A 57,671-nucleotide genomic window follows, 5' to 3' on the forward strand; every position below is an offset into this window, starting at 1 on the left:
CTAGGGTTGTAATGTTTCAAGTTATCTATACAGCCCAAGCATTAAAATCTTTATCAAAGCTAAATAAAACTCAAGCTCGTCTAATTGTCGCTTGGATTGAAAAAAATTTAGTTAATAGCTCTAATCCTTGGTTTACAGGGAAAAATATTAAAGAGGATTTAGCTGATTGGAGATATCGTGTTGGCAATTACCGCATCTTATGCCACATTATTGAACAAACTATAACCATTGAAGTTATTAATATTGGTCATCGTAAAGATATCTATAAATGACTCTAAACTAACTTAGATCAAACGGTAATCCTCCCATAAAACCATGGCAATTAGAAGTAGAATTTCTTATAAAGGAAATTCAATGAAAAGATCACGGTAATACTCCCCTAAAATCGAAACACTGATGAGTGGAAAATTTCGTTAAACTATTTTTAACGAAATTTTTCATGCGTAGAAAACAATTTACCGAGCGACAAATCTTATCTATTCTTAAACAGCATGAGAGCGGCGAGGGCAGTCTGCTTGCATACGCATGGATACCGGGCCTGAACTCATTAGCAATCACATGATGGACTGAGCAAAGGAGAAGCAAATAACGCTTTTACATATCCAGCCCGGCAAGCCACAACAAAAGTTAGAACGATTTTTTAATACTGCTTCTACCTAAAATTGCTACTAAAAAAGGGGGGATTACCATATTAAGCCGAGTGGTCGCGTGGCGTCGTCGACGTTTGAAGTAGTGCCGTTAACAAACAGTTTGACTCATAAAAGGCCTGCTGACGTTATCGCGGCAAGCGGGCCTTAGTCGTCACATAGGTGTTATAAGGCTCTCGTTTAACGCTCTAAACCCGCAATGCGTCTAAAGCGATTAATCGCAGCGCCCACGACCACCTTGCGCAGTGGCTCCGGAGGTAACCAGCTTGGTTTATCCAAACTAACCACCGTGTGCAATTCCTCCGAATCAATGCCTAAAATCGACTCGGCTAATAATTTGCCGTAAATCGAGCCCTTGAGTACGCCGGCGCCATTACAACCAACTGAGGCAAAGATATTCGGACCTAGCTGACCAAAGTACACCGCACCATTGCGCGTCAAGGCTGTCACGCCGCCCCACACATGTTCGAATTCATAGCCTTCAAACTGTGGGTAGCGATGTCGAATACTTTTAAGGAGAATTTCTTTAACCTTGAATAAATTCTCTGGACGCTCGTAGGAGTACTCGGTGCGCACTAAGAAACGGCGATCTTGGCTGAGACGTAAGGTCGTGCCAAGCCGATTGGCCGGAATCAAGCCCCATTCCTTGTCAGCGCCTAGGGTGTTCAGCTGCTCATCATCTAATTGCCCCGTCATACCGGCGTAGGTATAAATGGTGATAAGGCGGTCTTTTAAATAACCAAAGTGCTTGGCAAAGCCGTTATTGGCTAGAATAATGGCATTACTCTTATAGTTATGGGTTAAGGTGCGAACCGTGTACTCCCCCTTTTTATACTCAATGCTACTGGCTGGACAACGCTCTGCTAAAGTGACGTTAGCGGGTAATGAATCGGCTAAGCCCCGAATTAAGGCGGCGGGCTGAACCAGTACATTAGTGTCTGAGTATAAGCCAAAGCGATAATAAGGCGAGCCAATATGATATTCCAGCTCCTCCTTATTCAATAACTTGCAGGGCAGGCCCCATTGGCGTAAATCATCGGCTAATTGACGCAGACCGCGCTCACCCTTGACTGTCGCCGCACCGTGATATTTACCAATATCACTCCAAGCACAGTCAATGCCATGCTCATCAATCAGTGATTTCAGCCATGCTTTACCCTTATTGAGAATGGCAATTTGCTTTTTGGCAAAATCCGCATCCGCATCATGGCCGGACATTTTGGTGTTGTGCGGCACATTAATTAAAAAGCCAGAGTTACGTCCTGAGGCGCCTTCGCCCACGACGGATCCCTCAAGTACCAATATTTCAAGTTCGGGCTTTAATAGCGCCAATTGGCGTGCTGCAGCTAAGCCTGTGTAACCCGCCCCTATAATAATAAAATCAAACTTCTTCCGTGACGATGGGGGTGCAGCAATGGCGCGCGGTGCTAATACCGCATTCCAACCCGATACGGTAGCGTAGGATGGAAATATCTCAGTGGATGACATGGATTCATTGACTCCAATCAAAATTAAAAACAAGGCTAGTTTTTGCTCTCAAGCCCTTTCATCACTTCTTCTTGTACTACATCCCACACCTCGGTTTTAATATCATTGTAGCGCTGAGATAGTTGAACCTTGGCATTGCGGGGATGAGGTAGGTCGTTTTCTATATCTTTGACAATTCGACCTGGCTTAGCGCCTAAGACAATCATCCGAGTAGATAGTAATAAGGCCTCATCAATGGAGTGCGTAATAAACACAATGGTCTTATGGTTAGCCTCGTAGATTTTAACCAATTGCTCTTGTAAGACCTGGCGGGTCATCGCATCCAGTGCGGCAAAGGGCTCATCCAAGAGAATCACATCAGTGTCATTCGCCAGCACCCGCGCAATGGCTACCCGTTGACGCATACCGCCCGATAACTCCTTGGGGTATGAGTTCTCAAAGCCTGCTAAACCCACCATATTAATATAGTGCTGCGCCCGCTCTTCACGCGCTGCCTTGGGTACCCCCTTGAGCTTTAAGCCAAAGGCGACATTTTGCATCACGGTTTGCCATGGGAAGAGGGCATATTGCTGGAACACCATGCCACTGCCTGGATCGACATCCGTAATGAGACGATCATTGACCATCACCGTGCCCTCACTGGGCTGCTCAAAGCCCGCAATCAGATTTAATAGGGTCGATTTGCCGCAACCTGAGGCACCGAGCAGTACGACAAATTCGCCCTCCTTGATATGTAAATCCAAGTCTTTAAGTACGACGAGATCGCCAAATCGCTTGGTCACATTGTTGATTTTAATCATAAGATTCTCTCTTTACTTCCAGGCTAAGACTCGTTTTTCGATACGACGCAGTAGTGCATCAATAATCAACACCGTGAGACTGATCATGACCATACCTAATACCACGGTATCAGTTTGGAAAAACTCCTTACCATTCATGATCATAAAGCCTAAGCCCTCTTTGGCGGCAATCAGCTCGGCAGAAATAACACAGGTCCAGGCTAAACCAAGAATAATTTTAAAGCCAATAATGATTTGTGACAGACTGGCGGGTAAAATCACGTGTCGCATCACTTGATAATGTGATGCACCCATATTACGTGCTGCCTGGATAAGTACCTTATCCACATTACGGGTCGCATCAATCACATAAAGTAAGGCGGGGGCAATGGTACCCATAAAGACGATGCTGTATTTTTGAGTTTCTGTAATACCAAACCATAATAAGGATAAGGGAATCCAGCTCATTGAGGGTAGGGGGCGCAATAAGGAAATAATGGGATCAAAGACAGCGCAGGCACGGCGCGAGCTACCTAGCACCAAACCGAGTGGTACGGATACCGCCACTGACATTAAGAAACCAATCATCACGCGGCGAGTAGAGGCCAAGACGTTGGCAACTAAGGTGCCGTTTTCTAAGGTGCGAACAGCGCGTTGAAATACATCACTGGGTGCAGGTAAAAAGATAGGATCAATCAGTCCTAGACGTGTCGATAGCTCCCAGAGACTAACAAAAATAAGCACGGATAAGGTGCTAATCATAAATAATGAATACTTTTCTGAACGAGCGTTGTTCATACGAGGTCCTGTTTTCAGACTAAAGGAACTGAGCAGCGACCACAGAGGATCGCTGTTCAAGGTGATGAGGCATTAAAAGCTTAGGACTTAACGAATAAAGTCGTTTTTGATCCAGTTTTTAACCTCTGGTGATTTATCGATCTGACCATACTCAACCAACATATCGGCCAGTTTTTGTAGACCCTCGACGAACTTACTATCGGCGCCAATCATCGCTTGTTGTTGCTCGAAGTTGTACCAGTCCGCGTCTTTAATGGTTTGTAGCTGCTCGTCGGCGGACATTTGCGTCAGCTTAGTCAGTACCTCAACGGCAGCCTCAGGATCCTTGCCCAGTGACTCAGCAGCAGCAAAATAAACTTTGGCGAAATCCTTGACAATGTCAGGGTTACGATCAGCAAAACGCTTGCTCACCACTAAGACATCAGGGCCTGGTGTAACGCCGTAGTCCTTAAAGAGACTAAAGTCAGTATCGTCGGCAATCAGCTTGACCCCTGGTAAGCTAGCCACGGTATTAAAATACGGCGTCCATGTGGCACACGCATCAATTTGTTTTGCCTTGATGGCTGCCGGAATCTCAGGGGCAGGGATATTAATCACATTAATATCACGCTCAGTAAGACCATTTTGTGCCATCAGGTCTAACACCAAGGTGTGCGCACTGGAGGCAAAGGTAGTACCAATGGTTTTACCCTTAAGATCATTAATCGACTCGATCCCTTCAAGCGCAAACAGTCCCTCAACACGGCCAAAGTTATCAGGTACACCGATCACATAAAAGCGCTCTACGCCTTGAGCCATTAAGGCAATGGCTGAAACTACACCGGTGCCTGCTACATCAATATCGCCACTCATCAAAGCGCTCATACGGCCAGATGAGGTGCCAAAGAACTCCCAACCGACCTTTAGATCCGCCTCAGCAAATTGACCGTTTTCAATGGCTAAATACGCAGGATAATGACCTAACCAGGCCGAACCGCCATAATTAATCGCTCTACTTTGAGCTAATACCGCTAAAGGACTGCTGGCCAAAGCAATCGCTGTGCCCGTTAAGGCTGAAGTCTTGATAAAACGTCGTCTATTCCATGTATTCATGTATTACCTCCTAATTATTTCAGACATGAGCCACTCATTACCGTACCATCAAAATGAGGTTAAAAAAATTGAGGATATTGCTAGTATTAACGTCGATGGGCACAGTTAATCAAGCCGCTTGTATTGACAGAAGCTTGTTAATGTACCATCTAGTATGCGTTTTGGCAAAATTACTTAGGGCACTGACTCCGTGTCAATCGCACTCAATGAGTTCTTGCAGATGCTGTTTAGGTCGCTAACGCCGCAGTGCTAAGCGCCTAATTAGCTTGTTGTGAAAGAAATCAGCGGCACCCGTTTGCGTACCTTAAATAGTCATTTTTTTATGCTATAAATTTATAAAATTCATTCTTTTACCCGGGAGCAGTTATGCCGCTACGCCTTAAGTCGCTCTATCGTCCTTTGAGTCTATTTACATTTACGCTCATGACTGCCGCTACGAGTAGCCTAGCCATTGCCGCTGAAGCACCCACGGTGGACTCGGTAACGCCTACAGGAGAGGTAGTGCGTGCGGATTTGGTGCGCATTAGTTTTACGCAAGCGGTGGTGAGCTTGGGGTCAGAGGCGGTCAATCCTTTTTTTATTCAATGTCAGCAGGGTGAGGTCGCAGGTACTGGTAAATGGGTGGATGACCGTGTTTGGCAGTATGATTTTGAGCAGCCCATCAGTGAACCCAACAGTTGTTTAATACGCAGTAATCCTAATTTTCAGGATGTAAATGGCACGCCCTTAGAGGAGTTGGAGTATAAGTTCAGCACCGGTAAATTAACGCTGAGTGCTAATCCTTGGCCGGATAGCGAAAACATTAGTGAGGATCAGCATTTTATTTTAAGCTTTAACGATCGAGTCTCGAGTGAGCAGCTACGCCAACATGGCTATTGTGCTGTGGAGGGGGTCGGTGAGCGCTTACCCTTGCGGGTATTAGATAGCGCAGCCAGTAAGCGCTATTTGGAGGCCACTTGGTCGCGACGTAATCCTGACTGGACCAGTGTGGTGCATTGTGGTCGTCAATTACCCAGCTCTGCTGCCGTGGCGGTGGTGGTAGAGGCGGATTTACGTACGGACTCCGGTCATCGTTTGGCACAAACGAAACGCTTTGATTATCAGGTGAGAGCACCTTTTGATGGCAAGTTATCTTGTCAGCGCTTAGCTGAAAGTGCGCCTTGTTTACCATTGTCAGATATTCGGGTGAGTTTTAGTTCACTGGTGGAGGCTGAGCGCTTAGCTCAACTGCGCTTGCGGGTAAATGGTGAGTTGCACCGGCCGTCAGTTAATGAGGATGGTTATCAGTCGAATCTTAATGATTCGATAGTCTTCAAAGGCCCATTCCCAGAAAAGGCCGAGCTGCAATTGATAATTCCTGATGATTTTAGTGATGATGTGCAGCGTGAGTTAAGTAATCGGGATAGTCTGCAACAGCCTTTTAGTTTGGATGAATTACCACCCTTAGCTAAGTTTGCCAAGCAGGCTTTTGGTATTTATGAGCTCTTAAGCGGAGACGACAAAGCAGAGGCAATCATTCCGATTGCTCAGCGTCGTTTGGGCGCCGACCAGGCAGCGGGAGCAAGTTTACTGGAGAGCGTCGTGGTCACGGATGATGCGGAGGTGATGCGTTGGATGCGGCGTTTTTCTCGCTTGGATGAAAATCAGGTTGATGCCACTGCCTTAGCAGATATGATGGCTGACCGTAAGGAAGTCCGTTGGGAGGAAGGTGAAGCGTCTGAGCTGATTGATACCCGTGCTGTGTCGATTTTTGGGGCAGAGACAGCGCCACGGGCTCGACTTGAATTGCCGCCTCTGTCAGCAAGTACAGAGTCAGCTGCCGAGCTGGTGGGGGTGCCACTGCATCAAAGCGGTTTTTATGTATTGGAATTACAATCGCCGACCCTAGCCGCATCCTTGTTGGCTGCTGGGAATGACACCATGTATGTGCGCAGCACAGCCTTAATTACCAATCTGGCCGTGCATATGAAGTATAGTTCCGAGGACTTTCTGGTGTGGGTTACTCGGCTGGATAGCGGTGAGCCGGTAGCTAGGGCAGATATCACGATTTCGGACTGTAATGCCAAGCCTTTACATAAGGGCACCACCGATAAGGCAGGTCGACTTTATCTAAATCGTCCTTTAGCTGAAGCAGCGACTTGTCAGTATGCTGAGGTCGGTGATTATTTTGTGTCTGCTAGGGTCGCAGCCGATCATCCGGCGGCCTTAGGTGTGCCGCAGTATAGCTTTGCCTTGAGCCGTTGGACCGATGGCATTGAGCCGTGGCGTTTTAATCTTGATAATTACCTGTATGGTGATTCTGATCGTGGTCGCTTGGTTGAGCATAGTTTCTTTGACCGCCCGCTCTATAAAAAAGGTGAAACGGTATCCATTAAGCATTATTTGCGCGTGTTGGATAAGCACGGTCTCGCCTTGCCCAGAGCTAGTGAGCTGCCGGATCAGATTCGTATCAGTCATGCTGCCAGTGGGGATAGTTATGAGCTTGAGGTGACGTGGTTGCCGACAGCGAGCGGTGGTTTGGGGGCGACGACGGATTGGACCTTACCTCAAAACGCTAAATTGGGTCATTACACCTTAAGTTACTTACGTCAAGGCAAGGAGGTCTTACAAAGCGAAGAGGGCTTTAGGGTTGAGCAGTTTAAAGTGCCGTTTTTAAAGGGAGCGATGCAGCTTAGCAGTGACGGTCAGACACCGCTAGTCGCCCCTAAACGCTTGGATGTGGATTTACAGTTAAATTATATTAGCGGTGGCGCAGCGTCTAATTGGGATACGTCTGTGTCAGCGATGATGAGTGCGTGGCGTCCGCAATTTGCTGCCTATCCGGAATATCAATTTGCCGCCGATGTGCCTGGCTCAAGCACATCTGATGCTGAAGCTTCAGATGCGGCGCCCCGTATCTTTTTAAAGCAGGCACCGTTAAGCGTGGATGCTGAGGGGAGAGGGCGTTTGGCGCTTACGCAATTGCCGTCGATTCAAGGGGCCTCAATGGTGCGCGTAGAAACGTCGTTTATGGATCCAAATGGTGAGCTTCAGACCCTGCAGCAAAGGCAGACCATCTTGCCAGCGGATTTAGTGATTGGGATGAAAGTGACCGAGTTTGACCAAGGCACTCAATCGAGCAAAATTGATTTGGTACTCGTCAATGCACAGGGGCAGCCTTTAGCGCATCACCCCTTTACAGTTGAAGCCTCGCAAGAGATCTATTATGCCGTGCGCAAGCGCTTAGTGGGCGGTTTTTATAGCTACGATAGTACGTGGCGTAAGCATAACCTCGGTCAGGTGTGTGAGGGCAAAACAGATGCCTCTGGTAAGTTCACCTGTGAATTGAATCAGCAATTTAAAGGGCGTATGCTGTTTAAAGTAAGCAGCCAAGATCAGCACAAGGTCACCGTAAGTAATACGGCAATCGCTTATTTTAGTGATTGGGCTTGGTTAGGCGCCGCCGATCACGATCGGATTGATATTGTCAGTGATAAAAAAGACTATCAAGTAGGCGACACAGCGATTCTGACGGTGCGTATGCCGTTCCGTAAAGCCACGGCCTTGGTGGCAGTGGAACGTGCCGGTATTTTAACCACGCAGTTGCATGAGCTCACGGCCGAGGATCCTAATATTCGTCTGGAGATTGAGGATAGTTGGTACCCTAATGTCTATGTCTCAGTGCTTGCCGTGCGGGGGCGTATCACACCAGAGGAGGGTGCCGAAGAAGTGCCTAATCCGGTGTTGATTGATTTGAATAAGCCGAGTTTCCGTTTCGGTTTGACTGAACTTAAGGTCACGAATCCGGACAAGCAATTTAGGCTTGAGCTTAATTTAGATCGTAGTAGCTACCAATTAAGAGAAGTCGCGACCGCCAAAATTAAAGCGACCTTAGCCGATGGTACGCCCGCCTCAAGAGCGACCGTTGCTTTGGCTGTGGTGGACGAGGCCTTATTAGAATTAGCGGAAAATCGCAGTGCCAACATTATTAAAGCCATGCGACGTGAGCGCGGCTATGGCGTGACCACGGCCACCGCGCAATCGGAAGTGGTAGGGCGTCGTCATTATGGTCGTAAGGCTGTGCCAGCTGGCGGTGCTGCTGCGGACTTGGCTAAGCGCGCCGGTACCCGTGAGCTCTTTGATACGCTCCTGTTGTGGGAGCCAGCGATTGAATTGGATGTGAATGGTGAGGCGACGATTCCTATCCCTCTCAATGACAGTATTTCTCGTTTTAAAGTGATGGCTGTCGGTGATTATGGGGTCGATCGCTTTGCTGAGGCGAGCGCAGAGTTTAGTAGCAGTAAGGATCTACAACTTATCGCAGGTATCCCGGAGGTGTTGCGTGCCGAGGATAGTTATGATCTTAGTCTAAGTTTACGTAATAGCACCGATCAAAACCTGGTGGTGTTGGTGGGCGGTCGTAGTAGCGGCGCCTTCGCAACGGAGCTTAAGCAGCAAAAAGTAAAGCTACCGGCACAGCAATCTACCACCGTGACTTGGCCCGTGAGTTTAGAGCAGGTGGCGCCGTATGCCTTGGCCGATACCGCGGATCAAGCCGCTATGGCCTCCACGCAAACCATTCGTTGGGAGTTTTATGCCTTGCAAAAAACCTCCAAGGCGAAGCAGGCAAGCGCATTGCGCGATAGCTTGAGCGTGACGCAACAGCTTAAACCCTTAGTACCAGTGAGCGTGCGTCAATCCACCTTAGTGGCCTTGGAGGGCGATAAGTCCTCACAAACGCTGTCGCTTGCGCTCCCAGACCGAGCACTCAATATTGACGGTAAGCCAATTGGTGGGATTTCACTCTTGTTGCGTGATAGTTTATTGAGCCCTAGCCAAGCACTGACTCAATGGTTCAGCGATTATCCCTATACTTGCTATGAGCAATTGGCTGCTGTGGCGGTGGGTTTAGCGGATGCAGAGGGCTGGGAAAAATTAATGTTGGATTTGCCGCAACATCTAGATGCTCAGGGTCTCGTGAGATATTTCCCGGCACCTAGGCTCAAAGGCAGTATTAGTTTAAGTGCCTATTTATTGAATTTATCCGTGCATGCCAAGCGTATTGGTTTAAATTTTGATATTCCACAAGCGCATCAAGAGCGTATTTTAAGCGCCTTGGTGGCCGCGTTTGAGGGGCGCACATCAGATAGCTATGCGCAGTCATCATGGCGTCAAAGTGAACGTTTAGCCGCCTTAGCTACCCTAGTGGCCTACGGTCAGGTGTCGGCCCGCACCGCGGCCTCATTTTACGATCAATACGATAGCTGGAATATGAGCGACTGGTTGCATTGGTTAGCCATTAGTCAGGCCTTTGATGATCCAACAATGACTGAGATCGCAAAAGCCGCCAAGGTCAATTTACTAAGCCTCTTAAGTCGTGAGGGCCAGTTATTAGTGCCACCAGCCAATGAGTTGACAAATACCTGGTGGACGATGTTTAGTCGCGAGGCCAATTTAGCGAAATTGCTCTTTTTGGCAGTTGAGGATCCAGCATGGTCTGCAGAAGTACCGTATTTATTAAACGGTCTTAATAGTCTGCAACGTCAGGGTCATTGGGGCACCACGGTGAGTAATACCTATGCTAACTTAGCCCTGCAACAGTATGCGAAGCATTTTGATCAGCCCTTGCAATCAGCCAAATTTACGGCTAGTTTACGTAGTGCGGCCCCAACCGCATCAGCACATACTCTTAGTACTGAGATTAAGCCGGACACCTTTAAGCAGCAACAGGGTGTGAGCTTGCCAATGATGGCTTGGCCTAGCGCGGGTGAGAGTCAACTTAAACTGGATTTTGAGGGTGAGGGTAAGCTCTGGGTCAATGTGACGACACATGCCGCGGTACCCCTTGACGCACCTAAGTATGCCGGTTACCGTTTAGAGCGTGAGGTCATACCGGTCGTGCAAAAGCATCCACCGCACTGGTCCCAGGGGGATGTTTATCGTGTGAATCTTAAAATTCATGCGCATGCACCGATGACTTGGGTGGTGCTCAATGATCCGATTCCGAGTGGGGCGACGATCTTAGGTTCAGGTCTAGGCCGTGATAGCCAGATTTTACAGCAGCAGTCGGCGCAGGCGGCGACTCAAAAGGCGGGTTCTGCTTGGCAGGCGACACCGAGCTTTGTGGAGCGAATGAATGATAGTTATCGTGCTTACTACGCCTACCTGGATCAGGGTGAAACGGAGCTTTCATATACGGTGAGACTGAATCACAGCGGTCATTTTAAGCTACCCCCTAGTCGTGTTGAGGCATTGTATAGCCCAGACGTCTATGGTGAATTACCGAGTCCTGAGCCTTTTAAGGTAGAAGCAAAGTAGTATGAAAGCGTGGGTGACGAAGCGCTGCTGGGGCAAGCTGCTCTATGGCTTGCTGAGCCTAGCACTGTTCTTAGTTTTAGCGCTATTAGCACTACGCGTGGCCTTGTATTATGCTGCTCCGCCGAGGCTTCCAAGCTTGGCTGAAGTCAAAGCGGCAACCTCATCCTCGTATGTGGAAGTCTTAGATCGGCAGGGTCTGGTCTTAGATCGCATCCGTCAGGATTTCAGTAAGCGACAGGGTGAGTGGCTGTCCTTAGATGAGGTGTCTCCGGCCTTTATTAAGGCGCTGATTCAATCGGAGGATAAGCGCTTTTATCAGCATGGTGGTGTGGACTGGCTCGCTTTAGTCAATGCCACTCAAGCGCATTTGCGGCAACGGCTGAGTCGAGCTTTAGCGCTTAACAATGCTGACACGAGTGGCGTGGGGCGTGGTGGAGCCTCCAGTATTTCCATGCAATTGGCGGCCATGTTGAACCCCGAATTGCAAACGAATACGCTACGTAGCTATCGCCAAAAATGGCAGCAAATGGCCACAGCGCTAGCACTTGAGCGCCATTGGACGAAGCAGGAAATCCTTGAAGCTTATATGAATCGATTACCGTTCAGGGGCGAGCTGGTGGGGATTGCCGCCGCCGCAGAAAGCTTTTATGGAAAGTATGCCTTTGGTTTAAACCCACGTGAAGCAGCGCTTTTAGCGGTGATGGTCAGAGCACCTAATACCTCAGCTGAGCGTTTGACAGCACGAAGCTGTGAATTATTGAAAAAAATGGCTGAGCCTGCAGCCTGTCAGGGCTTGGCGCATTTTGTTAATTACTATTTGCGCTTACCCCATCCGCAAACCTTGGATCGACCGCAGCATGCTCCACATTTGGCACGCTACGCCCGGCAATGGGCCAATCAGCAGCAGCAACAACGCGTCTACACCAGTCTAGATGCGGCGTTGCAACGGCGGGTCAATGAGATTTTACAGCAGCATCTTAGTGAAATTCGTGATGCCACGGTGCAGGATGCCGCGGTGTTGGTCTTAGATAATGCGAGCGGTGCTATTCTTGCCTATGTGGGCTCCTCTGCACAATTAAGTGCAGCGCCAGAGGTGGACCATGTGCGTGCGCCGCGGCAGGTGGCATCCACGCTAAAGCCCTTTTTATATGCACAACTATTGGATGAAAAGCGCTTGACGGCAGCGTCTTTGCTGCATGATTCACCGATTAATTTATTAGCCGGTGAGGGCTTATATATCCCGCAGAACCATGATCGTAATTATGCTGGTTGGGTGACGCTGCGTACGGCGCTGGCTTCATCGCTAAACATTCCAGCCGTGAGAGCGATTGTACTATTAGGGGTAGAGCCATTTTATAAAAAACTCAAGACCTTGCATTTGCCTTTGCATCAGGATAGTGAGTTTTACGGCTATAGCTTGGCTTTAGGCAGTGCGGATATGGACTTACTGAGTTTAACTAATGCCTATCGAAGCTTAGCTAATCAGGGTGTTTATAGTTCGGTCTGGTGGAATCAGGCGGAAGCTGCGACGGCTGAGCGAGTGGCGGTTTTTTCGCCGGAGGCTGCGTGGATTATTGGGGATATGCTCGCCGACCGTCAGGCGCGTGCTTATACCTTCGGTTTGGATAATGTACTGAGCACACCGTTCTGGACCGCAGTGAAGACCGGTACCAGTAAGGATATGCGCGATAATTGGACCATTGGTTGGTCGGCCGATTATACCGTGGGCGTTTGGGTCGGTAATAGTGACGGTCGCAGTATGCAAAATGTCTATGGGGTCAGTGGCGCTGGACCGATTTGGTACGATGTCATGGCCTATTTGCATCAACATCAGCGCTCCTCAGCGCCAACAAAACCAAGCACTATCGTCACAGAAAAGGTACATTTTGTAGGGGTGGCAGAGGCTGAGCGTGAGGAGTTTTTTATTGATGGCACCGCCATGACTGAGGTTGTCGCCCTGAGCAGTTTAGCGCCGGATGCACTCGCTCCGATCACCATTGAACGACCGATTAATGGCAGTATCCTAGCCATTGATCCTGAAATACCGGCATCTTCTCAAAAGCTATTGTTAAAGGCCTCGATTGCTGAGTCTGACGCCCGAGCGCCAGCTTTGCAGTGGCAGCTTGGGGAGCTGACGCTGGGTCAAGGCAGTGAGTATTTTTGGTCGCTCCGTCGCGGTAGTCATATCATTCGTTTAAAAGATGCTCAGGGCGAGCTCTTAGATCAGGTCAGAATCACCGTGCGATAGTCTTACCTGCATTGACAGTTGGGCTGTTTAAGTATATTCTGATATAGTGTTTTACTAGTTATTAATGAGGAGAAGGGTATATGAAGAAGTGGTTAGTTTTTGTTTTTGCATTGTCGTTTAGTTTTTTCTTAACTGCGTGTGGCGGCTCAAGCAAGCCCTATGAAAAAACGGCCATTGAATTTATTGAGGCGATGTACAACGGCCAAGGCGATAAAGTGCAAAAAATGATTTACATCCCTGCCGAAGAGCTTAAAGAGCCAGGCATTGAAGAGATGGTCAAGGGCAAGATGGCTGCGGCGGCACATGATGCTAAAAAACAAGCCGATCAATACGGCGGCCTTAAAAACGTAACGGTGCTGGAGTCCAGCCATGATGAGAGTGGTAAACGTGCAGATGTGCGCTTAGCGTTAACGTTTAAGAATGGTCCCGAGGGTTCTCGTGAAGAGCGCGTCGATCTGATCAAAGATGGCTCGACGTGGAAGGTGAATCTTGACTAAGTAGCCCTAGGCTTTAGTCCCGATGCGCTTAGTAAAATCGATACCGCAAGGAGTCCTGATACTGTTAGGACTCCTTCTTTTTGTGGGAAGCTACTTGCTGTTGCAAGGCGACTCACCTGAGGCAGTGGCATTATCTAAGTCACCCGTGGCAGCTCAGATTGCCGAGAAGTTAGCGCCGGGGGATTTGATTTTTCGTAGTGGTACCGCTTACGAAAGCTACGTGATTAAGCGACTGAGCGGTAGTGCCTTTTCACATATCGGGCTGGTGGTGCAGGGGGCACCGGAGGTGGAGATTATTCATGCCACAACGGATGATGATCCGGCACGACTTAATCAGGTGATACGCTCGCCTTTAGCGGAGTTTGTGAGCCCAGAATTGGCCACGCATTGGGCCGTATATCGTCTATCAAGTTTAGCTAGTCATGAGCGAGCGGCCTTAGTGCAAGCGGTGGAGCATAGCCTGGGATTGCCTTTTAGCTTAAGGGCGAGTGAGAGCGATGGCGCACGCTATTGTACGACCATTATCCGAGATGGGCTGCCGCCAGCCTTGCAACAGCAACTCAAACCACGCTTTACTTCCTATCCGGGCTTTCGTGGGGAGTTGTTATTTCCTGAAGCCTTTTTCGCCTTGCCGGCATTAGAGCTTATCCATACTAGTGATTAGCGAGTGAGCGATCTATAATAAATCATTCTACTTTAATCGTAAAAAGGAGACGGGTTGGTGAGTCAAGAGCAATTACGCGTCGCCGTGGCGCAGTTTCCAGGTAGCAATGATATTGTTCAAAATAAACAGTATATTTTGGACTTAAGTCGGCAAGCGGCGGAGGCAAAGGCCGAGTTAGTGGTGTTTCCAGAAGCAGCGATGTGCGCTTTTAGTTCTGATTTAGAAACCTTGCAAGCTGTAGCAGGGGAGTATTCTGCCGCCTTTATCGAGTTTATGCAGCAATTAGCGCAAGACCATGGTTTTGCGGTGGTTGTGGGTGTCTTAAGCCCTTCCGAGCAGGCCGATGATGCACGAGTCGTTAATCAATTGATTGCCATTGGGGCAGATGGTCAGCTGATTACACGCTATACCAAAATCCATTTATACGATGCCTTTAGTTTTAAGGAGTCCGACAAGGTGCAGCCAGCAACGCTGTATGAGGATCAGTGCGAACTAAGCTTGTTTAAGCTTAAAGGGTTTAGTATCGGTTTAGTCAATTGTTATGATTTGCGTTTTCCTGAATTATCCAGAAAATTAGCCATTGCGGGCGCGGATATTCTATCCATAAGTGCAGCATGGTTAGCAGGTCCTTATAAGGAAATGCATTGGCAGACCTTATCCCAAGCGCGTGCCATTGAAAATACCTGCTATGTCTTGGCTTGTGGTCAAACAGCACCTAAAAATACTGGTCAAAGTATGATTATTGATCCGATGGGGGCGATCTTGGCAGGCGCAGCAGAGGAGCCGGGAGTGATTGTGCAGACGCTGACGCGGGAGCGTATCCGTGCGGTGCGCCAAACCTTGCCTTGCTTAGCCAATCGTCGTTATGAGGTGTAGGCCACACTTTAGCTAAGTGTGAGTCAGCATCGTGTTAAAATTGCTCTATTAAGAATCATTAGTATTTAAATCTATTTTAGGAGAGTTTGATGGCTTTAGTCTCAATGCGCCAATTATTGGATCACGCTGCTGAGCATGGCTACGGTATCCCTGCGTTTAATGTTAACAACTTAGAGCAGGTGCAAGCCATTATGGAAGCAGCCAGAGAAACCGACAGTCCGGTGATTATGCAGGCCTCTGCCGGTGCTCGTAAGTACGCCGGTGAGCCCTTTTTAAAGCATTTAATTGAAGCAGCGGTTGAGGCTTATCCTGAAATCCCGATTGTGATGCATCAGGACCACGGTCAATCACCGGAGGTATGTCGCGGCGCCATTGATTTAGGCTTTAGTAGTGTGATGATGGACGGTTCGCTCCAAGCCGACGGTAAGACTGTCGCTGACTATGAGTATAACGTTGACGTGACGCGCCAGGTAGTGGAAATGGCGCATCGGATCGGTGTTAGCGTGGAGGGTGAGTTGGGCGTGTTAGGCTCGCTCGAAACCATGCAAGGCGATAAGGAGGACGGTCACGGTGCCGAGGGTACCTTAACCCTGGATCAGTTATTGACGGATCCGGATCAGGCGGCTGATTTTGTTAAGCGTACTCAGGTCGATGCTTTAGCCATTGCCATTGGTACTAGCCACGGTGCGTATAAGTTTACCCGCAAGCCAACGGGTGATATTTTATCGATTCAGCGGATTAAGGAAATCCACGCCCGCTTACCCAATACACACCTTGTGATGCACGGTAGTTCTAGCGTGCCACAGGAGTTATTGGCTGAAATTCGTGAGTTCGGTGGTGATATGAAAGAGACTTACGGGGTGCCGGTTGAGGAGATTCAGGAGGCGATTAAGCATGGCGTACGCAAGGTGAATATTGATACCGATATTCGCTTGGCGATGACAGCTGCAGTTCGTCGTTTTCTTCACGAAAATCCATCCAAATTTGACCCTCGTGAGTTTAATAAGCCAGCGCGTGAAGCGGCTAAGCAGATTTGTATTGCGCGCTACGAGGCCTTTGGTACCGCGGGTAATGCCTCTAAAATCAAGCCCGTGTCGTTAAAAGAGATGGCGGCACTCTATGCTGCGGGTGATTTATACCAAAAAACGGTCTAATCCCATCCAGCGCCAAATAAGCAAAAGGCGACTCGCATATCATTGAGTCGCCTTTGTTTTTGCCTTTATAAAAAGCGCCTGCCTTAGCCCGCTAGGGGCGTGGAGAGCGCTAAAAACTAAAAGGATAAGCCATTTGCAATATAGTAGGTGATTAACACCGCAATGCCAAAGCTAAGCACAAAGCGTAGCCACATGCTAAGGCCTTGCTCTACATGTACGGCGGCTGTGGGCACATCATTACTGAGCTGAGCCTGACCGGTAATCATGGGTGTAATCAGATTCTGCTTTTTAATAAAGCGATAAAATAGCACGGCACCCACATGGAGTACCACTAATAAAATCATCAGAAGCTCGGTGCTGTGGTGTATTTTTGCCATCAGATCTCTGATGTCTTTAGCAGCCAGACGATATAAAGGACCTTGGTAAAAATAACCGTCGCCGGTAAATAAACCGCTCACTACCTGGAGCCCGAATAAGCCCAAGAGGGCCAACACGGATAAGGCGCCGAGCGGATTGTGACCAAAGACCTTTTGACCACTTTTTAAGTAGTCGATAATGGCCGTGGGCCCCTTAATAAACTGGGTAAAGCGCGCATAGTAGGTGCCGCTAAAGCCCCAAAGAATACGGAAAATAATAAGACAGAGGGCAGCGAGACCAAGGCGCAGATGCCACTCCATATTGCCAGTTTTAACGGTGATAAAGGCACCGATAACACAGGCGGCAAAAGACCAATGGAATAGGCGCAAGGGCAAATCCCAAATCCGAATACGTCGTACTTCAGTTGCGCTGGGTGTAAGCATAAATTCAAACCTTTTTAATTACATGAATGCCTTAATAAGCAGGTGTTGCCATTATAAGGGATAAAGAACTCAATTTCCTTTCATTACTTGTGGAATTGTTTCATTCGAGTAATAACAGCGCTGTGCCTTGTTATACTTATACAGTGAGACAGACTGATGCCATGATGTAAGGCTGTTCAATTAATTAAGATAATTTATTTTTTATTCGGATATCAATTAAATGCTCGATCTCGGATTATTACGCAAAGACTTAGATGCTGTGGTTAGCGCTTTAGCACGTAGAGGCGTTGATTTTGATGTGGCTCGTTTTAATGACTTAGAGGCGCGCCGCAAGGACTTACAGGTACAGACCGAAACATTGCAAGCCAGTCGCAATGCCCTTGCCAAGGAGATTGGTAAGCTCAAGTCCCAAGGCTTGGATGCTGATGACTTGATGGCACAGTCAAAGGCCATCCCGGAGCAGCTAAAGGCAATGGAAGAGGAGCTGTCTGCACTACGAGAGGAGCTCAATGCGATCTTGATGTCGACCCCAAATCTTCCGCATGCCTCAGTGCCAGTCGGCGCCGATGAGGGGGATAATGTCGAGCTTCGCCGTTGGATCCCAGGGCAGGATTACGTGGCTGAGAGCGTGTTTCCTGAGGCCTTGCCCTTTACTGTACTCGATCACGTTGATTTGGGTAAGCCACTTGGCATGGACTTTGAAGTGGCAGCCAAAATCAGTGGCTCACGCTTTAGCTTTTTAAAGGGCGGTATTGCCCGTTTACACCGTGCTTTAGCGCAGTTTATGTTGGATTTGCACACTTCAAGGCATGGTTATACCGAGTGCTACACGCCGTATATTGTGAATAGTGCTTCCTTGTACGGCACCGGTCAATTACCTAAGTTTAAAGAGGATATGTTCTGGGTGACCAAAGGTGGTGAGGATGATGCGGCTGAGGACGGCAGTAAGAGCAAGGAGGAGCTGTTTTTAATTTCAACCTCTGAGATTAGCCTTACAAATATTGCACGTGATGAGATTCTTGATGCGGCGGAGTTACCGATCAAGCTGACCGCTCACAGCCCTTGTTTCCGTTCCGAAGCGGGTAGTGGCGGGCGTGATGTGCGCGGAATGATTCGTCAGCACCAATTTGACAAGGTAGAGATGGTACAAATTGTCCATCCTGATGAGTCTTATGAGGCTTTGGAGGCGATGACTTCGCATGCGGAGGAGGTATTGCAGTTATTGCAGCTACCGTATCGTGTGATTACCTTGTGTACCGGTGATATGGGCTTTGGTGCAGCGAAAACATATGATATTGAGGTCTGGGTACCGTCACAAAACACCTGGCGTGAGATCTCTTCTTGCTCGAATACCGAGGCATTTCAAGCGCGCCGCATGAATGCTCGCTACCGTGTAAGTCAGGGTAAAAATGAGTTCGTGCACACGTTAAATGGTTCCGGTGTGGCCGTAGGGCGTGCCTTAGTGGCAGTGATGGAAAATTATCAACAGGCGGACGGCAGTATTATCGTGCCGGAGGTATTAAGACCCTATATGGGTGGTTTGGAGTGTTTGACGCCTCAGGCTTAAGGAATTAGGGAGTAGTGAGCATGTTATTTTTACTTTCACCCGCTAAAAAATTGGATTACGACAGTCCCTTGGCGGCGGATTATGAGTTTGAACAACCACTTTTTGTAGCGCAAGCGACGGAGTTAATTGAGGTCTTAAAAACAAAGTCGGAGCAGGAGATTGCCGACTTGATGAAGCTTAGCGACAGTCTTGCCTCACTTAACGTTGAGCGTTATCAAGCGTGGGAGCCGAGCTTTGATCAGTCAAATTCGCGTCAAGCCATTTTAGCCTTTAATGGCGATGTGTATGAGGGCTTAGAGGCGTCGACATTGAATCAAAAGCAATTGGCGTGGACTAATCAGCATGTGGTGATTCTAAGTGGTCTGTATGGGGTGTTACGACCTTTGGATTTGATGCGCCCTTATCGCTTGGAAATGGGTACGCGCTTAGCTACCTCAAAGGGTAAAAATCTTTATGAGTTCTGGGATGAGCAAATCGCCGACTATTTGAATCAACGCCTTGCCGAGCAGAAAAATCCACTGATCGTTAATTTAGCGTCAGAGGAGTACTTTAAAGCAGTTAAAAAAGACGTCTTAAAGTACCCGGTGGTGCAATGTGTTTTTAAAGAGGAACGTGACGGTGCTTATAAAATCATCAGTTTTAGTGCCAAGCGTGCGCGTGGTCTGATGTGTCGTTATGCGATTGAAAATGGCATTGATGATCTTGAGGGCTTAAAGCAGTTTAATTTAGAGGGTTATAGCTACGATGAGGCCTCTTCCAGCGAGGACAGTCTGGTTTTTTTAAGACCCGATCAGCGTAAGAAGTGATTTAAAAAGTGTGAGATTAAAGCCGAGTCTGAAGAGATTCGGCTTTTTTTTGGGTTGTTGATGAATTTCTTTTGTATGCCACTTTTCATAACAATGAGCGCTCGAATATGGGCTGTGTTGTGATTGGCTTAGAACAAAAACACCACCACAGTGAGGAGTAGGGTGAGGCGTCAGCCTCACCCTACTCGATAGCAGGCATTAGGCCGCTAGGGCGGCTTTATCCCGTCTAGCTTGTAAAATATTGAGAGCGCAGAACACCACCACAATGCTTAAGCCGATAATATCCGTCAAGGTCTCGGGAACAATCAGCATTAAACCACCGATCGCCATTGGCAAACGCTGCCAGCTTGGAAGGTGGGTTTTAAAGTAGCCCTCTAGTGCAGCAGATAATGCCATTACCCCAGCAAAAGCAGTCACTGCCACGGAGACTATATTGAACCAATGCGGGCGTGCAAATTCACGGGCCGTGACCGCAATATCGCGCGTGTCAATCATGAGCATGTCTGGGTTGTACACAAACATAAAGGGCACGATAAAACCGGCTAAGGCCAATTTCAATGATAAGAAACCAGTGCGCATTGGATCACCCCCAGCAATACCCGCCCCAGCAAAAGAGGCTAAGGCTACCGGCGGTGTGATATTGGCAAAAATACCGAAATAGAATACAAATAAATGCGCCACAATCACAGGTACATTAAAGGTCGCTAAGGCCGGTGCCACCATGGTTGCAGTAATAATATAGGCTGGAATAGAGGGTAAGCCCATACCTAAAATCATGGAAGCAAACATGGTCAGTACCAGGGTGAAAAAGAGTGAGCCCGCACCCATGGACACAATCAACGAAGTCATCACATTACCAAAGCTGGTGAGGCTGACGACACCGATGACAATGCCCACCACCGCACACGCTGACATCACGGAGAGGGATTGCTTCGCACCGTCTTCAAGGGCCTCTAAAATCGCCTTGAAACCCATTCGGGTCTCGGGACGAATCCAGCTAATCACAACTGTAATGCCAATGGTATAAGCTGCTGCATAGCCGATAGGAATTGATTGAGCCAACATCACAATCAGCGCAACAATGGGTAGCAGCATATGGCCGCGCGCCATAAGCACCTCTTTTAAGCGCGGTAAATCTGCTTTAGGTACACCGCGCAGATTGTCTTTACCGGCACGGAAATGCACTTGTGCCAACACGCCAAAGTAATACAGGAGGGCCGGGATCAGAGCAGCTAAGGCAATGGTGCTGTACTTCACACCGGTGGTTTCAGCCATAATAAAGGCACTCGCCCCCATAATGGGTGGCAGAATTTGACCACCGACAGAGGCGCTGGCTTCAACCGCACCAGCAAAGTTGCGGCTATAACCAACTTTTTTCATTAAAGGAATGGTAAAGGCACCGGTACCCACCACGTTAGCCACTGCGGAGCCGTTAATACTTCCCATAAAGCCACTAGAAATCACCGCAACTTTGGCTGGACCGCCTTGACGGCTACCCGCAAGCGCCAGGGCTAAATCATTAAATAATTGCCCCATGCCAGAGCGTGATAAAAAGGCTCCAAATAAAATAAAGAGGAAAATAAAATCCACAGAAGCGCCGATGGCAGTGGAATAAAGACCCTCAGTTTTTAAATAAAGCTGCCCAAAAATATCCCCTAAATCATAGAGACGCGTTGCCAGACGATCTGGCACAAAATTCATATGACTATAAAAGGGGTAGCTTAAGAAGATAAGCGCAAAAATCGGTAAAATCCAGCCCGTAATTCGGCGTCCTGTTTCTAACACCACAACCACGGTCAATATGGCCATCACAATATCGGTGGTGTTAGGGATGCCACCGCGCACGGTCATGATATTTTGATATTGCGAGATGATATAAAACATGCCCGCTAAAGCTGCTGCTACCCACAACCAGTCGTACCAGACCACCTTGCTACGACTACTTTTTTTGGCTGGAGGGTAGAGTAAAAAGATTAAGGCTGCACCCACCGCCACGTGCACTGAACGTAAAATCAGTGTAGGCACGGGGTTAAAGGTCATATAGAGGTGAAATAAAGAGTAAAAAACAGCAATCGCGGTAATAAGCCAGCGTATGCTTTGGCTACTCGGGGTACGGGTGACCGATTCACGGTCAAATTTCTCCAGAATAGTTTGACTACTCGCGGTAGTCGTCTGAGAAGTATCCATAGTCATAACAGTTTTTTCCTAGCCAGAAAAAGGGGCGAAAGGTTTTTTTGGGTTCAATCGTAATTTCGGTGTAATCAGGCACTAAGCGGTAGATCTCCCAGCTGCCTTGAGGGCTGATGATACGACCCTGCATATTTGCTGACACGATCCAATGCAAGGCCGGAAGTATCACCTGACTTCGTAATCCCACAAAGCCTTCGGGTGCTACAATCGTTTCACCGTCACTAGGGGTGCCAGCACCAAAGGTTTGCAGATAACTAGCATCCAGCAATAATTGACCGGAAGATAAGTAATAGTGTTCTTGCCAATCCTGCAGCTCGACCGAATGGCGCCACCGCAAACTAAACTCAGATTCGTTTAAATAGCAAGTTTGATCTTGAAAACTGATCTTTAAGCGCTCTTGCGGCCAGATGATAAAAGCCGTCAAGCCCAACATCATAAGTAGCAGTAGCGCTATTGGAAGATGGTGTTTAGACATAAGCAAAGCTCCCGGCGGGAACCGGGAGGCTTTGATTAGGCTTTATAACTTATTTAGCAACTTCGTCATAGTACTTCTTCGCACCGGGGTGTAAAGGAGCAACTAAGCCAGACTGTGCCCCTTCAAGCGTGATAGCGCCGGCAGCTTGGTGAGCAGACTTAAGGTGCTCTAAGCTTTCAAAGAAGGTTTTGGTTAATTTATAACCGTCGTCCTCACTGATATCCTTATGGATAACCAAGGCGTTTTGAATCGCTGCGGTCGGGATGTCGGCATCATTACCGTAGGTGCCGGCTGGGATATTTAAGGATACGAAGTAAGGCTTATCCTTGGCGATGTCGGCAATACGATCGGCAGGAATTTCAACCATTTGCAGATCGAAGCTTTGCTGCAACTCCATCAAGGAGGCATTAGGTAGGCCGCTGGTCAGGAAGGCGGCATCAATACGGCCCGCTTTAAGCGCATCGGCTGCTTCGGCATAGCCTAAGTAGTCCACACGTAGGTCGTCATAGGTCATGCCAAAACCGTTAATAAGATTGCGTGCGTTAACCTCAACCCCAGAGTTTTGGTCACCTACCGCCACACGCTTACCGCGTAAATCCTCTAGCGTTTTAATGCCAGAGCGCTTGGAGGTGACCACTTGAACGTAGTTAGGATAGAGGGCGGCGATTTGCTGAACCTTATCGATCTTAGCAGGGAAGCTATTTTCACCGTTAATTGCATCAGTTAACACATCACTCATCACAAAGGCCATTTGTACTTTGTCTTGGTTGATGAGGTTGATATTTTCTACTGAAGCGCCGGTAGTTTGTGTCTTTGAGTTAACGCCGTAGGCCTTATTGTATTGCTCAGCCAAGGCTGTAGCGATGATGTTATAAGGGCCAGAAGCACCACCAGTAGCAATGGTCACAAAGCGAGTCTCTAACTTATCGCTAGCAGTGCTTGCAGGTGCTTCGGCAGCAGACTGTTGTGGCTCAGTCGTGGTTGATGAGTTCTTGGAATCATCAGAACAAGCAGCCAGTGTAAAAGCAGCAGCTACTAATAATACAGATTTCTTTAGCATAATAACTCTCTAAATTAGTAAAACAGCTCATCCCTGAAAAAGAGATGGCTATTAGTTGTTAGGGAAGGCGTTAGAGGCCAATCATGGAATCATAACTTATTTCATGACAAATGTTTATACATTTTGTAAAAAAACCGCCTAACACTGTGGTGCTAAGCGGTTTTGCAGATGCTGTTAAGCACAGTATCTTAGTTGGTCTCACTGTCTTTAGAAGCAGCCACCTGCTCAGCACTAGCGGCGGTGATTTTCATGCTGCCGGTTTTATTAAAGTGATCGTGCCAGCTTAAGGCCTCACTTAAAATATGTGGGGTATGACCACTATTTTCCGCACAAGCACGCTCAAAGTAGGAGCGTAGCTCAGCACGATAGTCAGGGTGGGCGCAATGCTCAATAATGCGTTCGGCGCGTTGGCGTGGTGATAAACCACGTAAATCGGCTAAGCCCTGTTCGGTGACGAGGATTTGTGAGTCATGCTCCGTATGGTCAACGTGAGACACCATGGGCACAATACCGGAAATATCACCGCCTTTGGCAATGGACGGACGTACAAAGAAGCAGAGGAAGCCATTTCGTGCAAAGTCGCCGGAGCCACCAATGCCGTTGATGATATCACTACCCATCACGTGGGTGGAGTTGACGTTGCCGTAAATATCCGCTTCTACCATACCGTTAATCGCAATCACGCCGAGACGACGCACCACCTCTGGGTGATTACTGATTTCCTGGGTGCGTAAAACAATGCGCTCACGGTAGAAATCGATATTTTTATTAAGCTCTTCTAGACCCGCTGGGCTAAGGGATAGCGAGGTGGCTGAGACTTTAACCAACTTGCCTGATTTGATCATATTCAGCATGCCGTCTTGAATGACTTCGGTATAGGAGGTCAGATTATCAAAATCACCCTCATTTAAACCGGCCATTACAGCATTCGCAATATTACCCACGCCAGACTGAATCGGTAGTAAATTCGGCGGTAACACCCCCTTATTTACCTCATCTCTTAAGAAGTTCAGAATATGCTCGGCAATCTTCTTCGAAGCCTCATCCGGCTCAGTAAAGACGTTAACCCGATCGGTGCCGTGGGTTTCGACAATGGCAATGATTTTTTCGGCGGGGCAATGGTAGTAAGGCTGGCCGATGCGATCAGCGACCTCTACAATGGGTATCGGCTTACGATGCGGTGGGAGGGCAGTGCCGTAGTAAATATCATGCATGCCGTCAAGTTTTTCACTCAGTGCGTAGTTGACCTCGATAATGACCTGATCTGCTTGGTCGATCCATGTCTTGTTATTACCCACAGAACCGGCAGGAATTAAACTGCCGTCTTCACGAATACCTGCGACTTCAATCACAGCAATATTTAACTTGCCGTAAAAGCCGAACCACGCATGCTGCGCCACATGAGAAAGATGAATATCCATGTACTGCATTTTGCCGCTATTAATTTTCTTGCGACACGTCGGGTCGGATTGATAGGGTAGTCGCATCTCAATGCCGTCCACCTCAGCCAAGGCACCATCTAATTCGGGTGCGGTTGAGGCGCCTGTCCAAACGCCGATTTTAAAGGGCCTGTTTTGAGCGCGCTCTTCACGAATGCGTGCCGCTAGGGCAACTGGAATCTCCTTGGGATAGCCGGAACCAGTAAAACCACTCATTCCCACATTAACTCCTGAAGGAATCTTTTTGACAGCCTCCTCCGCTGACATAACTAAACTGTGATAGCCCTTATTCTTAATTCGTGATAGAGACTCAAACTTCTGACTCATTTCTTAACCCTTAATTTGATGGCACATGTCCGAATATTAACTACTAAAAGTCGATGATTTTTCATAAGGATAATGATAAATTATCGACGCCTAAAGAATATAACACAGTTAAATTGAGAATTTCCTAATAAAAAAAGAACCGATACTAAAACTAGCTATCGGTTCTTTGATTTTAGGTGTTGTCGTGAGGATTACTCGTTGGCATCACCCGGTGTCGGCTTAGTGGTACTCGCTGCTGCGTTAGTTTCAATTTGAACTAACTCGCTTGTGACAATCACTTTGGCCGCTTTGCGTGGTCGTCCCAACTTGACGGGTGCAGCTTCGGGGATGCGTGTCACCGCATCGGGGTTGGTTTCAATCATGTGTAAGCCGGCAGCAGCAATCACTTGCGTTAAGCTCTCGCTTGCATGCTCTGCGTTGTTGGCGACGGGCGCAGCCTCAGCCTCATCAGCGTCGTTGTCGGCTGGAGCGCTTGCGGTGATGGCAGTGTCGTCCCCAGCAGGAGCTGCGGCTTCGGGCGCAACTGCAACCTCAGCTTCTGTACTCATCGCTTCTGTCGTTACTTCGCTTGCTGCTTGTTCTGCTTCCGCGGCAGGCGTTGACGTCTGGTTATCGACTGGCTGCGAAGTCTTAACCTCATCTTCCACTGCTAGTGACTCGGTGGGCGTGGCGCTTTCTGGCATCGCAGGCGCTGCGGAATCCATCACTGGCTCGCTCGTCACACTGAGCGGGGTTTCTGCTTCAGTGACAGGGGTCTGCTCAGTGTCAGCGGTGCGCTTAGTGAGCTCCTCAACATCAATTTCACCCTTGGCAATTTGTTCAGATACCTCTACATAGTCCTGACTCGGTGCATTTAACATCACCTCATTCGGCACGAAGGGTAAGGCTGCTGCTGGCGCATTATGCTCTTTTTGAGAGCGACGATTACGCTGATTACTGCGGTTTTGGCGGCGACGTGTATCCGCCTGCGTGGCATCGTCCTGCGTTGCCGCATCTGCTTCGGCTGTGTGGGATGGCGTTTCACTTACTTGAGGCGTTTGCTCTGGCGTCGTCACGGCTGCCTCAGCCTGTTCATCAACTACAGCTTGTGTCGCTGGTTGCTTTTGACGCGTGCGCTTTTGCTCCTCACGAGCTGGTGCACGGAGAAAGCGTGGCTCCTCCTCATCACGGCGTTGCTCGGCTGGCTGCTGTAATTCATGCTGCGCATTCGCTTCCGCTTGGATAGCTGGCTCAGGCGCTTGCTGTTGCGCTTGTTGTGATCGCTGTTCAGCCGCTTTACGCTGCTCGCGCTGCTCGTTTTTGCTTGCTTGAGCTTGCGTCTCTTCAGCAACTTGTTGCTGCTGATTCTGATTTAATTGCGCTTGATTGTCATTGTCTTGACGCGGTTGGCGACGCGAGCGACGATTGTTGCGATTTGCGTCTTGCTCCTGACGACGTTTATCATTTGACTGACTCTGTTCTTGTGCTTGCTGATTGGCTTGCTTTGGCGCTGCCTCTGCCTGAGCTGCCTTTTTAGGGCGTGCTTGACGGCGTGGCTTTTGTGGTGTGCCAGCTTCAGTTTCTTGCGCGGCACCACGTTTAGCGGTACGACGTTGATTGCGTTGACGCGGTTGACGTTGCGCCGAGTCGCCACCTTGGCGTGCAGGGTTTTTCTTAGCAGCAGCGGCTTTTTTGGTTGGTGTCGCCTTTTTTGTCGTTTCCGTTGCTTGTTCTTCAGCATCTTGAGGGCGCATAAAGAAAGACATAATGCGCTGCAAGAAACTCTTAGGCACGACCCGCTCAGCTACCTCAGCCGCTTTGGCGGTGGCGGCCGCAACCGTTTTTTCTACTTTAGGTGGGATAGGCTCATCATGGGCAATGCCTTTCACAATAGCGCTGGGGCGTTTTTCCTGCTCCTCAAGACGGGCAGTTTGCTCGCGCCACTGTACCACTGATTCAGGGACCGGCATTAATTCCACACTGCTTTTATGATCATCTAAGCGATTATCGTCGTAACGTAAGCGCTCAATATGGTGGTGCGGGGTTTCTAGGGCTTTGTTAGGAATCAGTACAATACGAACATTGAGACGATTCTCAATTTTCACAATATCAGCGCGTTTTTCATTTAATAGGAAGGTCGCTACATCCACCGGCACCTGTGCATGGAGGGCGGCGGTATTTTCCTTCATCGCCTCTTCTTGGATCAGGCGCAGGATATTTAAGGCGCTGGACTCCACATCACGAATCACACCAGTACCATTACAGCGTGGGCAGGTAATATGTGAACCCTCGTTGAGCGATGGACGTAAGCGCTGACGTGATAGCTCCATCAGACCAAAGCGGGAAATTTTGCCCATTTGGACGCGAGCACGGTCAAAATGTAAGGCTTCGCGCAGTTTTTGTTCAACCTGGCGCTGGTTTTTATTATCGTCCATATCAATAAAGTCGATAACAATTAAACCGCCCAAGTCACGTAGACGTAATTGACGCGCTACCTCCTCGGCCGCTTCAAGGTTGGTCCGTAAGGCAGTCTCTTCAATATCTACGCCACGGGTTGAGCGTGCAGAGTTAACATCAATGGCGACTAAAGCCTCGGTGTGGTCCACCACAATGGAACCGCCAGAAGGTAGTGAGACATTGCGCGCATAGGCGGTTTCAATCTGATGCTCAATCTGGAAGCGTGAGAATAGCGGCACCGCATCACGATAGCGCTTAACTCGATTGACATTTTCCGGCATCACATCCTGCATAAAGGCCATGGCCTGTGAGGTAATCTCATCCGTGTCGATAAGAATTTCAGCAATGCTCGGTGAGAAATAGTCGCGAATCGCGCGAATTACGAGACTGGATTCCTGATAAATCAGTACTGGGGCAGGGTGCTGTTTGGCTGCGTTATCAATGGCATTCCAGAGCTTTAACAGATACTGTAAATCCCAGTCCAATTCCTCGGTAGAGCGTCCGATACCGGCCGTGCGGGCGATGATGCTCATGCCCTGTGGTAGCGCTAATTTATCCATCGCCTCTTTGAGCTCTTGGCGATCCTCTCCCTCAATGCGACGTGAAATACCGCCGCCGCGAGGGTTATTAGGCATCAATACTAGGTAGCGACCTGCTAAGGAGATAAAGGTAGTGAGGGCAGCGCCTTTGTTACCGCGCTCCTCCTTTTCGACCTGTACAATTAGCTCCTGCCCCTCGTGTAGGGCATCTTGAATGCGAGCAGTGCGTAGATCCACGCCCTCTTTAAAGTAGCTGCGCGCAACCTCTTTGAATGGCAAAAAACCATGGCGCTCGTGACCATAGTTAATAAAACAAGCCTCTAAACTCGGCTCAATACGGGTAATCACACCCTTGTAGATATTGCCCTTACGCTGTTCGCGACCGGCGCTTTCAATATCGATGTCGATAAGCTTTTGCCCATCAACAATTGCAACGCGTAATTCTTCTTGGTGTGTTGCATTAAATAACATGCGTTTCATGTATCAAACTCTCCGAAAAAATGCCACAGCAATATATGCTGAACTCCCCGGAAAGAGTTGTTACGGGCTTGGTGACGCTGCGAAATGACGACAGCTAGTTTTTTGTGTGTTGTTTTTATTGAGTAGACATCACTAAGCGTAAATCAGCACACCCCAACGCTCGGTGCACACACAGGCTGTATGGGTACCGAGTAGGGGGCGTTTATCCGTACTTGTGGGAGGTATTCGATAGGCTCCCAGCAAGTGACATGGGCTATTCACAATCAACTGAACAAACAAAAAAATAGTTAAAAAAACAAAAAACATGAAACTGATGTATTTATCAATCAGTTTACTTATACCCTATAGAGCTAGACTGGTGGCCTAGTCTATAAGTAAAAAATCCTGTACTTTCACTTAACAATCAACCATCTCATCTGCATGACAAGTGCACTGTGGGCAGGAGGTTAAATACTGCCGCATCAATAACAGTCACTGTCAACGACAAATGAACACCGATAACAACTCAAAAGAAAACGGGCCTCAGCCTAAATGCACTGACTCAGTGGGCAAGATGCGCAGGCACTGGCTGCCATAGGTGTGAGCAGCTACCTGAGCAAAGCTCAAAAACCCTGACAACGCTGTATAAATCAAAACTCAGTAAAAATCCATGAGTTACAATAGCGTGTTAAGGTAGAGTGTAGGCTTTACAGTCTTGAGAATATCGCAAGCGGATAGGCAATAGGCCCTTCGACGATTGCGCCACTTTCTTTTACTGCGGGTATTAGGAATTATAGTTAGTCTTTACAATATGTGCAAACAAAGTTCATCAGATGCGCCCAGATTATCTGTACAAATGTTAGAAATCGATGCTGCCAGTGCGGGGCAGCGTTTGGATAACTTTTTAATCCGTGAGTGCAAGGGGGTGCCTAAAAGTCATCTTTATCGGGCGGTGCGTTCGGGGCAGGTGCGGGTCAATCGGGGCCGTGTCAGTGTTGATTACCGTTTGCAGCAGGGTGATACGGTGCGTATTCCGCCCATGCGCATGGCGGCCCCAGATGCTAAGCCCACGGCGCCACAGGCAGAATTTCCGGTGGTGTTTGAGGACGATGCGATTTTGGTGATTAATAAGCCTGCGGGTGTGGCGGTGCACGGTGGTAGTGGCGTTTCCTTTGGGGTGATTGAGCAATTGCGCGCGGCGCGGCCGCAGCAGCGCTTTCTCGAATTGGCGCATCGCTTGGATAGAGAAACCTCGGGGCTCTTAATTATTGCTAAAAAGCGCTCAGCCTTGGTGGCGCTGCATGATATTTTTAAGCAAGCTCGTACCCAACGGCATTATCGTGCCTTGGTTGTGGGAGAGCTGCAGCAAAAGGTGCAACATATTAAAAAGCCTTTGCTGAGGTATTTGACGGCCGAGGGCGAGCGTCGGGTGCGGGTCGATCCCCAAGGGCGTTATGCGCATACCATTGTCACTGTGTTGCAACGTTACCCGGACTATACTTTGATTGATGCAGAAATTCTGACAGGTCGAACCCATCAGATTCGGGTGCACTTAAAGTCCATCGGTCACACCATCGTGGGTGATGAGAAGTATGGGGATGATGAATTGCGTAAAAAGCTAGTGCAACAAGGCTTTAAGCGTATGTTTTTGCACGCCTCTAAGCTGCGTTTTCCGCACCCCATTAGCGCCGAGTGGATGACGGTCGAGGCTGAGTTGCCGCCAGCCTGTGAGCAGCTGTTAAAGCGTATTGCGGCGCATGAATTTTAATTAATTGAGAATGTATTAAGCATGAAGTATTCAACCGTAATTTTTGATTGGGATGGCACCGTTGTTGATTCAACCTATGTGATTGTGGATGCCATTAAAAAGGCCAGTCGTGAACTGGGTTTAGAGGAGCCGACCACGCAAAAAGCCAGTTGGGTCATCGGTTTGTCGCTGCCCAAGGCCTTGTTGGAAGTGGTGCCGGGCTTAGATGAGACACGCTTGCAGGCCTTTATCGATGCCTATAGAAAGTACTATTTCAGCGCCGATCCCGATTTAAAGCTATTTGATGGTGTGTTGCCGATGATTCAGCGCTTGCGTGAGCAGGGTCTGATGACAGCAGTTGCTACTGGTAAAAGTCGCTTTGGTCTTGATCGTGCCTTAGACAATCACGGTATTGCGAATTTATTCGATGTCACTAAAACGGCCGATCAAACGCAAAGTAAGCCTAGCCCCGTGATGTTGCAAGAGATTTTTGATGAATTGATGGTGCAACCCGATGAATGCGTTATGATAGGGGATACCTCACATGATATTTTGATGGCGCGCAATGCCGGCTGTGATAGTATTGCCGTGACCTATGGTGCTCATACCCTACGTGAAATCAGTCAGGCTGAGCCTAGCTATATTGTGAATCATGTCGGTGAGTTGGAGCATCTGCTATCGCGTCACACTAAAAAACGCTCAGAGTAATTTATTATGCCTACTAACAAGCAATGGCCGGAAAGTTTGATCCGCAATTTCCTCATCCATATTTATATCGCCTGTGCGGTGCCGGGTCTGGTCGCACTTTGGATGAGCTATGCCTTCAGGGACGAAGGGCATATTGCCAGTGCTGAGGTGTTGGTGCATTATTTAGCCGCTGCCTGTTTGTTGATGTTGGCGGCTACCCTGCTAATTACACCTTTATCGCGCGTTTTGGCGCAGCCTAATTTAGCCATGATTAGGCGACCTCTTGGTTTAGCTGCCTTTGCCTATGCATTTTTGCATTGGCTAGGCTTTTTTTACTTGCATGAGTTTAATGGCACTGCGATTTGGGTGGCTTTTAGCCTCAATCCAGCGCTGTGGGCGGCGTTAGTTGCCTCGCTGTTAATGGTGCCGATGGTGTTGACTGCTAATCATCAAGCTATGCATGATTTGGGGATTTGGTGGCGCCGTATTCATTCGGCCATTTATGTGGTGGCGCTCTTGTGGATTTACTATATGGCCACGAGCTTTAGCTTAACCAATGGTGATCGTCTACTCTTTAGCTTAGTCTCCGTGCTATTAATTTGGCGTGTTTATCATGGCTTTACGACACGCCGTCGCGTGGCTAAGAAGCTCGATAGTATTAACACGCGTGAGCGGGACGAGGATAAGTAGCGCAACAAACCAGTAGCCACTTAGCGCCGGCGGTGGTGTAAGATTTCCCTCCGCAGGCGCTTAAGCAGCTTAAGCTAAAAACAAAAATAGGGTGGCTTGCTTATCAAGGGAGGGGGCGGGTTGCTTTTTCCACTCGGCAACACTGGCGGTTTTAATCCATTCGTTTTTCCCTGTAATATCTCTGGCCACGCAAAGACGGGTATTAGCATTGAGGTGTTGCAGCAAGCTAGCAAACATGGCCTCATTGCGATAGGGTGTTTCAATAAATAATTGCGTCTGATTGAGGCGGCGGGATTGCTGCTCCCATTGCTTTAATTGCTTGGCGCGCTCATCACTTTTGACCGGCGCATAGCCGTTAAAAGCAAATTGTTGACCATTCAGACCGCTTGCCATTAAGCCCAAAAGGATCGAGCTGGGGCCTACCCAAGGTACAACCTTAATACCTAAGGTATGCGCCTCAGCGACTACATTGGCGCCTGGATCAGCGACAGCAGGGCAGCCTGCTTCTGAGACTAGACCAATTTCCCCACCCTCGGGAATGGCCTTAAGCCACGCGCGAATTTCTTGGCTGGGTGTTTTGTTGCTGAGGCTATGAATGGTGATGTCTTGTAATACATGCTGTGTTTCAATTAGCTTTAAAAAGGCGCGTGCAGTTTTGGCATTTTCTGCGATATAGCTATCTAGCTTAGCCGCTAAAGCCTGCACCTCAGTAGGCAGCCATTGGGCGGGCGAGCTTTCGCTAAGACCAACGGGAATCAAGTGTAAGGTTTTTTGCGTCATGAGTACTATCTTTGTGCCAATAGAGTAGGGTTAAAACCAAAGTGACGTAGCATGCGCGATAGCGCAATTAATGGTAGCCCGATGATGGCGGTGGGATCATCGCTACGCATGGACTGCATGAGGCTGATACCCAAGGACTCAGCCTTGGCGCTACCTGCGGTATCAAAGGGTTCGTCATGGCACAGGTAATGATGGATCTCTGCCTCGCTCAACTCGCGAAAATGACAGGCGGTCAGCACATCCTCAACTAACAGCGCCTCCCCATCCGTCACGGCGAGGGCACTGTGAAACTGCACCACCTGACCGGAGAGCTGCTGCAATTGGGCAAAGGCGGCCTCATAGCTACCAGCCTTGCCGATAGGCTCACGCCCTAGGGTAGCTACTTGATCGGAGCCAATCACCAGACTGCCGGGGTACTTATCGGCGACGGCTTTGGCTTTGGCGGCAGCCAGTCTAAGACTAAGTTCAGCAGGATTTTCGCCGTCGCGTGGTGTTTCATCAATATGTGACGCTTCAACCCTAAACGGGACGCCTAGACGTTCAAGCATCATGCGTCGATATGGCGAAGTTGAAGCAAGAATAAGACAATTCGGAGCGGAAGTCATTATTTTAATTGACCTATATGGGTAAAAGAGGTTATTATTCTATGTTTTTACGTGGTTGCGAGTAAAGGCCATGCGCAAAATAGATGTATATACTTTTATTGCTCAGCAGCGCCCTATCGCAAAGCCGCTGATTGGTGAAGCTGAGATTAGTCATTTTAGACGTTTTTGCTCAGATTTACCAACCCAAAAGCTAGCAACAGAAAGCTTGGACGAGTCCTTAGCGCGTAACCAAGTCTACTGGCAGGTGGAGGGCGAGCAGTTATCGACTGAGGTATATCCTCAGGGTCGCTATCTGTTGCATTTTTTGATTGAAGCCGAACCGGTTGTGATCTGTCAGCGTTGCATGAAGCCTTTTCGCTTTGCTTTAACGGTTGAAGCGACGGTTGAAGTCGTTCCTTCGGAGCAGCAGCTCGAGGCGGTTAGTGAGTCGGGTGAAGTTGTACTAGACGATTATGAAAAGGTCGTGGCCAATCCCTATCTTGATATACTTGAGCTAGTTGAGGATGAGTTAATTTTAGCTTTACCCTTTATGCCAAGTCATGAGAGTTGTGCAGAGGGGCAGGCTTTACTAGACGAGTACGCAACACCAGCAGAGGAATCGCCTTTTGCGGTTCTGAAGAACTTAAAAAATAGCTAGTGTTTAGGATCTGGGATCGTTGTCCGCTAGAGCGTACCGTTAAGCTTTATTATTTGTTTTAATTTTTTATATTGTTCTGAGTGTAGAGCAAGTAATTATTTGTATTTGGAGTCATCATGGCTGTTCAACAAAACAAAAAATCACCATCAAGACGTGGTATGCGTCGTGCTCACGACGGTTTAACTAAGCCGGGCGTAGCGATTGAAGCAACAACGGGTGAGTTACATTTACGTCACCATATCAGCCCTAACGGTTTTTACCGTGGTCGTCAGGTGATCAAGTCTAAAAGCGACGAGTGATTAATAGTTCACCCGTGCTTATGGAGGCATGTACGGCGCTTATGTTTACTGTGCCTATATTCTCATAGCGCAAGGGCGACTTTTAAAATTAATTAATTCATATTGTCGTGATCAAAATTGCTATTGATTGTATGGGTGGCGATGAGGGCCTTGCGGTTACCATTCCTGGTACAGTGCAGGTAGCCAATCGCTATCCGGATACGCATTTTTTATTAGTAGGTTTGGTCGATCAGATTGAGGCTGCATTGGAGCGGGCAAAGCCTGCTAATCGGTCTCAATTTGAGATAGTTTCTGCAACTGAGGTTGTCACTATGGACGATCCGGTTGAGGTGGCTTTGCGCCGCAAAAAGGATTCTTCCATGCGTGTCGCCATCACTTGTGTTAAGGATGGTCGTGCCGATGCGTGTGTCTCTTCAGGCAACACAGGTGCCTTGATGGCGCTGTCGCGCTTTATTCTTAAAATGCTTCCCGGGATTGATCGTCCAGCCATTGCCACGGCCTTGCCGAATGTCAAGGGCGGCGGCACCACGGTGCTTGATTTGGGCGCCAATGTCGATTGTAGTGCTGAGCATTTACTTGAGTTTGGCATCATGGGCTCTGCCTTGGTGCAAGCCATTGATCATATTGACGCGCCTACGGTGGGTATCCTCAATATTGGCCAAGAGGATATTAAGGGTAACGATCAGGTTAAGCAAGCCGCTCAGTTGCTGAAAAGCAGTCATTTGAATTTCTACGGTAATGTCGAGGGTGATGATATCTTCAAAGGCACGACCGATGTGATTGTGTGCGATGGCTTTGTCGGTAACTCGGTGCTTAAAGCGATTGAGGGCACGGCCAAGATGATCTTAGGCCAGATTAAATTAGAGTTTAAGCGCAATCCCTTTAGTCGCTTTGCAGCGCTATTGTCAATGCCGGTCTTTAAAAGATTGCGTCAACGGCTAGATAATCGTCGTTATAATGGCGCCGCTCTGCTCGGTTTGCGGGGTGTGGTTTTTAAAAGCCACGGTTCTGCTGATGAACTGGCTTTTGCCTGTGCTGTGGAACGTGCCCGAGGGGCGGTGGCGAGTAATCTCCTAAGTAAAATTATCCATAGCGTAGAGCGAAGTAATGCTATAAAATCACAGAATGAGTAAGCGCATGCTTCAGCTGTGGTGGCAGATGTCGAGTCTGGCCCGTCGCAGCCTTAGTTTTTTTCTGAGTTGTTCCGCCATATAGAGGAGTCCATAGTGCATCAATACGCCAAAATTATTGGTCACGGTAGTGCCTTACCGAAGTCAGCCATTAGCAATGACGAGCTTGCTAAGCAATTAGCAGCGCAGGGTGTGGAGACTTCGGATGAGTGGATTCAGTCTCGTACCGGTATTCGTCAGCGGCATATCGCCGATGCCTCAGTGCAGACCAGTGACTTGGCGGTTGAAGCAGCCAAAAATGCCCTCGCATCAGCAGCGCTAGACGCAAATGACATTGATTTAATCATTCTCGCCACCACCACCCCGGATATGATTTTTCCGAGCACTGCATGTATCGTACAGGCTAAGCTCGGCATCACTAATCACGCCATGGCATTTGATGTGCAGGCGGTATGCAGCGGTTTTGTCTATGCGGTGACGATGGCGGATAGTATGATTCGCAGTGGCAATGCCAAGCGAGCTTTAGTCATTGGTGCGGAGACATTTACCCGCCTGTTAGACTGGCAGGATCGTGGTACCTGCGTACTCTTTGGCGATGGTGCGGGCGCGATTATTTTAGAGGCGTCTGAGGAGCCGGGTATTTTAGCGACGCAGTTAAATGCGGATGGGGCCTTTGAGTCTATCTTGCATGTACCGGGCCGTATTTCACGTGGTGCGGTGGTGGGTGATCCTTTTATGCGTATGGACGGTCAGGCGGTCTTTAAAAAGGCCGTGAGTTTGTTGGAGCGTTCAGCACTGGATGTGTGCGATAAGGCCGGCATCAGTCACGAGGAGATTGAGTGGTTTGTGCCGCATCAGGCAAATCTTCGCATTATTAATGCCTTGGGGCGCAAGCTCAGCCTACCGGCCGAGCGGGTGGTGGTGACGGTGGATAAGCACGCCAATACATCGGCCGCTAGCGTGCCCTTAGCCTTTGATGAGGCTTGTCGTGACGGTCGCATCCAGCCCGGCCAGTTGGTTTTATTGCAGGGCGTAGGTGGCGGCTTTACATGGGGTTCTGTGCTGTTGAGAGCCTAGTATCCCTCAGTGTATTCGATTTCAGTGATTAATTAGGGTGGTGTTATATGACTAAATTAGCATTTGTATTTCCGGGTCAAGGTTCACAGAGTGTCGGCATGCTCGACAGTTGGGCTTCAAATGATGCCGTTAAAGCGGTGATGGATGAAGCGAGTCAAGCCTTAGCCCAGGATTTACATCGCTTAGCGGCCGAGGGGCCGGCTGAGGCCTTAAATTTAACCACCAATACGCAGCCGATTATGTTGACCGCCAGCTACGCCATGTATCAGGCCTATTTATCCGCTGGTGGTGCAGCACCTGAGGTCGTTGCAGGCCATAGTTTAGGTGAGTACACGGCATTGACGGCGGCGGGTAGCTTATCGCTTAGTGACGCTGTGCGCTTAGTGCGTATTCGTGCCGATGCCATGCAATCTGCAGTACCCGTGGGTGAGGGCGGCATGGCGGCCATTTTAGGCTTGGATGATGATGCCGTGCGCCAGGTCTGTGAGCAGGCTAGCACGGATGATAGCTTTGTCGAAGCGGTCAATTTCAATGCTCCGGCACAGGTAGTGGTTGCTGGTCACAAGGATGCTATTGATCGTGTTTGCGTGCTGGCCAAGGAAGCGGGCGCAAAGCGTGCGCTACCGTTGCCAGTTTCTGCGCCCTTCCATTCACGTTTATTAGAGCCAGCGGCGCAGGTGTTGGCGGATGCCTTAGCAGCAATTGAATTGCAGCGCCCAGCCATGCCCGTGATTAATAATGTCGATGTAGCCACGGCCGATATGCCTGAGGATATTGTGGATGCCTTAGTGCGTCAAGCGTGGCACCCAGTGCGTTGGGTTGAGACCATTCAGGCGATGAAGGCGATGGGCGTAACGCATGTGGTCGAATGTGGTCCAGGCAAGGTCTTAAGCGGTTTGATTAAGCGTATCGAACCTGAGTTACAGGTCTTAAGTATTAACGATCCTGCTTCTTTAGAAGCGACTTTGGCGGCTTTAAAGGGTCAGGCAAATCACGCCTAATCGCCTCTCATCATTGCTTTTATAAGCGCTTTTTTTAGGGTAAAAACAGATGTCGGAAAAAGTTTTAAAGGATAAAATTGCTCTCGTTACCGGTGCCTCTAGAGGAATTGGTAAGGCGATTGCCAAGGCATTAGCTGAGCAAGGTGCCGTGGTGGTGGGTACAGCCACTAGCGAACAAGGCGCTGAGGGCATCACCAAGGAATTAGAGGCGTTCGGCGGGCGCGGTGTGGTGTTAAATGTCACCGATGATGCGGCGTGTGATGCGCTCTTGGCAGAGCTGGCCAAAGAGGGTGGTCCGCATATTCTGGTAAATAACGCGGGTATCACGCGCGATGGTCTTGCAATGCGCATGAAGGACGAGGATTGGTTGGAAGTGATTCAGACCAATCTTAACGCTGTCTTCCGTTTAAGTCGTGGTGTGATGCGTGCGATGATGAAGGCGCGTGAGGGTCGGATTATTAATTTGACTTCAGTAATTGCCTCTGTAGGTAATCCCGGTCAAGCTAACTACGCCGCCGCTAAAGCAGCGGTTGCCGGTATGAGCCGTAGCTTAGCCAGCGAATTGGGTAGTCGTAATATCACCGTTAACTGCGTGGCGCCCGGCTTTATTGATACCGATATGACACGTTCATTAGGCGAGGAAGCGACTGAGGCACTATTATCACGTATTCCTTTATCGCGTTTTGGTCAGCCTGAGGACGTGGCTAATGCGGTGGTGTTTTTAGCTAGCCCGCAAGCTGCTTATATTACGGGCACCACCTTACATGTGAATGGCGGTATGTTTATGCAGTAATCACTGCATGGCAGTAGCAGTTTTTAGTCAGGGTCTGCTTATTTGCACTCAATTGAGTAGCTAAATTAGGTGGATCTGTCGTAAAAAGAGTCGCAATACAGGAAAATTATTGTCTTAAGCGACTTATTTAATGAACATTGCAGTGTTTTTGTCTAAAATGCAGTTTTAAACACAGCGCATTGCAATTTTTGGGTGTTTTATCTACTTGAACTAGGCCTGCTTTTTGCTTAGACTTGAGTAGTTCAAAACGATTAATCACACGATGGGTCATATTTTTGACCATTAGTTTTTAATTATTAAGGGCATGTCCCTTTTTGGAGATATACATGGATAGCATCGAACAACGCGTCAAGAGCATTATTGCTGAACAATTAGCAATTAAGGACGAGTCTGAGGTAAAAAATGAGTCTTCTTTCCTAGACGACTTAGGTGCTGACTCGCTTGATATGGTTGAGTTAGTGATGTGCTTAGAAGACGAGTTCGAAACCGAAATCCCTGACGAAGAAGCAGAGAAAATCACGACCGTTCAACAAGCAATTGATTTCATCACTGCTAACAAGAAGTAATCGCTTGGGTGATTTTCGTATTACCGCCTAGACCGTCTTTTGTGCGCAGTCACGCTGGCACAACTAGCAGGCTTAGGCGGTTTTTTTGTCATTTTTTAGAACAAAAACTAACAACTCATTAAGGAGTGTTCTGTGAGAAGACGAGTCGTCATAACAGGCTTGGGCATTGTGTCACCTGTTGGAAATACCATTGATTCCGCATGGGATAATTTGGTCAATGGCCGCTCAGGTATTGGCCCGATTACCCGTTTTGATGCGAGTGAATTCAACTCTCAGATTGCAGGTGAGGTCAAGGACTTTGACGTCACTAAGTATATTGGCGCAAGAGAAGCCAAGCAGATGGATACCTTTATCCATTACGGTATTGCTGCCAGCCTGGATGCGTGGCAGGACTCTGGTTTAGATATTAATCAGATTAATCCTGAGCGTGCTGGCGTGATCGTGAGTTCCGGTATTGGTGGTTTACCTCGGATTGAGGAAACACAAACGGCCTACCTTGATAAGGGGCCGCGCCGTATTAATCCTTTCTTTGTGCCAGCCTCATTGATTAACTTAATTTCAGGCCACCTGACCATTATGCTAGGTCTAAAGGGGCCGAGCTATGCGGTGGTATCTGCGTGTACCACCGGCCTTCATTCGATTGGTGATGCTGGTCGTTTGATCGAGTATGGTGATGCCGATATTATGATTGCTGGCGGCGCTGAATCTACGGTATCTCCTTTAGGTATCGGTGGTTTTGCGGCGATGCGTGCACTGTCTACGCGCAATGATGATCCGACGGCCGCTTCGCGCCCTTGGGACGTTGACCGTGACGGTTTCGTCTTGGGTGAGGGTGCCGGTGTGATGGTACTTGAAGAGTATGAGCATGCCAAAAAGCGTGGTGCCAAGATTTACGGTGAGTTAGTCGGTTACGGTATGAGTTCCGATGCGCATCATATCACTGCACCAAATGAAGACGGTCCTCGCCGTGGTATGGTCAATGCCTTGAGAAATGCCGGCATTAATGCTGATCAGATTAACTATGTGAATGCGCATGGTACCTCCACCCCATTGGGTGATGTTAATGAGACCAAAGCCTTAAAGCTGGCTTTAGGTGAGCATGCGCACAAGGTTGTGGTTAACTCCACCAAATCAATGACAGGGCACTTATTAGGTGCGGCTGGTGGTATTGAGGGCGTGTTTGCGACCCTAGCGGTTTATCATCAGAAATCGCCACCAACCATCAATCTTATCAACCAAGATCCTGAGTGTGATCTAGACTATTGTGCCAATGAAGCGCGTGACGTAGCGATTGAGTATGCGCTATCTAACTCCTTTGGCTTTGGTGGCACTAACGGCTCAATGGTTGTTAAGAAAGTCTAGTGTTATTGCATGTCCTCGCCAGTTTTAAACCGAGTTTGGTATCAGAGTTTAGAGATTAAGCCGAGCGCTTATGCGATTTTTTTTAAGGCCGGCTTAATCTGGCTCACTTTGTTACTTTTTTTCGACTTTATTACTGCCTGCTTGATTGCGTCACTCTTATTTGTTTTTTTAAAACATGCTTCCTCCCAAAGGACTTGGGGACTGTCCCTGAGTCCGGAGGGTGAGTGTCGCTATTATCCCTATGATTCCCGTCGTGAGGGTACCCGAGCGGCTGCGATTCGTTGCAAGCCGATCGCCGTGCGTTATGTCTTGTTTTGGTGTTATTTATTGCTGCAGGCAGAGGACGGCAAGCGCCATCAATTAATCATTTGCTTACATGCCTTAAAAGCGCAAGAGAAGCGTCGCTTTAATGCCTTATGTCATAATTGGTCTCAGGAGATAATGGCATGAGTACAGAGCGGGAATTAGACGCAGCCCTTGTAAAAAGAGCTCAAGCCGGTGAAAAACGGGCTTTTGAGCTGTTAGTGAGTAAGTATCAGCGACGCATTTTGCGGCTGCTGGGGCGCATTTTATACAATCAAAGTGATGTTGAGGACGTGGCACAGGAAACCTTCCTGAAGGCATATCGTGCCTTGCCTAAGTTTCGCAATGAGAGCGCCTTTTATACTTGGCTCTATCGGATTGCGGTTAACACCGCCAGAAATCATCTTTCCAGTAAACAAAATCAGCTGTTTGTCTCAGATCAACTGGAGAGTCAGGATGGTGAAACTTTTTCTTTGTTAGATAATCTAACAGATGGAGAAACCCCTGAAACACATATGCACAATCGCGAGATTTTAGAGGCTTTGCAGGCAGCACTTGATGATTTGCCCGAGCAATTGCGCCAAGCGATTGTGTTGCGAGAGCTTGAGGGCTTAAGCTATGAAGAAATTGCGGGTGTGATGGAATGTCCTGTCGGCACCGTCCGCTCGCGTATTTTCAGGGCACGTGAGGCGATTTCAGAGCGTCTCAAGTCGTTATTGGGTAGCGATGGTGATGGTAGGCCGTGGTAGCTACCCACCAAAAGGATGTCTTGTAAATGAGTACTACGATAGATTTATCAGCTGCTAAGCACCTCGATCAAGCCGAGCGTCTGAGTGCTTTTTTAGATGGTGAATTAAGCGATGCCGAGCTGAGCGCATTGCTAGATGGTATGGATGATAGTCACTATGCTGAGCTTAAGCGCTATCATCTGATTAGTGATGTGATGCGCGATGGCAGTCTGGCGATTCGTAGCTCCGAGCGCTTTTCAATGCGCTTGGCAGAGGCCTTGGCTGCTGAGCCTGCGCATGTGGCTGAGGCGTCAAGCTGGGAGGATGCGCTGCCGGCGACCGGTACCGATGGTGGCTATGCAAAGCTCCCCGTTCAGTCTGCGACTACGGCGAGTATTCACCAACTACCGGCCAAGCCCAAAGCGCGTTTAGCCTTTGTGGCCGGTGGGGTGGCAGCTGCGATTGCGACCGTGATGACCTATAGTGTTTTTCAGTCGGCGGAGATTCAATCGGGTGCGGAGTTGACGGCACCAGCCTTAGTGTCTAGTGCCCCAGTAGCGCCTACGACCCCAGCGAGCACCTTACACACGACCAGAGAGCCAGTGCTCACAGCCACTACCGATCATGGCGAGCTTAGTCCAGTGCGTAGCTTCCGTGCGGCACCGACGGTTGTGCATAGTGCGCCGGCAGCTGTTTCCTCTGCTCGCGCGGCCAGCGAGGAGTATCGTCGCACCTATCCCGAGTATTTACGTTCACACCGTGATATGTCGGCACAAACGCCATTTATGCAGGTAAATTACCAAGGCGCAGGTTTTGCTCAATGATTAAGTGGATACATCACGCCCAAGCCCTGCTGTTAGCACTGTGTTTAGGCTCAACCTTGAGTGCGCAGGCGGCACCGTCATCAGTGGCTGCAGATAGTCAAGTGGGACAGGCAGTGGAGGAGTTAAATCTAGAGCAATTACTGACGCAGATTCAATTGGCTTCCGCTCAGGTAAATTATCAGGGTGTTTTTGTATCGCATTGGGCGAATCAGCAGTTAGTGACCTCGGCCATTACCAACCTCTACAACAACCATCATTTATTGCGTCGCATCTACTCCATGGATGCTAGTCCGATTGAGATTTTGCGTACCGACGATCAGCAAATCCAATTAGTCCCTGAGCAACAGATTGTGATTAGTATGCCGATTCGGGAGCATGAGTTTCCCGGTCTTTTACTGAGCAAGGCCGACGGTATTGCTAATTATTACTTTGCGCATGAATTAAAGGCGCCGGGTCGAGTGGCTGGGATTCAATGTAAAAAAATTCTTTTAGAACCACGCGATGACAGTCGCTACGGTTTTAGGCTTTGTGTTGAACCGCTTAAGCGCTTATTGCTACAAATCGAAACGGTGAATGCCAAGCAGCAAGTGATTAGTCAGGCCCTCTTTACGCAAGTGCATTTTGACGAGCAAATCGATCCTGAGGCAATTCATACAGCGCATGACTATGTGAATTGGGAGCATCTTAAGCCACGTAGCGATGAGGTCGACTTGGCGGCTGAGGGTTGGGAATTTAGTTTTCCTAGCGGGTTTCATCAAGTTACTAGTTTTAAATTATTGATGGGAACCAATAAGGAGGTTCGTCAACTAACTCTTTCAGACGGTCTTTCCTCCTTTTCCTTATTTATTCAAGAGCTGACGCCAGAGGATCAGGCGCAATACGGACAATCCGATATGGTTGAAGGACCGGTCAATATTTACAGCAGACGGGTAGGCGATTATTGGCTTACTGCGCTAGGTGCTATGCCGATTGCAAGCTTGCAAGCCGTGGCGGAATCTGCTCAGCATCGTTCGCTTGCGGATTAGGTGCTTATATTTTATCTACTAGTATTCAAGGACATTTTTATGTTAGTAAAAAAAACCTTTGTATCCACCTTGTTGGCCATGAGTTTATTTGCTACTCAGGCACTTGCTCAAGATAATAAGCTCGTCCCTTCACCGGTGGTGAAGCAAGAGGCGCCAGCTGCAAATCAAGCTGCGCCAGCGGTGCCAACAACGACAAATCGCCTGGTGGCTTTGCCGGACTTTACTGAGATCGTGGCCAAGACAGAGACTGGCGTAGTTAATATCCGCACCATGGAGTCTGTGCCTGTACGCGGTTTTAGTGGTGGTCGTTTCGGCATGGATCAGGATATGGAGGAGATTTTCCGCTTCTTCTTCGGTCCCGACTTCGGTTTTCCGGGGCAGCGCCGGGATAATGATCGCCGTGGCCCGCAGCAGGGCGATCGAGCCGAGCGTCAGGTGCCAAGCAGTGTCGGTTCTGGCTTTATTATTTCTGAAGATGGCTATATCATCACCAATAATCACGTGATTGATAAAGCCTCCAAAATCATCGTCACGCTGAATGACGGTAAGGAATTGACGGCAGAGGTGGTGGGCACCGATGAGCGTACTGACTTGGCCTTACTGAAAGTGCAGGCAGGTGGCTTAAAGCCCTTAACTATCGGCGGCTCAGATGATCTGCAAAAGGGTCAATGGGTATTGGCTATTGGCTCACCCTTTGGCTTGGATTCCACGGTAACGGCGGGTATTGTGAGTGCCATTAATCGTGATACCGGTGACTATTTGCCCTTTATTCAAACCGATGTGGCGGTTAACCCGGGTAACTCGGGCGGTCCTTTAATTGATCTGAGCGGTAAGGTGGTCGGCGTGAATTCGCAGATTATTTCTCGTTCCGGCGGCTTTATGGGTATTTCTTTATCGATTCCGATTAATGAAGCGATGAAGGTGGTTGAGCAGCTTAAGGAAAATGGACAGGTCATTCGCGGACGTATTGGCGTGACCATTTCTGAGGTGCAAGAGGATGTGGCTGAAGCCATTGGCTTGGCAAATGCCGAGGGTGCCTTAGTAAGTAATGTTGAGCTCGGCAGTCCTGCCCAAAAAGCGGGTGTGCGTGCCGGTGATGTGATCACTAAGTTTGACGGCAAAAGCATCAAAAAATGGTCGGATTTACCCCGTTTAGTTGGCCAGACCCGTCCTAACACTGACTCCACCATTGAGGTATGGCGTCGTGGTAAAGCCGTCGAGTTAAAAATCACGGTAGAAGCGGTTAATGGCGATGCGGCCTTAGCGGCTAAGTCTAATCGTGAGTCGCCAGCGGATAAGTCGACCGCAGCCGATCGTTTAGGTCTGGTAGTGGCTGAACTGTCGCCGGCGCAACAGCAGCTGCTAGGTAACGATGCCGGTGTCGTCATCACCGATGTCCAAGGTGCAGCGGTTGAAGCTGGTCTGATGGTGGATGATATTATCCTCGTCTTAAATGATCAGGATGTCAGAAGCGTTGAACAATATCATCAGTTGGTCAAGGGCTTGGCAAAAAACAAAAATGCCGCTATCTTGATACGACGTGATAATTTAACGCAGTGGGTCGCAGTTCAACCTGAAAAATAAAGTACAATATACGGTGGTTGAACGCTAAAAAAGGCGCAATTTACGCGCCTTTTTTGTTACTTATTGCTTTTTTTCGGAATTCATGCAGCATATACGCAATTTCTCTATTATTGCCCATATCGACCATGGTAAATCGACCTTGGCCGATCGCTTAATTCAGCGTTGTGGGGGTCTGTCTGAGCGTGAGATGTCAACTCAGGTGCTAGACTCCATGGACATTGAGCGTGAGCGTGGTATTACTATTAAGGCACAGACGGCCGCTTTGCACTATAAAGCCAAAGACGGCAATATTTATAATTTAAATTTAATCGATACGCCCGGACACGTGGACTTCGCCTATGAGGTGAGTCGCTCGCTTTCGGCATGTGAGGGCGCATTACTGGTAGTGGATGCTTCCCAGGGGGTTGAAGCGCAGACGGTAGCGACTTGCTACACAGCGATTGAGCTCGATGTGGAGGTGATACCGGTACTCAATAAAATGGATCTTAACTCAGCCGATCCCGATGCCGCCAAGGCCGAAATTGAGGAGGTGATCGGTATTGATGCCTCTGCAGCGATTCCCGCCAGTGCTAAAACGGGTATGGGGATAGATGAGATTCTTGAGGCCATTGTCGAGAGAATTGATCCACCAGAGGGTGATCCCGAGGCGCCTTTACAGGCCTTAATTATCGACTCATGGTTTGACAACTACGTCGGTGTAGTGATGTTAGTGCGCATTGTCAATGGCGTCCTTAAGCCTAAGGATCGCATGCGTTTTATGTCGACCAATCAAACCCATTTGTGTGAGCAAGTGGGTGTGTTTACACCGAAGTCAGAGCAGCGCAAGCAGTTAAGTGCAGGCGAGGTAGGCTTTATTATCTCAGGGGTTAAGGAGCTCGAACACGCCAAGGTGGGTGACACCATCACGGTGGTGGGCAAGGAGGCCGAAGCACCTTTGCCGGGTTTTAAAGAGGTTAAGCCGCAGGTATTTGCTGGTGTCTATCCGGTTGAGAGTAGTGAGTACGACCAGCTCCGTGATTCGCTTGAAAAGCTTAAATTAAACGATGCTTCCTTGATGTTTGAGCCGGAAGTCTCGGAGGCGCTCGGTTTTGGTTTCCGTTGTGGCTTCTTAGGGCTATTGCATATGGAGATCGTGCAGGAGCGCTTAGAGCGTGAGTTTGATATGGATATCATTACCACCGCACCGTCAGTGGTATATGAAGTCGAGCTCAATAACGGCAAGGTGATCACGGTTGAAACCCCTTCACGGATGCCGAGTGTGGGTGAGATTGCCGATATTCGTGAGCCCATCGTCCAGGTGAGTTTATTGATGCCACAGGACTATGTGGGGCCGGTGATGACGCTTTGTAATCAAAAGCGTGGCATTCAGAAGAATATGGTTTACCACGGCCGTCAGGTCAATTTAGTGTATGAAATGCCATTGGCCGAGATCGTGTTGGATTTCTTCGATCGCTTAAAGTCGGTGTCGCGCGGTTATGCTTCCATGGACTATGAGTTTGTTGAGTTCCGCAGCTCCGATGTGGTGCGCGTGGATCTCTTGATTAATGGCGATAAGGTTGACGCCTTATCCATGATTGTGCACCGTCAGCACGCCCGTCAACGCGGGCGCGAGGTGGTTGCCAAGATGCGCACCTTGATTCCGCGACAGATGTATGATGTAGCCATTCAATGTGCCATTGGTGCCGAGATTATTGCCCGTGAAAACGTCAAGGCCTTACGCAAAAACGTCTTGGCCAAGTGTTACGGTGGTGATATCTCACGTAAGAAAAAGCTCTTAGAGAAGCAAAAAGAGGGTAAGAAACGCATGAAGCAGGTTGGTAGCGTGGATATTCCACAGGAGGCCTTCTTAGCGATCTTACAAGTTGAGGATTAATACGCGGAGCAGCTAGATCATCATGGATTACGCCCTAATTTTATTACTTTTATTAATCATCGCGATCGTGGTCAAGGTCATTGATAGGCTCTTACTCCGGCCGCGCAGAGTGGCTGCCTACGGTGAGGCTGAGGCAAAGCATCGTGGTTGGTTTATTGACCTAGTGCATAGCTTTTTTCCGGTGATTTTAGCGGTCTTTGTGTTGCGTAGCTTTATTGTGGAGCCGTTTAGAATACCTTCCGGTTCGATGTTGCCAACCCTAGAAGCTAAGGACATGATCCTCGCCAATAAATTCTCCTACGGAGTGGTGTTTCCGGTTATCAACAAAAAACTTATCCCCGTGGGTAGTCCGCAGCGCGGTGATGTGGCGGTATTCCGCTATCCGCCACAGCCAGAGGTGGATTATATTAAACGCATTGTGGCGCTGCCGGGTGATCGCGTGGTCTATCATAATCACGATAAGACCCTCACGGTCAATGGTCAGCTTTATGGTCAAATGGATTTAGGGCCTTATATTAACCCCGAGCAGCAGGGTGGTGCGCCGGAGCAGTTTGCGGAAATGGCCGACGGCAAGACTTATAATATCCTGAAGTTGCCTTATGCTAACTTGGCGCGACCGCATATTCGTTATCCCTTTATGGATCACTGCGAGTACACGGCTGAGCAGCTAAGTTGTACCGTACCACAGGGCCATTATTTTGCCCTGGGCGATAATCGTGACAATAGTGTCGATAGTCGCTTCTGGGGTTTTGTGCCAGAGGAGAATATTGTCGGTAAGGCATTTTTTGTGTGGATGAACTTGGGCTTTAACTTTGATCGTATTGGCTCCATTAACTAACACTAGCGATGAATTTAAGACAATTACAAGACAAGCTGAACTATCAGTTTACTAACGAGGCGCTATTAATCCGCGCCTTGACGCACCGTAGTCATGGGCAGTCTAATAACGAGCGCTTAGAGTTCTTGGGTGACTCTATTCTTAACTTCACCATTGCATCGATACTTTTTGATGGGTTGAAAAAAGAGGATGAGGGCGATCTGTCACGCATTCGTGCTAGTCTGGTGAATCAACAGACCTTGGCAGAGTTGTCCGGCACCCTGGGTTTATCTGAGGTGCTGCGCTTGGGTGAGGGTGAGCTAAAAAGTGGTGGTTTTAGACGACCGTCCATTTTGGCAGATGCCTTAGAAGCGGTGTTTGGGGCGATCTATCTGGATGCGGATATTCAGACCGCGCAGGCGGTGATTGCCCGTCTTTATAAGCCGTTAATTGAACGTGTTGATTTCAAAACCGCTGGCAAGGATAATAAAACCCTCTTGCAGGAGCTTTTACAGTCTAAGCGTCTGGCCTTGCCACGCTATGTCGTGGTAGATACCCGCGGTGCAGCCCATGACCAGGAGTTTGTGGTTGAATGTCGGGTCGAGGACTTAGGCATTGTGACAGAGGCCAGCGGCCATAGCCGTCGTCAGGCTGAGCAGTCGGCTGCTGCTTTAGCTTTGGTGCAGCTGCAACCTATTTTGTCGCAACCACATTTTAGTAAAGCAAAGTACTTGGAACGTCAAGCCACGCAATTGAGTTTACCGGTTGCAACTGAGCAGGAACCATCAAATGAGCACAAGTAATCAGCAGCGTTGTGGCTTTGTTGCCATTGTAGGACGCCCGAATGTCGGCAAATCCACGCTGACCAATGCGCTTATCGGTGCCAAAATCTCGATTGTGTCACGCAAGTCTCAAACCACCCGTCACCGCATACAGGGCGTATTAACACGAGATAATCAGCAGTTTGTGTTTATCGATACGCCAGGCTTCCAAACGCGTCATGGGGGCGCCATGAATCGCATGATGAACCGTGTGGTGACACAGGCTTTGTCTGAGGTTGATGTGGTGGTGCATGTAGTAGAAGCAGGCAAGTGGTCAGCTGGTGATGAAAATATGCTACCGCTCTTGCCACAAAATAAGCAGGTGATTTTGGTGCTATCTAAAATCGATGCCTTAAAAAACAAAGCGGCCTTATTTGATTTTACTGCCAAGCTGATTGCCAAGTACCCCTATGATGCAGTGGTGCCAGTAAGTGCCTTAAAAGACACGCAACTCGATATTTTATTAGATGAAATTGCGCAGCGCCTGCCAGTGGGCGAGTTTATGTTTGATGAGGATGCGTTAACGGATCGTTCCATGCGTTTTATCGCCGCTGAGATATTACGTGAAAAAATCTTTCGTTTAGTCGGTGATGAATTGCCATACTCTTCCACAGTGTTGATTGAGGATTGGCAAGAGGATGATCAGGGTGTGCGGATTAATGCCTGCGTGGTGGTGGAGCGTGAAGCGCATAAGCCCATTCTGTTAGGCGCAGGTGGTCAGCATATGAAGCGCATTGCCAGTGAAGCGCGTCAAGAAATTCGCGCCATGTTAGAAAAACCAGTGTTTCTGGAAGTCTTTATCAAGGTCCGCAAGGGTTGGTCAGAGCATGAGGGTGCTTTGCGTGACTTAGGCTATGAGTAGACGTAAGGCGCGAGTACAAGAGGCCGAGGCCTTTCTTCTTAACGCTTACCCTTGGAGTGAAACCTCAGTGGTCGCCCATGTGTTTGCCAAAGAATATGGCGTGGTGGTGGCGGTAGCCAAGGGGGCGAAACGTCCTTATTCAGTCATGCGACCGATTCTTAGTCATTTTCATCCCTTGCTACTCAGTTGGAGTGGACAGGGCGAGGTCAAAACCCTGACTCGCGCAGAATATAATGGCTTTTTCCCGATCCAAGGCCGTGCACTGATGCCGGCTTGGTATATGAATGAATTACTGCTGAAGTTCCTGGCCCCAGAGGATCCGCATCCCGAACTCTTTGATATGTATAGCGAGTGCTTGCGTGAGCTAGCCGAGGGACTCAATGAAAATATTGTGTTACGTCGTTTTGAGTGGGCCTTATTAGAACAAACCGGCTACGGCTTCGCCGATCCCCAACCAGACTTCTATGATCCCGCACAGAATCTGGATTGGCGTAAGCGCATGAGACAACGCTTGGATGAGCAGTTGGATCAACGCGAGCTGAAAACCCGGGATGTGATTCAATCATTGCATCGCTTAGTGCGCGCACATCAAGAGTAAATCCAAAGCGACTACCTGCGCTTGCTTTAGCGCTGATACATGCTATAATTCAACCGTTCTTAGGGGAGTAGTTAGTCGTATCTTCCTACGAAGCGGTCATCAACACATTTGCCATTATCTCGGCATGGTGACAGCATCTATCGCATGAGAGCTTACCGGCTCCTAGTGAGCAGATTAACGAGACTTAAGACAGACACAAGGCTTGCGAGTGGGCGGTTTTGTGTTTGTCTTTTATCGTATCTGCCCACTGCTTAGGAGTTTAGCTTGGACGCTTTTATCGCCTCATTCTTAGCCGTCGCCTTGGCCGAAGTCGGTGACAAGACGCAGTTATTGGCCCTTTTTCTCACTGCTGTGTTCGCACGCAAGTTCGCCATTGTCTGTGGTATTTTTATCGCTACCGTATTGAATCATGCGGTTTCTGCTTGGTTCGGCATGTGGATTGCCGAGCATCTTAATCAAACTCACCTAAGCTGGATTGTGACTATTAGCTTTATTGCCGTGGGTCTGTGGTTATTAATTCCCGATAAAGACGATGCGGTTGATGAAAAGTATATGCAGTGGGGGGCATTGGTCGCGACTACCATACTGTTTTTCTTTGCCGAGATTGGTGATAAAACACAAATTGCTACGGTGCTGCTTGCCGCTAACTACCAGAACTTTTCAATGGTATTAGTGGGGAGTACCGCCGGAATGCTGCTAGCGAATGTGCCCGTTGTGTATTTGGGGGCGTATTTGATGAAGCTCTTGCCCTTTAAACAAGTCCGTATTGGTGCCTGTATTCTCTTTTTGTTGTTAGGCGTGGCGACCTTGCTACGGCATTATTACTTTTAGACCAATAAAAACACCGGTATCACTTAGTTGCGATACCGGTGTTTTTGTATACAGCAAGCTGCAATTAGTCGTTGTTAGTGATACCTAAAATGCTTAATAAGCTCACAAAGATATTGTAAAGGCTTAGGTAAACGGAGAGGGTAGCACTGATATAGTTCGTCTCACCGCCTTGTACAATACGCTGAATATCAACCAGCAAAAAGGCCGAGAAGATCACGATTGCTGATACCGAGATGGTGAGGGTCAAGGCCGGAATCATCAAGAAGATATTCGCAATAGCCGCCACAATCAGTACCACCGCACCGATAATTAAGGTTTTGTGTAGATGGCTGAAGTCACGCTTGGTGGTGCTGGCGATCGTAGCCATCGTCGCAAAAATCGCTGCCGTACCGCCAAAGGCCAACATAATCAAATTGGCACCGTCATTCATGCTGAGCACAAAGCCTAGCATGCGTGAGAGCATGATCCCCATAAAGAAGGTAAACAATAGCAGGAAGCCGACACCGGCAGCGCTGTTACGATTACGCTCGACTAAAAACATCAGACCAAAGGCACCGGCAAAAAAGACGATGGTAGACATGCCTGGGCTGAGTAACTGATTAAGACCCAACTGAAGCGCTAACCATGCACCGAAGACGGTGGGAATCATGGAAATGGCTAATAGCATGTAAGTATTACGCAGTACACGATTGCGCACCACGGCACCGGCGGTGCTTTGCTGCCGGTACTGAGTAGGTTGTTGATATTGATTCATGGATTCTCCAAAGAAACGCTAAACAGATAACTTAGAAATAGGCAGATAATAACAGCTTTTGAGTGGCAAATACTGCAAAATCGCATCGTGTTAAAAGCTTACAAAAAACTGAAACCTGTGTCAATAGACAAGCTAACAGTTAGTATGTTCCCCTAGATTGATGAAAGTTTAATGAAAAACTAGCGATTTTCAAAATAGCTTGCTAATTCATCCAGTACTTTTTGCTTAATGCGCTTTTCCGCCTCTGCCAGCTCATTATTAATAATCACTTGAATGGCATTTTGTAATTGGACGGGTGTGTGATTAGCGCGATTAGTCATGTCAGGGGCGCTAGGTGATAGTTCAGTGGCTTGCTGCGCTTGCGCTTGTACCCACGCTGGTGCCTCGGCTAAGCGTAACTTATTGCTCGGCTGAAAGGTTCTTTTGGTGCTTGCTGCCGGCATAGGCGCAGGCTCCACAGCAATGGCTCTGCTATCGTCTTCAACCTCAGCTGCTGCCGGGCTTAAGGTCGGTATCTCCACATCGAAGTCATAGAGCGCATCCTCGTCTGCCGGACCGACAATTGGGAAATCCTCAACGGCCTCTGATGGACTGACAACGGGATAGTCATCCGCTATCACATCCGCTTGCGTCGTTTGCTTGGCTGGCGTTTCACGCGGTGCATAAGGAGGGCGTTTGCGGAAAAATGAACTCATGAGGTGATTCCTTTAATTGCTAGTCATTTGGTGTGCAATTAGATTGGCGCCATCGCTGCGATAGTGCTTCCAGCGATTGCGGGCGTATTGCTTATCCTGCTCGTGTTCGGAAACAATTTCGAGGACACAGGCAAACTGCGCATAATGCGGCGGACAGGCCAAATCAAGATTGAGTAGCCACACCTCCTCTGCAATGGCAGCGAGCTCGCTAGCAGCCAGTAAACTCGAATCCTGCACCAACAGCACGGGCGTTGGCTGCTGCTCGTGCCCCCAGTCCTCATGGATGAGTTGCGCTAAATGCGCCGCGGATTCCACTTGTTCGTGTGGCACAAAGGCAGTCGGCGCAACATCCCAGAGCATGCGACTGAAGCCATCCAGTCGCTTTTGCTCAGAACTATAGACCAGGATTTTTTTGGCCGAGCGATAGTTTTTGGCAGCCGTCAGTGCCGCTTGTTGAATGCGGTGTCGAACCCCAAACGCAAAATACACCCTAACGCTCATGGCCATTTCCTACGATTAATGATTATCCAATAAATACTGGGCTAATAAAGGTACTGGACGGCCAGTGGAGCCCTTGGTCGCACCGCCTTTATCCCACGCTGTACCCGCAATATCTAAGTGCGCCCATGGATACTTTTTAGTAAAGCGTGCCAGGAAGCATGCGGCTGTGATGGCGCCTGCGTCACGACCGCCAATATTCTGCATATCAGCAAAATCGCTCTTTAATTGCTGCTGATACTCTTCGTCCAAAGGCATTGGCCACGCTGTATCGCAGGCATCTTTACCCGCTTGCTGCAGGGCTGCACTGAGCTCCTCATGATTGGCAAAAAGACCGCTATTGACCTTACCAAGGGCAATTACGCAAGCGCCCGTCAAGGTGGCAATATCAATCACCGCTGCCGGCTCAAAGCGCTCGGCGTAGCTTAAGGCATCACATAAAATTAAGCGACCCTCTGCGTCGGTATTCAGAATCTCAATGGTTTGACCAGACATACTGGTGACCACATCACCCGGTTTGGTGGCATGACCGCTAGGCATATTTTCGGTGGCAGGGATGAGACCGACGACTTCGCGCTCTAACTCAATCTCAGCGATAAATTTAAACAGGCCTAAGACGGTAGCCGCACCGCACATATCCCATTTCATCTCATCCATTGAAGCGCCTGGTTTTAATGAAATACCGCCAGTATCGAAGGTGACACCCTTGCCCACAAAGACGATGGGGGCTTTGGTGCTAGTCTCTTTTTTAGGCTTATGATGCAAAATAATAAAGCGTGGTGGCTCATCAGAGCCTGCGGCAACCGATAGGAAAGCGCCCATATTAAGCGCTTCAATCTGTTTTTTCTCTAGCACCTGTACGCTCAGTGATTGGTATTTTTTAGCCAGCGTCTTAGCTTGCTCACCTAGGTAGCTAGGAGTGGCGATATTACCCGGTAAATTACCTAGTTCACGCGTCAATGCCATACCGCGAGCAATCGCTTGTCCTTCAGCAATGGCCTTATCCATGGCTTTATCATGCTTATCATCAAGTAGAAATACCAGTTGCTCTAGCGTAGGCTTATCCTGGTTCTTTTTGTTTTCTTTGCCCAAGGTGGTGGTGTAGCTGTACTGCGCATTTTCAAGGGTACGTGTGGCTAATCTAAGGGCTTCGGCTAGGGGGAGCGTCGTCACCTTTTCCAATAATAAGGTATTGACCACTTTTTCTAGGCTTAGCTCATTGCATAGCTTGGCCAGCGTTTCATGCACTTTGATAAGAGCCTTCGCATTGTAATCTTCCTTTTTACCAAGACCGATTAGGACGATGCGCTCGGCTTCCACGCCTTTAAGATGGCGTAGGACCAGACTGCTGCCAAGGGTGGCTTTAAATTCTTTTTTTAATAGTGGGGCAATGGCATTTTTCGAAGCCTTATTGATGGCTTCAGCCGCAAGACCAAGTGCTTGCTCCTGATAAACGCCGACAATTAAGGCCTCAGTCTTGATCTCTTCAAATGACTTTGCTTGCTGTACTTTAAATTCCATTTGTCTGTCCTTATTCCTTATAATTAAAACTTCATTGTGTTAGTTATTATCGCTTAAGAATCTCTATGTCGCTATTCAAACGCTCAGCAGTTAACGAAATAAGCAGTCACGCCGGGGTGGTAATGTCCACCTTGATGGTGGTCTGGCTCAGTGTGTTGTTGGTTAGGTTATTGGGCCAGGCAGCAGAGGGCAGCATTGGTTCGGATATCGTCCTAGGGATTGCGGCCTTTTCCAGCGTGACAGCGCTACCCACTATTTTAACAGTGACCTTATTTATTGCTGTGATTATTACCGTTTCCCGCAGTTATCGGGAAAATGAGATGGTCGTGTGGTTTAGCAGCGGGATCTCCTTAATCACTTGGCTTAAACCGGTATTACGTGTTGCCTTGCCAATTTGTGCGCTGATTGGCTTATTGACGATTCAGGTGTCGCCATGGGCCTATGCCAAAATTGAAGAGTATCGTCAGCGCTTTGAGCAACGTTCAGATATTTTTAAAATTGCTACCGGTCAGTTTATTGAAACGCAGCATGGTGCACGGGTCTTTTTTATTGAACAAGATGAGACCTTAGAGAGCGGTTTGGGTAGGGTCTTTTCCCGTATCACCGAGGATGATGGCTGGAGCAGTACCATTACCGCCGATCATGCGGATTATCGGGTGGATGAGCAGGGACGACGTTTTATTGATTTGGGTCCTGGCAATCGCTACGATATGCGCAATGAATCGAACGAGTTTCGAATGACGCATTTTGACTCCTTTACCATGCAGATTAAAACGGCTGATGCCGGCAGTGAAGAGGCGATTCGGCAGGCGGTGTTATCACGTCTAAAGGCGCGTCCTTTTGTTGATTTAATTAACGACCGCCAGCCTAAGAGTGACGGGCAAATTATGTGGCGGGTATCGATGCCCATTGCTGCCTTAAATTTGGCGCTGCTTGCCATACCTCTAGGAGCGGTGAATCCGCGGATGGGACGCTCGATTAATCTGGTGATTGCCGGTTTGGTGGCGCTACTCTATATGAATTTACTGAATCTGATGCGTAGTTGGATTGCTAACGGCACGGTCGGTTTTTTTGAGGGGACCTTAGGGCTTAATTTACTGGCGACCATGCTCTGCGTGTATTTCTTTTGGCGTCAAATACGGGTGAAAAAGCCTAAGCCACCGCTAGTTGAGGCGCCGACGGTGTAGCTGCTATGATGATGTTGTTATATATTCATACGTTATAAGCTTAATGTGTATTATAAGAAAAAATCATATTAATATAATGCTTTACTGAATTGAGCTGAGATGTTAGTGGAGCGACCATTGTATGAATTTACAGCAATTTCGTTTTGTACGAGAAACCATTCGTCAGAACTTTAATTTAACCGAGGCAGCAAGGCAGCTTTACAGCTCACAACCCGGTGTTTCCAAAGCGATTATTGAGTTGGAAGATGAGCTTGGTATTACTATTTTTGAGCGCCACGGTAAGCGCCTGCGTGGCTTGACTGAGGCCGGTCAGCAAGTGAGCGTCATCATTGACGATATTATGCGTCAGGTCGATAATTTAAAGCGCTTAAGCGATGATCTGGCGGAAAATGACGAGGGTAGTTTGATCATTGGTTGTACCCATGCCCAAGCGCGTTATTTTTTGCCGAAATTTCTGATTGAATTTACCAAAAAATTTCCTAAAGTCCGTGTTAGTTTAAGTGAGGGTGATCCACCACAGCTCGCTAATCGTTTGCTGCACGACGAAATCGATATTGCGTTTGCTACTGAAACTCTGTCGCAAGTGAGTGATATTGTGACGCTTGACTGCTATGAGTGGGAGCATGTGTTAGTGATGAGTAGTGAGCATCCTCTTAGTCAATTAACAACCTCACAAGCAAAAAATATCACTTTGGAGCAGATTCAGCAGTATCCGTTGATTACCTATGACCGTGCTTTTTCTGGTCGTACCACCATCGATCGTGTCTTTGCCGAACATGGTTTGGTGCCGGATATTATTTTAGAGGCGGTCGATGCCGATGTGATTAAAACCTATGTAAATTTGAATATGGGGCTAGGCATTATTGCTGGCATGGCTTTTGACCCAGGGCGTGATGCGGCCTTGATCCAAATTCCGGTAGGTCATCTATTCGGCCGTCATACCACGCGTCTAGGACTTAGAAAGGGTGTGTTTGTGCGTGATTACCTGTATGAGTTCGTGACCATGTGTAGCAGTCAAAAGATTTCTCGCCATGCCTTAGATGATATGTTGGCTTAGTTTGTCTGAGTGCTAGGGCGGTGCGCTCTAAAAACCCTACACAGTCTAGGTCAATACGACATAAAGCTTGCAAATGAGAATCATTATCATCTATAATTCATTTATGCGATTGATTTTAGCTATAAATGAATTAGGAGAATGTTATGACTGGAGCGTTAGTAGTGGGTGCGGACCGTTTAGGTAATTTGACCGATCTTTTAAAATCGCACAATATTAAAGTCAAGCATCATATTAGTGGTCGTGAGGTATCGCATCAAAAGCGTGTGGATCAATTGCCGAGTGGCACTGGTTTAGTCATTTTATTGACCGATTTTCTAGGTCATAATGTGATGAAGTCCTACCGTTGTGCAGCGCAAAAGGCTGGCGTGCAGATTGTCTGCTGCCGCCGTTCTAAAGGCAGTATGCAGGAGGCTCTAGCGCGCTGTGGTTTCAAAGCGGCCTGCGCGACCTGCCCTAATCGACCTGAGCTACAACAAGCTCGTCACTAAGCGAGGAGGTGTGGGATGACTAGCGCTTTAAGATTTCAAAAGTGGTTTAGCCGTTTGATGCTACTTTTTGTGATCTGGAATTGTTTCGGACTGCGCATCGACACACCGCTTGACGGCTCTCAGGCGAGTGTCAGCCTCTTTATCAAGGAGGCTCCTAGCCTGCAGCTTATTTATTCAAACTAGTTTTTATATTTATCGTTTTCTGCCTCTGAATTTGGCTTTGTTCAGCTAAATTTCGGAGGCTTTTTTGATTGGGCGTCATCGTTATGCGCCCATAAAAAGAGCTCCACATCAGAAGATATGGAGCTGCTTTTCTGTATCAGGCGATAGGGTCTATCGCACCGCTAAAATTAGACGTCTAGAAGTGAGTCTTGGTACCGCTTAAACGACGGGCGCCGTTCCAGCGCTTATCCCAGTAGGAACTGATTTTCTCGACACGAACGACAGCACCTGAACGGGGGGCATGCACGAACTCGTTATTGCCTAAGTAAACGCCAACGTGAGAATTGCGGGCACCGCGGGTATTAAAAAATACCAAATCACCGGGCTGCAACTCACTGCGCTTAACAGCCGTGCCTAATTGCGCCTGAGAAGCGGCCACGCGTGGAATCTCCATGCCTAAGTGCTTATTCGCAATGTAGTGAATTAAACCGCTGCAGTCAAAGCCACTGCTAGGCGAGGTACCGCCAAAACGATATCTAACACCTAAGTAGTTAAGCGCAGCTTGCGCTAACTCACCAGAAGCGGTGGTTGGGGTGCTTATCTGTACGGCAGCGTTTTTACTACCTAGATCAGCTTTAGTCTGACTGAGTAACTGACCGATGGGGTCATTTAAGTCAGCACGCCACTCAGTAGAAGCAGGGGTATTGTTAATAGAAACAGCGCTTTGTTTGATGCTTGATTGAATAATCAAGTCGCCGATCACGTCCTTCTGATTATCTGCCATAGTGACGCTACTAAACGTCAGTCCTGCAATAAATCCAGTTACTACAAATAATTTTTGGCAGAAAACCTGAAACCCGTGTGATTTTGCAAAGTTTAATTGAGCCATATCACAAAAAAAGGTAACAATATAATTAGAATAGTAAGGTTTTCACTTGCGAGCAAGTAGTAAGATTTTATATAAAATTCCAAGGAGTTACAAGGCATTAGATGAGGTTTTGTCCTACTAAATTGTAAATCGCAAGGTTGTT

General features: G+C 48.4%; 51 protein-coding genes. 34 read left to right on the top strand and 17 right to left on the bottom strand.

The genetic code is table 11. The features are described 5' to 3' along the window. Positions 1-272, top strand: a 272-nt coding sequence (locus HMPREF3144_RS02055) for a type II toxin-antitoxin system RelE family toxin (RefSeq protein WP_246823829.1), incomplete at its 5' end; no start/stop codon positions are given. 555 nt (positions 273-827) lie between these two features. Here the strand turns inward: HMPREF3144_RS02055 and HMPREF3144_RS02060 are convergent. The 4 genes from HMPREF3144_RS02060 to HMPREF3144_RS02075 all read right to left on the bottom strand — a co-directional run bounded on the left by HMPREF3144_RS02060 (position 828) and on the right by HMPREF3144_RS02075 (position 4,804). After that, on the bottom strand, positions 828-2,135 hold the full coding sequence (locus tag HMPREF3144_RS02060; RefSeq protein WP_070476081.1) for an NAD(P)/FAD-dependent oxidoreductase: 1,308 nt from the start codon (positions 2,133-2,135) through the stop codon (positions 828-830). Positions 2,136-2,170: 35 nt separating this feature from the next. After that, a complete protein-coding gene (locus tag HMPREF3144_RS02065; protein WP_018026448.1) occupies positions 2,171-2,935 on the bottom strand; it encodes an ABC transporter ATP-binding protein in 765 nt (254 codons plus the stop codon). 12 nt (positions 2,936-2,947) lie between these two features. Then, positions 2,948-3,712 carry an ABC transporter permease gene (locus HMPREF3144_RS02070; RefSeq protein ID WP_018026447.1) on the bottom strand — a complete coding sequence of 255 codons (765 nt, stop codon included), beginning with the start codon at positions 3,710-3,712 and terminating at the stop codon, positions 2,948-2,950. A gap of 87 nt (positions 3,713-3,799) precedes the next feature. After that, a complete protein-coding gene (locus HMPREF3144_RS02075) occupies positions 3,800-4,804 on the bottom strand; it encodes an aliphatic sulfonate ABC transporter substrate-binding protein (protein WP_018026446.1) in 1,005 nt (334 codons plus the stop codon). Between the two features lie 366 nt (positions 4,805-5,170). Between HMPREF3144_RS02075 and HMPREF3144_RS02080 the strand changes: the two genes are divergently transcribed. The 6 genes from HMPREF3144_RS02080 (at position 5,171) to fba (ending at position 16,540) form a co-directional block, all read left to right on the top strand. After that, positions 5,171-11,101 (top strand): alpha-2-macroglobulin family protein, encoded by a 5,931-nt coding sequence (locus tag HMPREF3144_RS02080; protein WP_070476084.1) that lies wholly within the window; start codon positions 5,171-5,173, stop codon positions 11,099-11,101. Position 11,102: 1 nt separating this feature from the next. Beyond that, positions 11,103-13,349: a penicillin-binding protein 1C gene (pbpC, locus tag HMPREF3144_RS02085; protein ID WP_083290357.1), complete on the top strand. Its 2,247-nt coding sequence runs from the start codon at positions 11,103-11,105 to the stop codon at positions 13,347-13,349. An 80-nt stretch (positions 13,350-13,429) separates the two neighbouring features. Beyond that, a complete protein-coding gene (locus tag HMPREF3144_RS02090) occupies positions 13,430-13,846 on the top strand; it encodes a DUF4878 domain-containing protein (protein WP_070476087.1) in 417 nt (138 codons plus the stop codon). A gap of 22 nt (positions 13,847-13,868) precedes the next feature. Beyond that, complete coding sequence (locus tag HMPREF3144_RS02095; RefSeq protein WP_083290358.1) at positions 13,869-14,510, top strand: YiiX/YebB-like N1pC/P60 family cysteine hydrolase; 642 nt, start codon at positions 13,869-13,871, stop codon at positions 14,508-14,510. Positions 14,511-14,567: 57 nt separating this feature from the next. Further along, positions 14,568-15,386: a carbon-nitrogen hydrolase family protein gene (locus HMPREF3144_RS02100; RefSeq protein WP_070476090.1), complete on the top strand. Its 819-nt coding sequence runs from the start codon at positions 14,568-14,570 to the stop codon at positions 15,384-15,386. 89 nt (positions 15,387-15,475) lie between these two features. Then, positions 15,476-16,540: a class II fructose-bisphosphate aldolase gene (fba, locus tag HMPREF3144_RS02105; protein ID WP_018026440.1), complete on the top strand. Its 1,065-nt coding sequence runs from the start codon at positions 15,476-15,478 to the stop codon at positions 16,538-16,540. Between the two features lie 116 nt (positions 16,541-16,656). Here the strand turns inward: fba and HMPREF3144_RS02110 are convergent, their stop codons facing one another. Next, entirely contained in the window at positions 16,657-17,340 is a 684-nt protein-coding gene (locus tag HMPREF3144_RS02110; RefSeq protein WP_070476091.1) for a cytochrome b/b6 domain-containing protein, read from the bottom strand. A gap of 220 nt (positions 17,341-17,560) precedes the next feature. On the opposite strand from HMPREF3144_RS02110, the gene serS reads away from it, so the two are divergent. Both serS and yaaA read left to right on the top strand, forming a co-directional pair. After that, entirely contained in the window at positions 17,561-18,907 is a 1,347-nt protein-coding gene (gene serS, locus HMPREF3144_RS02115; RefSeq protein WP_070476093.1) for a serine--tRNA ligase, read from the top strand. A 20-nt stretch (positions 18,908-18,927) separates the two neighbouring features. Further along, positions 18,928-19,713 (top strand): peroxide stress protein YaaA, encoded by a 786-nt coding sequence (gene yaaA, locus HMPREF3144_RS02120; RefSeq protein WP_070476096.1) that lies wholly within the window; start codon positions 18,928-18,930, stop codon positions 19,711-19,713. Positions 19,714-19,911: 198 nt separating this feature from the next. Here yaaA and HMPREF3144_RS02125 read toward each other — a convergent pair whose 3' ends face one another. The 5 genes from HMPREF3144_RS02125 to HMPREF3144_RS02145 all read right to left on the bottom strand — a co-directional run bounded on the left by HMPREF3144_RS02125 (position 19,912) and on the right by HMPREF3144_RS02145 (position 28,659). Further along, entirely contained in the window at positions 19,912-21,906 is a 1,995-nt protein-coding gene (locus tag HMPREF3144_RS02125; RefSeq protein ID WP_070476097.1) for a TRAP transporter permease, read from the bottom strand. Next, positions 21,869-22,378 (bottom strand): DUF1850 domain-containing protein, encoded by a 510-nt coding sequence (locus tag HMPREF3144_RS02130; protein ID WP_246823830.1) that lies wholly within the window; start codon positions 22,376-22,378, stop codon positions 21,869-21,871. Before HMPREF3144_RS02130 ends, HMPREF3144_RS02125 begins: the two co-directional genes overlap by 38 nt. 49 nt (positions 22,379-22,427) lie before the next feature. Then, positions 22,428-23,438, bottom strand: coding sequence for a TAXI family TRAP transporter solute-binding subunit (locus HMPREF3144_RS02135; protein ID WP_070476109.1), 1,011 nt, complete (start codon positions 23,436-23,438; stop codon positions 22,428-22,430). Positions 23,439-23,626: 188 nt separating this feature from the next. Then, positions 23,627-25,204, bottom strand: coding sequence for an acetyl-CoA hydrolase/transferase family protein (locus tag HMPREF3144_RS02140; protein WP_070476111.1), 1,578 nt, complete (start codon positions 25,202-25,204; stop codon positions 23,627-23,629). Positions 25,205-25,395: 191 nt separating this feature from the next. Then, positions 25,396-28,659: an Rne/Rng family ribonuclease gene (locus tag HMPREF3144_RS02145; protein WP_070476113.1), complete on the bottom strand. Its 3,264-nt coding sequence runs from the start codon at positions 28,657-28,659 to the stop codon at positions 25,396-25,398. An 835-nt stretch (positions 28,660-29,494) separates the two neighbouring features. Here HMPREF3144_RS02145 and HMPREF3144_RS02150 point away from each other — a divergent pair. Genes HMPREF3144_RS02150 through HMPREF3144_RS02160 form a run of 3 tightly spaced genes read left to right on the top strand, consistent with a single transcriptional unit; the run spans position 29,495 to position 31,762 of the window. Beyond that, positions 29,495-30,406: an RluA family pseudouridine synthase gene (locus HMPREF3144_RS02150; protein ID WP_036559050.1), complete on the top strand. Its 912-nt coding sequence runs from the start codon at positions 29,495-29,497 to the stop codon at positions 30,404-30,406. A 21-nt stretch (positions 30,407-30,427) separates the two neighbouring features. Next, the gene (locus tag HMPREF3144_RS02155; protein WP_070476117.1) at positions 30,428-31,093 is read left to right on the top strand and encodes an HAD family hydrolase; all 666 of its coding nucleotides are present in this window, start codon (positions 30,428-30,430) and stop codon (positions 31,091-31,093) included. Positions 31,094-31,099: 6 nt separating this feature from the next. Further along, a complete protein-coding gene (locus HMPREF3144_RS02160) occupies positions 31,100-31,762 on the top strand; it encodes a ferric reductase-like transmembrane domain-containing protein (RefSeq protein ID WP_048767243.1) in 663 nt (220 codons plus the stop codon). Between the two features lie 69 nt (positions 31,763-31,831). Here HMPREF3144_RS02160 and HMPREF3144_RS02165 read toward each other — a convergent pair whose 3' ends face one another. Then, positions 31,832-32,542, bottom strand: a complete 711-nt coding sequence (locus HMPREF3144_RS02165) for an SAM-dependent methyltransferase (protein WP_070470771.1) — start codon at positions 32,540-32,542, stop codon at positions 31,832-31,834. 5 nt (positions 32,543-32,547) lie between these two features. Continuing rightward, positions 32,548-33,147: a Maf family nucleotide pyrophosphatase gene (locus HMPREF3144_RS02170; RefSeq protein WP_070476120.1), complete on the bottom strand. Its 600-nt coding sequence runs from the start codon at positions 33,145-33,147 to the stop codon at positions 32,548-32,550. A gap of 70 nt (positions 33,148-33,217) precedes the next feature. On the opposite strand from HMPREF3144_RS02170, the gene HMPREF3144_RS02175 reads away from it, so the two are divergent. From HMPREF3144_RS02175 to HMPREF3144_RS02265, 19 genes are all read left to right on the top strand, one after another. Beyond that, complete coding sequence (locus tag HMPREF3144_RS02175; RefSeq protein ID WP_070476123.1) at positions 33,218-33,784, top strand: YceD family protein; 567 nt, start codon at positions 33,218-33,220, stop codon at positions 33,782-33,784. Between the two features lie 116 nt (positions 33,785-33,900). After that, positions 33,901-34,083 (top strand): 50S ribosomal protein L32, encoded by a 183-nt coding sequence (gene rpmF / locus HMPREF3144_RS02180; protein WP_070476126.1) that lies wholly within the window; start codon positions 33,901-33,903, stop codon positions 34,081-34,083. A gap of 107 nt (positions 34,084-34,190) precedes the next feature. Continuing rightward, positions 34,191-35,216, top strand: a complete 1,026-nt coding sequence (gene plsX, locus HMPREF3144_RS02185; RefSeq protein WP_083290360.1) for a phosphate acyltransferase PlsX — start codon at positions 34,191-34,193, stop codon at positions 35,214-35,216. Between the two features lie 93 nt (positions 35,217-35,309). Then, positions 35,310-36,290: a beta-ketoacyl-ACP synthase III gene (locus HMPREF3144_RS02190; protein ID WP_036558971.1), complete on the top strand. Its 981-nt coding sequence runs from the start codon at positions 35,310-35,312 to the stop codon at positions 36,288-36,290. Positions 36,291-36,337: 47 nt separating this feature from the next. After that, entirely contained in the window at positions 36,338-37,291 is a 954-nt protein-coding gene (fabD, locus tag HMPREF3144_RS02195; RefSeq protein WP_070476129.1) for an ACP S-malonyltransferase, read from the top strand. Between the two features lie 49 nt (positions 37,292-37,340). Continuing rightward, positions 37,341-38,084: a 3-oxoacyl-ACP reductase FabG gene (fabG, locus tag HMPREF3144_RS02200; RefSeq protein WP_070476132.1), complete on the top strand. Its 744-nt coding sequence runs from the start codon at positions 37,341-37,343 to the stop codon at positions 38,082-38,084. 326 nt (positions 38,085-38,410) lie between these two features. Next, on the top strand, positions 38,411-38,650 hold the full coding sequence (gene acpP, locus HMPREF3144_RS02205) for an acyl carrier protein (RefSeq protein WP_018026420.1): 240 nt from the start codon (positions 38,411-38,413) through the stop codon (positions 38,648-38,650). Between the two features lie 132 nt (positions 38,651-38,782). Further along, positions 38,783-40,012, top strand: coding sequence for a beta-ketoacyl-ACP synthase II (gene fabF, locus HMPREF3144_RS02210; RefSeq protein ID WP_026156825.1), 1,230 nt, complete (start codon positions 38,783-38,785; stop codon positions 40,010-40,012). 9 nt (positions 40,013-40,021) lie between these two features. Next, positions 40,022-40,462 (top strand): hypothetical protein, encoded by a 441-nt coding sequence (locus tag HMPREF3144_RS02215; RefSeq protein ID WP_018026418.1) that lies wholly within the window; start codon positions 40,022-40,024, stop codon positions 40,460-40,462. Beyond that, positions 40,459-41,064 (top strand): RNA polymerase sigma factor RpoE, encoded by a 606-nt coding sequence (rpoE, locus tag HMPREF3144_RS02220; RefSeq protein WP_070476134.1) that lies wholly within the window; start codon positions 40,459-40,461, stop codon positions 41,062-41,064. Before HMPREF3144_RS02215 ends, rpoE begins: the two co-directional genes overlap by 4 nt. 26 nt (positions 41,065-41,090) lie before the next feature. Further along, a complete protein-coding gene (locus HMPREF3144_RS02225) occupies positions 41,091-41,867 on the top strand; it encodes a sigma-E factor negative regulatory protein (protein WP_048767240.1) in 777 nt (258 codons plus the stop codon). Beyond that, entirely contained in the window at positions 41,864-42,892 is a 1,029-nt protein-coding gene (locus tag HMPREF3144_RS02230) for a MucB/RseB C-terminal domain-containing protein (protein WP_018026415.1), read from the top strand. The genes HMPREF3144_RS02225 and HMPREF3144_RS02230 overlap by 4 nt, the downstream gene beginning before the upstream one ends. A gap of 39 nt (positions 42,893-42,931) precedes the next feature. After that, positions 42,932-44,476, top strand: coding sequence for a Do family serine endopeptidase (locus HMPREF3144_RS02235; protein ID WP_018026414.1), 1,545 nt, complete (start codon positions 42,932-42,934; stop codon positions 44,474-44,476). Positions 44,477-44,558: 82 nt separating this feature from the next. Continuing rightward, a complete protein-coding gene (gene lepA / locus HMPREF3144_RS02240; protein WP_018026413.1) occupies positions 44,559-46,349 on the top strand; it encodes a translation elongation factor 4 in 1,791 nt (596 codons plus the stop codon). A gap of 22 nt (positions 46,350-46,371) precedes the next feature. Then, positions 46,372-47,187: a signal peptidase I gene (gene lepB, locus HMPREF3144_RS02245; RefSeq protein WP_070476137.1), complete on the top strand. Its 816-nt coding sequence runs from the start codon at positions 46,372-46,374 to the stop codon at positions 47,185-47,187. An 8-nt stretch (positions 47,188-47,195) separates the two neighbouring features. After that, complete coding sequence (rnc, locus tag HMPREF3144_RS02250; RefSeq protein ID WP_018026411.1) at positions 47,196-47,969, top strand: ribonuclease III; 774 nt, start codon at positions 47,196-47,198, stop codon at positions 47,967-47,969. After that, positions 47,956-48,849, top strand: a complete 894-nt coding sequence (gene era, locus HMPREF3144_RS02255; RefSeq protein ID WP_036558997.1) for a GTPase Era — start codon at positions 47,956-47,958, stop codon at positions 48,847-48,849. Before rnc ends, era begins: the two co-directional genes overlap by 14 nt. Further along, positions 48,842-49,447, top strand: coding sequence for a DNA repair protein RecO (gene recO / locus HMPREF3144_RS02260; RefSeq protein WP_070476139.1), 606 nt, complete (start codon positions 48,842-48,844; stop codon positions 49,445-49,447). The genes era and recO overlap by 8 nt, the downstream gene beginning before the upstream one ends. A gap of 264 nt (positions 49,448-49,711) precedes the next feature. Then, the gene (locus HMPREF3144_RS02265; RefSeq protein WP_070476141.1) at positions 49,712-50,278 is read left to right on the top strand and encodes a TMEM165/GDT1 family protein; all 567 of its coding nucleotides are present in this window, start codon (positions 49,712-49,714) and stop codon (positions 50,276-50,278) included. 64 nt (positions 50,279-50,342) lie between these two features. Here HMPREF3144_RS02265 and HMPREF3144_RS02270 read toward each other — a convergent pair whose 3' ends face one another. From HMPREF3144_RS02270 to HMPREF3144_RS02285, 4 genes are all read right to left on the bottom strand, one after another. Then, entirely contained in the window at positions 50,343-51,032 is a 690-nt protein-coding gene (locus HMPREF3144_RS02270) for a Bax inhibitor-1/YccA family protein (protein WP_070476143.1), read from the bottom strand. Between the two features lie 179 nt (positions 51,033-51,211). Further along, positions 51,212-51,727 (bottom strand): hypothetical protein, encoded by a 516-nt coding sequence (locus tag HMPREF3144_RS02275; RefSeq protein WP_070476146.1) that lies wholly within the window; start codon positions 51,725-51,727, stop codon positions 51,212-51,214. 12 nt (positions 51,728-51,739) lie between these two features. Beyond that, complete coding sequence (locus HMPREF3144_RS02280; protein WP_070476149.1) at positions 51,740-52,228, bottom strand: DNA polymerase III subunit chi; 489 nt, start codon at positions 52,226-52,228, stop codon at positions 51,740-51,742. 15 nt (positions 52,229-52,243) lie between these two features. Beyond that, positions 52,244-53,746, bottom strand: a complete 1,503-nt coding sequence (locus HMPREF3144_RS02285; protein WP_070476154.1) for a leucyl aminopeptidase — start codon at positions 53,744-53,746, stop codon at positions 52,244-52,246. Positions 53,747-53,811: 65 nt separating this feature from the next. On the opposite strand from HMPREF3144_RS02285, the gene lptF reads away from it, so the two are divergent. The 3 genes from lptF to HMPREF3144_RS02300 all read left to right on the top strand — a co-directional run bounded on the left by lptF (position 53,812) and on the right by HMPREF3144_RS02300 (position 56,478). After that, entirely contained in the window at positions 53,812-54,933 is a 1,122-nt protein-coding gene (lptF, locus tag HMPREF3144_RS02290) for an LPS export ABC transporter permease LptF (RefSeq protein WP_070476157.1), read from the top strand. A 121-nt stretch (positions 54,934-55,054) separates the two neighbouring features. Beyond that, the gene (locus tag HMPREF3144_RS02295) at positions 55,055-55,990 is read left to right on the top strand and encodes a CysB family HTH-type transcriptional regulator (RefSeq protein WP_018026402.1); all 936 of its coding nucleotides are present in this window, start codon (positions 55,055-55,057) and stop codon (positions 55,988-55,990) included. Between the two features lie 143 nt (positions 55,991-56,133). Beyond that, positions 56,134-56,478 carry a DUF2325 domain-containing protein gene (locus tag HMPREF3144_RS02300; RefSeq protein ID WP_036559021.1) on the top strand — a complete coding sequence of 115 codons (345 nt, stop codon included), beginning with the start codon at positions 56,134-56,136 and terminating at the stop codon, positions 56,476-56,478. A 358-nt stretch (positions 56,479-56,836) separates the two neighbouring features. Here the strand turns inward: HMPREF3144_RS02300 and HMPREF3144_RS02305 are convergent, their stop codons facing one another. After that, complete coding sequence (locus HMPREF3144_RS02305; protein ID WP_070476160.1) at positions 56,837-57,424, bottom strand: C40 family peptidase; 588 nt, start codon at positions 57,422-57,424, stop codon at positions 56,837-56,839. Between the last annotated feature and the right edge of the window lie 247 nt (positions 57,425-57,671).

The sequence above is a fragment of the Oligella sp. HMSC05A10 genome, assembly GCF_001808335.1.
In the GTDB taxonomy this organism is placed as follows: domain Bacteria; phylum Pseudomonadota; class Gammaproteobacteria; order Burkholderiales; family Burkholderiaceae_B; genus Oligella; species Oligella urethralis.

Excerpts from the sequence above, each read along its gene's own strand:
- HMPREF3144_RS02060 (WP_070476081.1), bottom strand. The coding sequence starts at position 2,135 with ATGTCATCCACTGAGATATTTCCATCCTACGCTACCGTATCGGGTTGG.
- HMPREF3144_RS02065 (WP_018026448.1), bottom strand. The coding sequence starts at position 2,935 with ATGATTAAAATCAACAATGTGACCAAGCGATTTGGCGATCTCGTCGTA.
- HMPREF3144_RS02070 (WP_018026447.1), bottom strand. The coding sequence starts at position 3,712 with ATGAACAACGCTCGTTCAGAAAAGTATTCATTATTTATGATTAGCACC.
- HMPREF3144_RS02075 (WP_018026446.1), bottom strand. The coding sequence starts at position 4,804 with ATGAATACATGGAATAGACGACGTTTTATCAAGACTTCAGCCTTAACG.
- HMPREF3144_RS02080 (WP_070476084.1), top strand. The coding sequence starts at position 5,171 with ATGCCGCTACGCCTTAAGTCGCTCTATCGTCCTTTGAGTCTATTTACA.
- pbpC (WP_083290357.1), top strand. The coding sequence starts at position 11,103 with ATGAAAGCGTGGGTGACGAAGCGCTGCTGGGGCAAGCTGCTCTATGGC.
- HMPREF3144_RS02090 (WP_070476087.1), top strand. The coding sequence starts at position 13,430 with ATGAAGAAGTGGTTAGTTTTTGTTTTTGCATTGTCGTTTAGTTTTTTC.
- HMPREF3144_RS02095 (WP_083290358.1), top strand. The coding sequence starts at position 13,869 with ATGCGCTTAGTAAAATCGATACCGCAAGGAGTCCTGATACTGTTAGGA.
- fba (WP_018026440.1), top strand. The coding sequence starts at position 15,476 with ATGGCTTTAGTCTCAATGCGCCAATTATTGGATCACGCTGCTGAGCAT.
- HMPREF3144_RS02110 (WP_070476091.1), bottom strand. The coding sequence starts at position 17,340 with ATGCTTACACCCAGCGCAACTGAAGTACGACGTATTCGGATTTGGGAT.
- serS (WP_070476093.1), top strand. The coding sequence starts at position 17,561 with ATGCTCGATCTCGGATTATTACGCAAAGACTTAGATGCTGTGGTTAGC.
- yaaA (WP_070476096.1), top strand. The coding sequence starts at position 18,928 with ATGTTATTTTTACTTTCACCCGCTAAAAAATTGGATTACGACAGTCCC.
- HMPREF3144_RS02125 (WP_070476097.1), bottom strand. The coding sequence starts at position 21,906 with ATGACTATGGATACTTCTCAGACGACTACCGCGAGTAGTCAAACTATT.
- HMPREF3144_RS02130 (WP_246823830.1), bottom strand. The coding sequence starts at position 22,378 with ATGTCTAAACACCATCTTCCAATAGCGCTACTGCTACTTATGATGTTG.
- HMPREF3144_RS02135 (WP_070476109.1), bottom strand. The coding sequence starts at position 23,438 with ATGCTAAAGAAATCTGTATTATTAGTAGCTGCTGCTTTTACACTGGCT.
- HMPREF3144_RS02140 (WP_070476111.1), bottom strand. The coding sequence starts at position 25,204 with ATGAGTCAGAAGTTTGAGTCTCTATCACGAATTAAGAATAAGGGCTAT.
- HMPREF3144_RS02145 (WP_070476113.1), bottom strand. The coding sequence starts at position 28,659 with ATGAAACGCATGTTATTTAATGCAACACACCAAGAAGAATTACGCGTT.
- HMPREF3144_RS02150 (WP_036559050.1), top strand. The coding sequence starts at position 29,495 with ATGTTAGAAATCGATGCTGCCAGTGCGGGGCAGCGTTTGGATAACTTT.
- HMPREF3144_RS02155 (WP_070476117.1), top strand. The coding sequence starts at position 30,428 with ATGAAGTATTCAACCGTAATTTTTGATTGGGATGGCACCGTTGTTGAT.
- HMPREF3144_RS02160 (WP_048767243.1), top strand. The coding sequence starts at position 31,100 with ATGCCTACTAACAAGCAATGGCCGGAAAGTTTGATCCGCAATTTCCTC.
- HMPREF3144_RS02165 (WP_070470771.1), bottom strand. The coding sequence starts at position 32,542 with ATGACGCAAAAAACCTTACACTTGATTCCCGTTGGTCTTAGCGAAAGC.
- HMPREF3144_RS02170 (WP_070476120.1), bottom strand. The coding sequence starts at position 33,147 with ATGACTTCCGCTCCGAATTGTCTTATTCTTGCTTCAACTTCGCCATAT.
- HMPREF3144_RS02175 (WP_070476123.1), top strand. The coding sequence starts at position 33,218 with ATGCGCAAAATAGATGTATATACTTTTATTGCTCAGCAGCGCCCTATC.
- rpmF (WP_070476126.1), top strand. The coding sequence starts at position 33,901 with ATGGCTGTTCAACAAAACAAAAAATCACCATCAAGACGTGGTATGCGT.
- fabD (WP_070476129.1), top strand. The coding sequence starts at position 36,338 with ATGACTAAATTAGCATTTGTATTTCCGGGTCAAGGTTCACAGAGTGTC.
- fabG (WP_070476132.1), top strand. The coding sequence starts at position 37,341 with ATGTCGGAAAAAGTTTTAAAGGATAAAATTGCTCTCGTTACCGGTGCC.
- acpP (WP_018026420.1), top strand. The coding sequence starts at position 38,411 with ATGGATAGCATCGAACAACGCGTCAAGAGCATTATTGCTGAACAATTA.
- HMPREF3144_RS02215 (WP_018026418.1), top strand. The coding sequence starts at position 40,022 with ATGTCCTCGCCAGTTTTAAACCGAGTTTGGTATCAGAGTTTAGAGATT.
- rpoE (WP_070476134.1), top strand. The coding sequence starts at position 40,459 with ATGAGTACAGAGCGGGAATTAGACGCAGCCCTTGTAAAAAGAGCTCAA.
- HMPREF3144_RS02225 (WP_048767240.1), top strand. The coding sequence starts at position 41,091 with ATGAGTACTACGATAGATTTATCAGCTGCTAAGCACCTCGATCAAGCC.
- HMPREF3144_RS02230 (WP_018026415.1), top strand. The coding sequence starts at position 41,864 with ATGATTAAGTGGATACATCACGCCCAAGCCCTGCTGTTAGCACTGTGT.
- HMPREF3144_RS02235 (WP_018026414.1), top strand. The coding sequence starts at position 42,932 with ATGTTAGTAAAAAAAACCTTTGTATCCACCTTGTTGGCCATGAGTTTA.
- lepA (WP_018026413.1), top strand. The coding sequence starts at position 44,559 with ATGCAGCATATACGCAATTTCTCTATTATTGCCCATATCGACCATGGT.
- lepB (WP_070476137.1), top strand. The coding sequence starts at position 46,372 with ATGGATTACGCCCTAATTTTATTACTTTTATTAATCATCGCGATCGTG.
- rnc (WP_018026411.1), top strand. The coding sequence starts at position 47,196 with ATGAATTTAAGACAATTACAAGACAAGCTGAACTATCAGTTTACTAAC.
- era (WP_036558997.1), top strand. The coding sequence starts at position 47,956 with ATGAGCACAAGTAATCAGCAGCGTTGTGGCTTTGTTGCCATTGTAGGA.
- recO (WP_070476139.1), top strand. The coding sequence starts at position 48,842 with ATGAGTAGACGTAAGGCGCGAGTACAAGAGGCCGAGGCCTTTCTTCTT.
- HMPREF3144_RS02270 (WP_070476143.1), bottom strand. The coding sequence starts at position 51,032 with ATGAATCAATATCAACAACCTACTCAGTACCGGCAGCAAAGCACCGCC.
- HMPREF3144_RS02275 (WP_070476146.1), bottom strand. The coding sequence starts at position 51,727 with ATGAGTTCATTTTTCCGCAAACGCCCTCCTTATGCACCGCGTGAAACG.
- HMPREF3144_RS02280 (WP_070476149.1), bottom strand. The coding sequence starts at position 52,228 with ATGAGCGTTAGGGTGTATTTTGCGTTTGGGGTTCGACACCGCATTCAA.
- HMPREF3144_RS02285 (WP_070476154.1), bottom strand. The coding sequence starts at position 53,746 with ATGGAATTTAAAGTACAGCAAGCAAAGTCATTTGAAGAGATCAAGACT.
- lptF (WP_070476157.1), top strand. The coding sequence starts at position 53,812 with ATGTCGCTATTCAAACGCTCAGCAGTTAACGAAATAAGCAGTCACGCC.
- HMPREF3144_RS02295 (WP_018026402.1), top strand. The coding sequence starts at position 55,055 with ATGAATTTACAGCAATTTCGTTTTGTACGAGAAACCATTCGTCAGAAC.
- HMPREF3144_RS02300 (WP_036559021.1), top strand. The coding sequence starts at position 56,134 with ATGACTGGAGCGTTAGTAGTGGGTGCGGACCGTTTAGGTAATTTGACC.
- HMPREF3144_RS02305 (WP_070476160.1), bottom strand. The coding sequence starts at position 57,424 with ATGGCAGATAATCAGAAGGACGTGATCGGCGACTTGATTATTCAATCA.